34 protein-coding genes and 3 pseudogenes are annotated in these 40,888 nt (G+C 70.8%); 21 read left to right on the forward strand and 16 right to left on the reverse strand.

The genetic code is table 11. The annotated features are described in order from the left end of the window. Nucleotides 1–159: 159 nt before the first annotated feature. The 10 genes and pseudogenes from ACIQFZ_RS37380 to ACIQFZ_RS37425 all read right to left on the reverse strand — a co-directional run. The gene (locus ACIQFZ_RS37380; protein ID WP_365429442.1) at nucleotides 160–597 is read right to left on the reverse strand and encodes a cytidine deaminase; all 438 of its coding nucleotides are present in this window, start codon (nucleotides 595–597) and stop codon (nucleotides 160–162) included. A 21-nt stretch (nucleotides 598–618) separates the two neighbouring features. Beyond that, nucleotides 619–792: pseudogene (locus tag ACIQFZ_RS37385) on the reverse strand (transposase); the annotation flags it as partial. A gap of 104 nt (nucleotides 793–896) precedes the next feature. Then, nucleotides 897–1,403 (reverse strand): suppressor of fused domain protein, encoded by a 507-nt coding sequence (locus tag ACIQFZ_RS37390; RefSeq protein ID WP_383062597.1) that lies wholly within the window; start codon nucleotides 1,401–1,403, stop codon nucleotides 897–899. A gap of 438 nt (nucleotides 1,404–1,841) precedes the next feature. After that, nucleotides 1,842–2,777 (reverse strand): DUF4232 domain-containing protein, encoded by a 936-nt coding sequence (locus ACIQFZ_RS37395; RefSeq protein WP_376653923.1) that lies wholly within the window; start codon nucleotides 2,775–2,777, stop codon nucleotides 1,842–1,844. A gap of 312 nt (nucleotides 2,778–3,089) precedes the next feature. After that, a complete protein-coding gene (locus ACIQFZ_RS37400; RefSeq protein WP_383062588.1) occupies nucleotides 3,090–3,719 on the reverse strand; it encodes a class I SAM-dependent methyltransferase in 630 nt (209 codons plus the stop codon). Between the two features lie 464 nt (nucleotides 3,720–4,183). After that, nucleotides 4,184–4,657 carry a hemerythrin domain-containing protein gene (locus ACIQFZ_RS37405; RefSeq protein ID WP_383063302.1) on the reverse strand — a complete coding sequence of 158 codons (474 nt, stop codon included), beginning with the start codon at nucleotides 4,655–4,657 and terminating at the stop codon, nucleotides 4,184–4,186. A 20-nt stretch (nucleotides 4,658–4,677) separates the two neighbouring features. Beyond that, on the reverse strand, nucleotides 4,678–5,934 hold the full coding sequence (locus ACIQFZ_RS37410; protein ID WP_402693333.1) for a nitrate/nitrite transporter: 1,257 nt from the start codon (nucleotides 5,932–5,934) through the stop codon (nucleotides 4,678–4,680). Nucleotides 5,935–6,196: 262 nt separating this feature from the next. Next, nucleotides 6,197–6,337 carry a hypothetical protein gene (locus ACIQFZ_RS37415; protein ID WP_402693334.1) on the reverse strand — a complete coding sequence of 47 codons (141 nt, stop codon included), beginning with the start codon at nucleotides 6,335–6,337 and terminating at the stop codon, nucleotides 6,197–6,199. 450 nt (nucleotides 6,338–6,787) lie between these two features. Then, a complete protein-coding gene (locus ACIQFZ_RS37420) occupies nucleotides 6,788–7,288 on the reverse strand; it encodes a hypothetical protein (RefSeq protein ID WP_402693335.1) in 501 nt (166 codons plus the stop codon). A 100-nt stretch (nucleotides 7,289–7,388) separates the two neighbouring features. Continuing rightward, nucleotides 7,389–7,514: pseudogene (locus ACIQFZ_RS37425) on the reverse strand (hypothetical protein); the annotation flags it as partial. 526 nt (nucleotides 7,515–8,040) lie between these two features. Between ACIQFZ_RS37425 and ACIQFZ_RS37430 the strand changes: the two are divergent. The 3 genes and pseudogenes from ACIQFZ_RS37430 (at nucleotide 8,041) to ACIQFZ_RS37440 (ending at nucleotide 10,017) form a co-directional block, all read left to right on the forward strand. Beyond that, nucleotides 8,041–8,190, forward strand: a complete 150-nt coding sequence (locus ACIQFZ_RS37430; protein WP_365429422.1) for a hypothetical protein — start codon at nucleotides 8,041–8,043, stop codon at nucleotides 8,188–8,190. A 176-nt stretch (nucleotides 8,191–8,366) separates the two neighbouring features. Next, a pseudogene (locus ACIQFZ_RS37435) lies at nucleotides 8,367–9,659 on the forward strand (IS200/IS605 family accessory protein TnpB-related protein); the annotation flags it as partial. A 133-nt stretch (nucleotides 9,660–9,792) separates the two neighbouring features. Further along, nucleotides 9,793–10,017 carry a hypothetical protein gene (locus ACIQFZ_RS37440; RefSeq protein WP_402693336.1) on the forward strand — a complete coding sequence of 75 codons (225 nt, stop codon included), beginning with the start codon at nucleotides 9,793–9,795 and terminating at the stop codon, nucleotides 10,015–10,017. Nucleotides 10,018–10,104: 87 nt separating this feature from the next. On the opposite strand, the gene ACIQFZ_RS37445 is transcribed toward ACIQFZ_RS37440, so the two are convergent. Next, nucleotides 10,105–11,310 carry a globin domain-containing protein gene (locus ACIQFZ_RS37445; protein WP_402693337.1) on the reverse strand — a complete coding sequence of 402 codons (1,206 nt, stop codon included), beginning with the start codon at nucleotides 11,308–11,310 and terminating at the stop codon, nucleotides 10,105–10,107. Between the two features lie 343 nt (nucleotides 11,311–11,653). Here ACIQFZ_RS37445 and ACIQFZ_RS37450 point away from each other — a divergent pair, with 343 nt between their 5' ends. The 7 genes from ACIQFZ_RS37450 (at nucleotide 11,654) to ACIQFZ_RS37480 (ending at nucleotide 17,037) form a co-directional block, all read left to right on the forward strand. Beyond that, the gene (locus ACIQFZ_RS37450; RefSeq protein WP_402693338.1) at nucleotides 11,654–12,136 is read left to right on the forward strand and encodes a GNAT family N-acetyltransferase; all 483 of its coding nucleotides are present in this window, start codon (nucleotides 11,654–11,656) and stop codon (nucleotides 12,134–12,136) included. 168 nt (nucleotides 12,137–12,304) lie between these two features. Next, the gene (locus tag ACIQFZ_RS37455; protein WP_402693339.1) at nucleotides 12,305–13,804 is read left to right on the forward strand and encodes an AMP-binding protein; all 1,500 of its coding nucleotides are present in this window, start codon (nucleotides 12,305–12,307) and stop codon (nucleotides 13,802–13,804) included. 114 nt (nucleotides 13,805–13,918) lie between these two features. After that, entirely contained in the window at nucleotides 13,919–14,149 is a 231-nt protein-coding gene (locus ACIQFZ_RS37460) for a hypothetical protein (RefSeq protein ID WP_402693340.1), read from the forward strand. Nucleotides 14,150–14,333: 184 nt separating this feature from the next. Next, nucleotides 14,334–14,708: a nuclear transport factor 2 family protein gene (locus ACIQFZ_RS37465; protein ID WP_365423758.1), complete on the forward strand. Its 375-nt coding sequence runs from the start codon at nucleotides 14,334–14,336 to the stop codon at nucleotides 14,706–14,708. 301 nt (nucleotides 14,709–15,009) lie between these two features. After that, a complete protein-coding gene (locus ACIQFZ_RS37470; protein WP_402693341.1) occupies nucleotides 15,010–15,576 on the forward strand; it encodes a hypothetical protein in 567 nt (188 codons plus the stop codon). Nucleotides 15,577–16,052: 476 nt separating this feature from the next. After that, complete coding sequence (locus ACIQFZ_RS37475; protein WP_383063284.1) at nucleotides 16,053–16,388, forward strand: hypothetical protein; 336 nt, start codon at nucleotides 16,053–16,055, stop codon at nucleotides 16,386–16,388. A gap of 232 nt (nucleotides 16,389–16,620) precedes the next feature. After that, entirely contained in the window at nucleotides 16,621–17,037 is a 417-nt protein-coding gene (locus ACIQFZ_RS37480; RefSeq protein WP_383063281.1) for an SsgA family sporulation/cell division regulator, read from the forward strand. Nucleotides 17,038–17,068: 31 nt separating this feature from the next. Here the strand turns inward: ACIQFZ_RS37480 and ACIQFZ_RS37485 are convergent, their stop codons facing one another. Then, nucleotides 17,069–17,599, reverse strand: a complete 531-nt coding sequence (locus ACIQFZ_RS37485) for an adenylate kinase (RefSeq protein WP_402693342.1) — start codon at nucleotides 17,597–17,599, stop codon at nucleotides 17,069–17,071. A 177-nt stretch (nucleotides 17,600–17,776) separates the two neighbouring features. Between ACIQFZ_RS37485 and ACIQFZ_RS37490 the strand changes: the two genes are divergently transcribed. Further along, complete coding sequence (locus tag ACIQFZ_RS37490; RefSeq protein WP_402693343.1) at nucleotides 17,777–22,273, forward strand: S8 family serine peptidase; 4,497 nt, start codon at nucleotides 17,777–17,779, stop codon at nucleotides 22,271–22,273. Nucleotides 22,274–22,308: 35 nt separating this feature from the next. Then, complete coding sequence (locus ACIQFZ_RS37495) at nucleotides 22,309–23,997, forward strand: kelch repeat-containing protein (RefSeq protein WP_402693344.1); 1,689 nt, start codon at nucleotides 22,309–22,311, stop codon at nucleotides 23,995–23,997. 133 nt (nucleotides 23,998–24,130) lie between these two features. Here the strand turns inward: ACIQFZ_RS37495 and ACIQFZ_RS37500 are convergent, their stop codons facing one another. The 4 genes from ACIQFZ_RS37500 to ACIQFZ_RS37515 form a co-directional block, all read right to left on the reverse strand. After that, complete coding sequence (locus ACIQFZ_RS37500; RefSeq protein ID WP_402693345.1) at nucleotides 24,131–25,186, reverse strand: ABC transporter substrate-binding protein; 1,056 nt, start codon at nucleotides 25,184–25,186, stop codon at nucleotides 24,131–24,133. A gap of 189 nt (nucleotides 25,187–25,375) precedes the next feature. Further along, nucleotides 25,376–26,263 (reverse strand): ABC transporter ATP-binding protein, encoded by an 888-nt coding sequence (locus ACIQFZ_RS37505; RefSeq protein WP_402693346.1) that lies wholly within the window; start codon nucleotides 26,261–26,263, stop codon nucleotides 25,376–25,378. Further along, nucleotides 26,260–27,414: a FecCD family ABC transporter permease gene (locus ACIQFZ_RS37510; RefSeq protein WP_402693347.1), complete on the reverse strand. Its 1,155-nt coding sequence runs from the start codon at nucleotides 27,412–27,414 to the stop codon at nucleotides 26,260–26,262. Before ACIQFZ_RS37510 ends, ACIQFZ_RS37505 begins: the two co-directional genes overlap by 4 nt. Next, nucleotides 27,411–28,412, reverse strand: coding sequence for a FecCD family ABC transporter permease (locus ACIQFZ_RS37515; protein WP_402693348.1), 1,002 nt, complete (start codon nucleotides 28,410–28,412; stop codon nucleotides 27,411–27,413). Before ACIQFZ_RS37515 ends, ACIQFZ_RS37510 begins: the two co-directional genes overlap by 4 nt. A 165-nt stretch (nucleotides 28,413–28,577) precedes the next feature. On the opposite strand from ACIQFZ_RS37515, the gene pstC reads away from it, so the two are divergent. From pstC to ACIQFZ_RS37560, 9 genes are all read left to right on the forward strand, one after another. Next, a complete protein-coding gene (pstC, locus tag ACIQFZ_RS37520) occupies nucleotides 28,578–29,861 on the forward strand; it encodes a phosphate ABC transporter permease subunit PstC (RefSeq protein ID WP_365423788.1) in 1,284 nt (427 codons plus the stop codon). A 1-nt stretch (nucleotide 29,862) separates the two neighbouring features. Then, nucleotides 29,863–31,161, forward strand: coding sequence for a phosphate ABC transporter permease PstA (gene pstA, locus ACIQFZ_RS37525; protein WP_365776647.1), 1,299 nt, complete (start codon nucleotides 29,863–29,865; stop codon nucleotides 31,159–31,161). Further along, nucleotides 31,161–32,978 (forward strand): phosphate ABC transporter substrate-binding protein PstS, encoded by a 1,818-nt coding sequence (pstS, locus tag ACIQFZ_RS37530; protein ID WP_402693349.1) that lies wholly within the window; start codon nucleotides 31,161–31,163, stop codon nucleotides 32,976–32,978. Before pstA ends, pstS begins: the two co-directional genes overlap by 1 nt. Further along, nucleotides 32,975–35,701, forward strand: coding sequence for a hypothetical protein (locus ACIQFZ_RS37535; protein WP_402693350.1), 2,727 nt, complete (start codon nucleotides 32,975–32,977; stop codon nucleotides 35,699–35,701). Before pstS ends, ACIQFZ_RS37535 begins: the two co-directional genes overlap by 4 nt. A gap of 201 nt (nucleotides 35,702–35,902) precedes the next feature. Next, nucleotides 35,903–37,888 carry an Ig-like domain repeat protein gene (locus ACIQFZ_RS37540; RefSeq protein ID WP_402693351.1) on the forward strand — a complete coding sequence of 662 codons (1,986 nt, stop codon included), beginning with the start codon at nucleotides 35,903–35,905 and terminating at the stop codon, nucleotides 37,886–37,888. Between the two features lie 79 nt (nucleotides 37,889–37,967). Beyond that, a complete protein-coding gene (locus tag ACIQFZ_RS37545) occupies nucleotides 37,968–38,876 on the forward strand; it encodes a sortase (protein WP_402693352.1) in 909 nt (302 codons plus the stop codon). Between the two features lie 128 nt (nucleotides 38,877–39,004). Further along, the gene (pstB, locus tag ACIQFZ_RS37550; protein WP_365430659.1) at nucleotides 39,005–39,787 is read left to right on the forward strand and encodes a phosphate ABC transporter ATP-binding protein PstB; all 783 of its coding nucleotides are present in this window, start codon (nucleotides 39,005–39,007) and stop codon (nucleotides 39,785–39,787) included. A gap of 150 nt (nucleotides 39,788–39,937) precedes the next feature. Next, on the forward strand, nucleotides 39,938–40,282 hold the full coding sequence (locus tag ACIQFZ_RS37555) for a DUF3147 family protein (RefSeq protein ID WP_365430647.1): 345 nt from the start codon (nucleotides 39,938–39,940) through the stop codon (nucleotides 40,280–40,282). Then, nucleotides 40,279–40,746, forward strand: coding sequence for a DUF3147 family protein (locus ACIQFZ_RS37560; RefSeq protein ID WP_365430645.1), 468 nt, complete (start codon nucleotides 40,279–40,281; stop codon nucleotides 40,744–40,746). The genes ACIQFZ_RS37555 and ACIQFZ_RS37560 overlap by 4 nt, the downstream gene beginning before the upstream one ends. Nucleotides 40,747–40,888 lie beyond the last annotated feature (142 nt).

Raw genomic sequence — 40,888 nt, forward strand, 5'->3', positions numbered from 1 at the left:
ACCTCGGCCACGAACGCGGCCAACTCACCCCGGAGTTGCTCGATCTCCCCCAAGTCCACACGGGCAGCCTGCCGGACTCGGCACCCAAGATCAAATCAACCTAACGAAGTACTACTAGTGCCGCCTCAGGCAACGTTTGCCCTGTACCCGCCTGGGGCGTCAGCTCGTGCTGAGTGGTGCGCTCGCCTCAGCGTCGAGCTGGTGGTCCGCCCAGATATAGCTTTCGGGAAGCAGGTCGGTGACGGGCACCGTCCGGAGGCGGTCCTTTGTCCCGACGATGACCTTGAGGGCTGGAAAGTAGTCAAGGAGGACCTGGCGACAGCGGCCACAGGGGGGCACGACGCCTCGATCGCGGTCACCCACGGCGACGATGGTGTCCAGGTCATACGCGCCCTGGGCGGCAGCAGTGCCGATCAGGACCAGCTCCGCGCAGGGGCCTCCGGTGAAGTGATAGGCGTTCACCGCGGTGACGATCCGGCCGTCTCGGGCACGGGCCGCAGCCGCCATGGTGTGGTTGTCGCCCCGGCAGCGTGTGGCCGCGACGTGTGCCGCTGCCCGGATCAGCTCGTGGTCGACACGGTCGGTCTGTGTGGTCATCTTCTCTGCCTTCCTGCACGGTCAGGCGACGTTGGCCCTGTCGACGACGAAGCGTAGACGCCGGTCATCGGCGTGACGGTTTCGCCGGATGCTGTTGCGGCGGATCATGCTGCCCTGCTTTTTGTGGGTGGTGTGGTCGATACCGTCGAGGGTGAAGTCGCGCAGGACGGTGAACTGGGCTTCCACTCGGCCAAGCAGCGCCAGCAGGTCACCACTACGCGGCTCGTCACCGAAGCCGGCGAACCTGGAGCCGATACGCCCCTGGCGACCACAAACGGTGACCGCCGGAGGCCGGAATCTCAGGCGACCGACGCCCTGAACGGATCGGTGGGGATGATCTCTGCCTCGTCGAAGAGCTGCTCCAACGCCTCGTGCCCGTGACGCCTGCGGAACACGATCTCGGCTGTCGTCACGGGCAGTGCCCACAGGATGCGGGCGTGGCCCCCGGGAATCGGACAATGTTCAAGGCCGGGTCCGTGGAGATAGGGCAGGCTGATCAGCAGGTGATCGCAGGTTGAACCCGGCACCCACGGTTCACCCATCGGCATACTGTGCTCCAGGTCGAGCTGATGTCCTCCGCAGTGGTAGTAGGCGATCATCGCCATGAGCTCGATGAACCGCTGGTCTCTGACGTGAGCGGTCATCACGAACTCAAATCCATGACCGCCCTTCTCCGTCGCGGCCCAGCACCCGGCGGTCACATAGGCCCAGCTGTCGCTGCGGGGACCGGGCCCCACAACGAGAACTCGCAGATCGGGTGCTACCTCTCGCCGTTCCGGCCCGAGGTCGTAGTCGACGACCTCCACAGAGTGTCCCTCGAAGAACGCCCGGACATGTGACTCAACAGCCTCCGCAGCCAGCAGCCTCGCATCACTCACCGCGCGATCATCCCAGACCGCGATCGATCGCCCCTGGCGGCTCACTCAGCGTCATGGAGCTGCGGGCATCAGCCACGAATACGCGACACCTCAACATGCGAGCCCACCAGCCTCACCCCCGGAGAGGCCCGCGAGTTCACGGAAACAGTATTCGACGACGACACAAAGGACGCGTCGAGCCTGGTAGCTGCCGACAGCCGCTGGCGTATGCGGAAGGCCCGCCTCGCATGGTTGGCATGGCTGTACCAGTCGGAAGCAGATGGCCACGCCGAGCGGCCCGTGAAGGACTTTGCCCTCAGCCCGACAGGCTCGGAACTGCGCCTCCGACCAACGGGGAATCGGGAATGCTGGGGTCTCCTTGAAGTACTAGCGTTCCGCTTTTTTCCACGGTCTGACCCCGAGCTTTCCGGTGGTTCCGAGGTCGAGGTGCGGGGTCACCGTCACCGGGGCGGCACCCTCCTTCGCCCGGATTCGCACGTAGGGCACGTTGACCGGCGTACCGAACTCGGTGGTGTTGCGCCAGACCAGGCCGGCGGTGGCCGACTCGCCGGGCTCGAGCGTGACAGGGCGGGGCTGTTCGTCGGGCCCGGCGCCGGTGGTGATCTCGCCGCTGCCGTCGAGGATCTCGACGCCGTCGACGGGCTCGAGGTCGTCGTCCAGCAATTCCAGCAGCGGGTAGCCCTTGACGGAGTAGGCGCGCGTCCCGCAATTGTCGAGGTGAAGGCCCACGACGCGCAGCCCCATGGCGGCGTCGCCCTCGTCCGCGCTGACCCGGATCCCGGAGGCGGGGCACGTGCCCGGCTCGGCCGGCGCCTCGCCCGCGGGGACCTTGGTCACATCCAGCACCTCGACCTGCGTCACCCGCGGTGCGGTGGGCGGCAGTTCCCCGGCCCGGGCCATGCCCCGCACGGTCTTTCCGGGGCCGACGTCGCGTATGGTCTCGGTCCGGTTGGTCACTGCCCCGCCGTTATCGCTCTTGAAGGTGAAGACGATCGAGTAGGTCAGGGTCTCGGTGCTGTCATTCGTGACCTCATAGGCGGCAGAGACCCCCGGGGCCGAGCCCGTGGTGAGTCTGTCGGCGGAGACGGAGTGGCTGCGCGTGGGCGAGGGAGCGGTCGACGGGAGGGTCAGCGAAGTGATCCGTACGCCGTCCTTGCCCGGATCGTCGCTCCGCATGCCGCCGCCTTGAGACGCGGCCGCGTCGGCACCGGTGTTCCCGGCACCCGCGTGCTCCGTACCACAGGCCGTGAGCAGCAGAGCGGTCGCAGCGACAGCCAGGTGGAGGGGAACGAGTCTGGGCATGCGGTCATCTCATCAAGGCACGAACCACACGTGTGCGATGGAGATCACAGTTCCGGTCACAGGGGTGTCACAGGTGGAGGCGGAAAGATGCGGCTCCCTGACGCGTCGCAGCCGCCCGGCCCGCCGCGGCCCGTCGTGGCCCGGCCAGGAACACCGGGGAACCACCGATCCGATACACAGCGGCACGGCCGGCACGGTCAACCGGGCTGAGGCGGAGGCCCGTTGGGCGGGGAGGCTGGGAACCGGGTTGCAGGCGACCTTCATCCACTAGGTGATCTGCGCCGGCCCGCCCCCGAAGACCACGGGCACGCTCTAGTGGCGGCGGGCCAGCAAGTGGGCGTCGAGGAAGCCCCGCTCGGAGGCCGGATCGTGGAGCAGCCGGGCGAACGTGACGAGCCCGGTCCCGGCCAGCAACTCGGCGAACCGGTCCACCGGCCAGCTGTAGGCGGGCGTCACCTTGTGGTCGAAGCGGACCGGCTCCGGTCCGTCGGTCGCGAAGAACGAGACCAGGAGCAGGCCCCCTGGTGCCAGGACACGTACCTGCTCGGCGAGCAGTGCGGGCAATTCCTCAGGCGGGGTATGGATCATCGAGTAGTGGGCCAGCACGCCGCCGAGCGCGCCGTCCTCGACCGGCAGGGCCTCCATCCGCGCCTCGTCAAACCGCAGCGCCGGATGGGCCCGCCGGGCGTGGTCGACCATGCCCGGGGAGAGGTCGAGCCCGAAGGCGTCCAGCCCCAGGTCGTGCAGCATGGCCGTCAGATGTCCCGGCCCGCACCCGACGTCGGCTGCCCGCGGGTTCCCCGTCCCACGCACCAGCTCGGCGAAGGTGCCGATCATGTTCCGCGAGAACGGGTGCGTCTCCAACCGATCAGCGAACATCGACGCATACAGCTCGACGACCCCGTCGTAGGCCGCCCTGGTCTCGTCCTGGTGCTCCATCACGGCAAGGGAAGCTAACACCCGCGCACGTCCGCAGCTTCTCCGGGCCCCGTGCCGAACCCCGCCCCTGGAGACTGAGGGATGCCGTGCGAGGTCGGCCAGGCGCAGCGGCTCCGGGTGGCGGATCAGCAGTCCCAGGATGCCCTCACCGCGCGGGTAGTGACCAATCCGCGCGATGGTCTCCTCATCGACGCCGACGGTGAGGAACTGCTTGATCGTGCCTTCCTCCCCCAGCACGCCAGGCGCCCCGTACTTCGCGTCGACCAAACTCGTAGTGGACTCCACTATGCGCTGGAGCACCACCTCCAGCTCCAGGTGGGAGCCGATCGCGAGCACGGCGTCCAGCAGTGTGTGGATGCGATCGCGGGCCGCCCGCCCCTGCGTCACCTGCTGCTGCAGGCCCTCCAGCAGCTCGTCCAGCCGCAGCTGCGGCAAGGCACCCAGCGCCCCGGCATCGCGAGGTCAGGTCACGGTGACGGCGACGACAGGCGGGTGCCTGTGCGGGCGCGGACCGCCTCGACGGTTTCCCACTGCTCGGTGGTCAGGCAGGCCAGGGCGGCCGGGAAGACGCCGTCCTGCTCCTTGAGGATGTGGTGACGCAGCAAGTCGAGCGTCTCGATCAACCGCCGCGGCCAGGTGGGATCGGCCAGGAACGGTCCGTTCGCCTCCGCCAGCACGGCGTCGATGCGCCGGTGCTCGTCTTGGAGTTCGGCCATCTGCTCGGGAAAGTCGGCGGCCAGGGCCGGGAACAGACCGTGCTCCTCGACCTGGGTGTGCGGGCCGAGCAGGGCGGCGATCTCGCGGGCGACCTCCGCCATGCGAGCGACGTTGCCGCCGCCGTGGGCGTCGCGGACATGGCTGATGAGCGTCACGACCCTCTCACGCTCCTGGGTCAGCTCGTCGATCGCTTCCAGCGCCTGGCAGCCGCAGTACTCGCACATGGTGTCGCTGTCCTTCCTGCTCAGTTCGCATGGGTTGCGGGAACCCGGCGGGTGACCGACTGGCGTACGCCGGTGCCGGTGAGGGTGAGCGCCGCGGCCGCCACCGCCGCCAGCAGGGCCAGGCCGAGGGCGTAGGAGCCGTAAGCGCCGTACAGCGAGCCCATGACCAACGGCGGGATGAAACCGCCGAGGCCGCCGGCCGCGCCGGTGACCGAGCCGACCTTGTTCGCCGGGGCGATGAGCGCGACCAAGGCGAAGACAGCGCCGCTGCCCGCACCGAGTGCGGCGGCCAGCGCGAGGAAGGCGATCGTGCCGATCGGTGCCAGGCCTGGGGTGAACGCCTGGACGAAGGCTCCGGCGAGGACCACGGTCAAGGACATGGCCAGGACCCGCACCGGGCCGATGCGGTCCGACAGCCAGCCGCCGATCGGGCGCAGCGCGACCGCGAACAGGACGAAGCCGGCCATCCGGTTGGCCGCGTCCGTCTGGGCCAGACCGTAGCCGGTCTTCAGGTAGGTAGGCAGGTAGACGGAGAAGGCGACGTAGCCGCCGAAGGCCACCGCGTACAGGGCGGACGCCTGCCAGGTGATCCCGAGCCTCAGGGTGGTGGCCAGCCGGCCGGCCAGCGGTTCCGTGGGCACCGTGCGGCCGGGCGCGTCCCGCAGCACCAGGGCCGCCACCACCGCGTAGAGCGCCAGCACGGCGGCGGTGATCAAGAAGGGATTGGCCATGCCGTGCGCCTTCACCAGCTTGACCGTGGTGAGCCTACTGATCGCGGTGCCGCCCATGCCGGCCCCGAAGATCCCGATCGCGAGCCCGCGCCGCTCGGGCGGGAACCAGGCGTTGACGAAGGGCACACCGACGGCGAACGCGGTGCCGCCGATGCCGAGGAAGAATCCTCCCGCCAGCAGGGCGGTGAGCGAGGAGTGTCCGGCCAGGCCGAGGTAGAGCACGGGCACGACGGTGGCCGCCGAGACGCAGGGGAACATCACGCGCCCGCCGAAGCGGTCGGTCAGCGCGCCCACCGGGATCCGGCCCAATGAGCCGACCACCACCGGCACCGCCACCAGCAGCGACTGCTGGAACGAGGTCAGACGCAGGCTGTCCTTGAAGTGCGGGCCGAGCGGGCTGAGCAGGGCCCATGCCCAGAAGTTGACGGCGAAGCCCACTGTGGCCAGTGCCAGCATCAGCCACGCCCGGCCGGATACGGGCGCGGACGCGGACACGGACACGGACACGGCTGTTGCCTCGTTCTGCTTCCTCGACGGCTGAAGCATCGTCAGCCCGTCCCTTCGCGTCGCAGTGGTGCGGCCCCGGCTGTGGGTCCGCGGTCGCCGGCCATCCGACGGCGTGGTGCGTGCCGTCGGTCCAACGCCACTATTCGTGCGAGGAGTTCTCCATGGGTCGGGCCGTCCGGCCTGATCACCCGGTCCGGCGGTCCCTGATTTGCCGTCCGGCCGGGCCGCGAGGTCGCGTACGCCGGTTGCCCACACGTCCCGGCCGAAACACCGGACCAGTGGACGGGGGCCGTCCGGCACATCACAGACGCGGGAAGCCCCGACTGACGGTGCGGAAAGTCCACAACGGGACCGCGACACGGACGCCCGCCTCTTCGCCGTACTCGATCAGCTCCAGCAGGTCGGGGCGCTGGAACGGGTCCCCGCCGGTGATGACGTACAACGGGGCGGGCTGTCCGAACGGGCGACTGACGGATCAGGTCCTTGGCGGCGGCGGTGTCCAGCTCGCGCGGGTCGCGGTCGGGCACGGCCTCGGGTGTATACCGCTCACCGCGGCCTCCGTACAGGATGGGTACGCATCGTGCGTCCGGCCGCCCGCGAGTCAGGGCAGACGTGGCGGGCGGCCGGACGGTGACCGGTCCGGCCCGTGCGCGGCTCCCGCCACGGGGGACGGCGGTGGAGACGGCCGCGCGGGCGCTTTGCACGGTCGTACACGGGATACCTCCGGATCGGTCGACAGCCAGCATCCGGCATCAGGCAGCCCTGGGGCAGCGGCCGAAGAGCCCACGGACATGGGCCGACTGTCCCTTGTTCCAGTGATCACGACTCAAGGGGCGGCCGCCGCCCTCGTTGGCGATGGCGGCGGCCGCATGCCCGGAGACGGATGAGTCGGTCAACGACGGTGCGAGTCCGCGCCCAAGGCGTCCGCCGCGGCCACCAGTGCCGCGCCGAGGCCGGTCAGCACGCCGCCCAGGCCCATGACCAGCGCGGTGAGGTGCCAGGCCTGGTAGGCGGACAACAGCGAGCCGCGCAGCGTTTCGCCCATGAAGGCGGTCTGGCGCAGCTCGGCGAGTTTCTCGTCGTCGTTCCCCGCGGCGTACAGCTCTTCGGTGATCTCGGCATAGGTACGGCCGCCGGTCGCCTTGGCGACATGATCCTTGATCAGCTCGGCGTAGGCGTGGGCCTGAGCGCCGGTCTCCACGCTCTGGCCGGCAAGAGCGGCGAGGTGGGCGGGCAGCCCGTGGTCCGGGAACGTGATCCGCTGCGCGGCCAGTTCGGTACGGATCTCCTTGCGGCCCATACGGCCGCGCAGGACCATGCCGGGTCCGGCGACCATCAGGGCCGCGCCGGCCATCCCGACCAGTGCGCCGGCCCGGCGGTGCACAACATCCATGACATGCCCTCCTGTGTTTTTTCGTTGGCCTGGATTTCCTGGTGGTGGACTCGGCGTGTACGAGGGCGCTGAGCGGCAGCGGGTCGTGCGGCGCGACGAGCGCCATGGTGCCGCCGGCCGGGACCGCGTCGAGCGCGCCGAAGACCGTGGCATGACGCAGGGCATAGGTATGGACCGCACGTCGAGTTCGGGCACGGCCTCCTTCTCCGCACCACCGCAACCGCACACACCGCCACAGCCACCGCCCTCTTCCGCCTCGCCACCCGATATGCCCTCCACCATCTCAGGGCGATGTGATCCGGAAGCGCCTTCTACGGGCGTGTCCGCGGCCGGCTGGGAAAGGGGGCCATCCGCCACATCCCCGACGCAGCGCACCAGGCGGCCGGGCACCGGTACGGGGACATGGCGGACCACCGCCCGGCCGATGGCACCGGGCCGGACGGCGACCGGACCAGGAGCGCGCCGCGGCTGCCTCAACCCGTGGACGCGAGAAGACGTGGCCGGACAGCCGGACCTGACGGCCCGTGGCCACTCTCGGCCGGTCACAGGCCAGGATCGCCGTGCCGCGGCGGTCGTCGCCTGAGCCGACCGGCCCTCGGGCACTGCCCCATGGCCCCTGTCATGGCTCCGAACGGCCCTCGGCGCAGGGGATGTTCAGGCGGGACGGAGGTGAGGAACGGGCCGGTAGGTGTCCCGGTAGGGCCGTTCGGCCCCGGGCCCGGAGCAGGGCCCGGCGCCTAGCGTTCGTGGCCATGGAGAACGACGAGATCGCGCGTCCGTCGCAGCGGCGCGCAGGGCAGGACTGGCCGTTGGCCGCCCGTCGGCTGCTGACCCGTCGCGAGGTGTCGGCCGACGGACGCGCTGTCTTCGGTGAAGGTGATCCCCAGTGGGAGGGGTTGTGAACTGCTGGCGTTTGACAGTGGCTGGGCGTGTTCTGGTGCGTATGAGTGTGCGTGGCGTGGGTGAGGGCGTGGTCTTTGGAGGCGACCGGGAGTTCTGGTTTCGAATGCGTGACCTTTGACCGGGGGTGGTCGTTGGGTGTGGCGAGGAGTTCTTCGGCATCGGGCGGGGATGGGCAATGGGTGGGCTGCGTGAGGTGGCGGCGCCGTTTGTGGTGCCCGGCCCGTCCGGGGTGGCGATCCGCTCCAGTCTCAAGGGCCTGACCGGGCAGGACGAGACGGTCCTGCGCCTGGTCGGCAGTCTGCTCGGCTCGCTGGCCTCCCGCGACTTGAAGGCGCGCTGCGCGGCCGGGCTGGGCCAGGACGGTGAGCAGTGGGCGCGGCGCAAGCGGGCGTTGACCGGCGATTCGTCTTCGCGGTGGGCGGGCAGCATCACCAAGTCCACGCACGACCAGTGGGCGTTGGCCCGGCGCGGGCAGCTCGCCCACATTCAAGGTCTGCAGGCAGGCATCGAGACGATCACGCACCGGCTCGCTCAGCCCGTCGGGGCCAAGGGCTTCAAGGGGGTGCCGGGCGGTTACCGCTCCCGGCGGGAGTGGTTTGCCAAGTCCCGGCGGCTGCACGTGCTTCAGGACCGGCTGGAGCAGGTACGGGCCGACTGGGAGGCCGGACGGGTGCGGGTGGTGCGCGGCGGCAAGAAGCTGCTCCGCAACCGGCACCACCTCGAAGCCGCCGGGCTGACCGAGGTCGGCTGGCGGTTGCGGTGGGAGGCCGGGCGGTGGTTCCTGCAGGCCGATGGCGAGTCCGGGAAGCAGTTCGGGAACGAGACGATCCGTGTCACCCCGACCGGGGAGGTGAGCATCCGGCTTCCGGCGCCGCTGGCGGGGCTGGCGAACGCGCCTCACGGCCGGTACGTGCTCGCCTGCCGGGTCGTATTCCGCCACCGGGACGGGCAGTGGGCCGACCGCGTCGCCGCGAACCGGGCGGTGGCCTACCGCATCCACTACGACACCAGCCGAAACCGCTGGTACGTGACCGCCTCCTGGCAGAACCCGCCGGTCAGAACCATGCCGCTGCAGGCGGCTCGTGCGGGTGGGCTGGCCGGGGTGGACATGAACGCCGACCACCTGGCCGCCTGGCGCCTGGATGAGCACGGCAACCCCGTCGGCGAACCCCGCCGCTTCGACTACCAGCTGGACGGCACCGCACAGCACCGCGACGCGCAGGTGCGCCATGCCCTGATCCGCCTCCTGCGCTGGACCGCACGGCACGGCCTGGCCCTCGCGATCGAGGACCTGGACTTCGCCGCCGACAAGACCCGGGAGAAACACGGCAGACGGAAGCGGTTCCGCAAACTGATCTCCGGGATGCCGACGGCGCGGCTGCGGGCGCGGCTAGTGTCGATGGCGGCCGAGCTGGGCGTCACGGTCGTCGCCGTCGACCCGGCCTACACCAGCCGCTGGGGCGCCCGGACGCCGCCGCGCTGACCGCCATGGAGAACCGCTGCCCGGTGGAGTCCTCCGTCGAACCGGCCGGGCGCAGGGTCATGCTCGGCATCCCCACCCTGCGCCGCCGCAACCCCGACACCCCCGCCGGAGGCCGCCCGTGAACGCCCTTCCCCCCACAGTGCCCGCCCGGGTCCGCACCCGCCTGCGGGCGGCCGTGCGCCGCCCGTCCCGGCTCACACCGGAGGAGGCCAGGGACCGGGCGCTGGTGCTGCGGCTGCTGTCGCTGCAGTACCCGGCCGCCGAACTGGCCGCCGCCCGGCCCACCGTACTCGCCGCCGTCCGGTCTCTGCCCCCGTCCCCGGCCGCCTGCAGCCTGCTGTGAACGGGCCGCCAGGTCCCTGAGGACAGGACCTGGCGGCCCGGGGGCGCCATGCTGTCGTGCGGCGTGCGGCGTACGGCGGTCCGGCTCTCAGCCTTCGGCGTCAGCCAGCCACAGGTCGGGGCCGAAGACCTCGTAGCGAATGCTGCGGGCGGGGATGCCGGCCTGGAGGAGCTGGGTGCGGACGGCGCGCATGAAAGGGAGGGAGCCGCACAGGTACACGTCCGCGTCGGCGGGGAGGTCCAGACCGGCGAGGTCCATCAGGCCCGCGCGGGAACTGGCTTCCTCGGCGGCGCCCCGTTCGTGCCAGAACTCCGTTCGTACGTCGGCAAGTTGGTCCACGAGGCGCAGAGTCTCGGCGCACAGGGCGTGATCGGCCGCGGTGAGATCGGCGTGCAGGACATGAACCGGTCGAGCCGAACCCGTGGCGGCGAGGTGTTCGAGCATGGCGACCATGGGGGTGCAGCCGATTCCGGCGGAGACCAGCACGAGCGGGGTGTCGGCGTCGTCGAGGACCACGTCGCCGAACGGGGCCGACAGGGTGAGTTCGGCGCCTGCCCGGACATCGCGGTGCAGTTGGTTGGAGACCTCGCCCTCGGGGGCGTCGGCGACGCTCGCCACCCGCTTGACGGTGATGCGCCGCAGGCGGTCGCCGGGGGCGTTGGACAGGGTGTACTGGCGGGTCTGGTGGATGCCGTCGGGCATGAGCACCCGGACACTGACGTACTGGCCGGCGCGGGCCGCGGGGAGCGGGCCGCCGTCGGCCGGGCGCAGCAGGAAGGACACCACGTCCGGAGTCTCCTCCCGCCGCTCCACGACGGTCCACTGACGCCACGGCTTACGCGGGTCGACCTGCGCTTCCTGATAGAGGCGGGCCTCCCGGGCGATGAGGGCGCCGACCATCAGCCAGTACACCTCGTCCCAGGCCGCGGCCACCTCCGAGGTGACCGCCTCACCCAAGACGTCACCGATCGCGCGGAACAGGTACTTGTGGACGATCGTGTACTGGTCCTCGGTGACGCCGAGAGCGGCGTGCTTGTGGGCGATCCGGGCAAGCAGGGCGTCCGGGCGGGTGTCGGGGTCGGCCAGCAGCGCCGTGGCGAAGCCCGCGATGGACCCGGCCAGCGCCTGACGCTGCTCGCCACTTGCCTGGTTGCCGCGGTTGAACAGGCCGTCCAGCAGTTCGGGCTGATCGGCGAACATGGTGCCGTAGAAGCGGGTCGTGATCTCGTCCAGTGCACCGCCGACGGCGGGCAGGGTGGCACGGACGACGGCGGCCGACTCGGGCGAAAGCATGGCTCTCCTTTGCAGTGCGGGCAGACAGGGGACGGCGCACGCCGTCGCAGCCGGTGGTCCGCCGTGCGGACACGACCGGCACATCGATCGTGCCGGTCCTCCCGGAACTCAAGTAGGGCTGAACTTCCCCGATGTCTGGGCCTGTTGGGCAAGGCTGGTGTGAGCCCTGTCACTCCCGCGGCGTCAGAGGTACTGCCCTGCGGCTCGGTCAGGAACGTCACCATGCCGAACACAGCCCGGCGCGCCGGTCACGTTCCGGATCGCCTGTGTCGCATACGCTGCGGCGGCGGCTCTTCACATCGGCCCGGACGGCGCGGTTGCCGGATCCAGGAAGGGGTGTGGCATGAGGTCCCCAGGCGTGCACCTACGGGAGATCACCGACGACAACCGGAATGCCGTTCGCGCCCTGCGCGTCCGCCGCGACCAGAAGCAGTTCGTCGCCTCCGTGTCCAGGTCGCTCAAGGATGCGGCGAAGGGCGCGGAGGCGAATCCCTGGTACCGGGCCGTGTACCGCGGCGACGAGCCCGTCGGCTTCGTGATGCTGTCCTGGAAGCCGCCGACCGGTCCTTTCGAGGGACGGCACTTCATCTGGCGCCTCCTCGTCGACAAGCGGTACCAGGGGCGAGGGATCGGCCGGGACGCGCTCACGCAGATCGCCGACCTGGTGCGCGCGGACGGCGGCACCGAGCTGCTGACCAGCTACGAGACCGGCGACGGCGAACCGTTGCCCTTCTACCAGAAGCTCGGGTTCGAGCCCACCGGGGAGATCTACGACGGCGAGATCGTTTTGCGGCTCACCTTGTCCGCGCACCCCGGGGACGCGTGAGGCGGCAGGCAGGTAAACCTGCGGCAAGCCGCGGAGCGTTTCCAGGTCAGTCACACCACCTGACCAGGAGGATTGCCCTCATTGCCGGACGGTGGCACGGCACCTGCTCAGGGCGTAGCGTCGGCTTCGTCGAGGGTTCTCCCGGAGATCTCGGAGAGGGGATCCGGTATGAATCTCGCGTCCAACGTGATCCGCAGCGCCCGCGCTCACCCGGATCGCGCCGCGCTGCGTCTCGGTGCCGACACCGTCTCCTATCGCACGCTCGACCAGAACAGCGCCCATATGGCCGGACTGCTCCGCGACCGCGGCGTGAAACCGGGCGACCGGGTCGCGATCATGCTGCCCAACACTCCGGAGTTCGCGATCGCCTACTTCGGCGTACTCCGGGCCGGTGGGATCGTCGTTCCCATGAACCCCCTGCTCAAGTCCCGGGAGGTCGCCTACCACCTCGGCGACGCGGGGGCCCGGCTGTTGTTCGCCTGGCACGCCTTCGCCGACGAGGCACGGACCGGTGCGCGGCAGGCCGAGGCCGACGTCGTCGTCGTCGAGCCCAGCGGATTCGACGGGCTCCTCGCATCCGCCCCCTCCGCCGACGACGTGACCGACCGGCACGAGGACGACACCGCCGTGGTGCTCTACACATCCGGAACCACCGGTCAGCCGAAGGGCGCCGAACTGACCCACGCCAACCTCACCCGCAACTGCGACATCGTGGCCACCGAGCTGCTTCGGCTCACTGCCGACGACGTGATCTTCGGTGGGCTGCCGCTGTTCCACGCGTTCGGGCAGACCTGCACTCTCAACTCCGCCGTCGCCTCCGGTGCGTGCCTCACATTGCTGCCGCGCTTCAACGCCGAAAAGGCACTGGCGATCCTTGCCGGACACGGTGTGACCGTCTTCGCCGGGGTGCCGACGGTTTTCGGCAGACTGCTGCAGCAGCCCGACCTGGACGCCTACGGCGTCTCCCGGCTGCGGCTGTCCCTCTCCGGCGGCGCGGCGATGCCGGTCCAGGTGCTGCACGCCTTCCAGGCCGCGTTCCATTGCGCCGTGCTCGAAGGGTACGGACTTTCGGAAACCTCGCCTGTCGCCTCGTTCAACACCGTGCAAGCCGGGCCCAGGCCCGGTTCGGTCGGCACCCCGATCCGGGGCGTCCAGATGCGGGTGGTCGGCGACGGCACGGAGGTACCGCACGGGGAAGTCGGCGAGATCGCGATCCGCGGGCACAACGTCATGAAGCGGTATTGGCAACGCCCCGAGGAGACCGCAGCCGCCATCCGGGACGGCTGGTTCTACACCGGTGACCTCGGCCGGGTCGACCAGGACGGATACTTCTGGATCGTCGGACGGACAAAGGACGTGATCATTCGGGGCGGTTACAACGTGTACCCCCACGAACTCGAGGACGTGCTGTACGAGCATCCCGCGGTCGCCGACGCCGCGGTCATCGGCCTGCCCGACTCCGATCTGCCCGCCCCGCCCACGGCGCCCAGGACGCCCTCGCCCGTACCGTGTGCTGTGCCGTGTGTCGCGTTCATGTGCCGCGTTCCTTCCGTTCGGCTCTGCGCTGCGGGGATCGGATCGCGTCTGATCGGGTCGTGCACACGACGCTACAAGCCGGGAACAAGGCGGGGCATTGGGCACAGAGCACCAATTTCCGGCGAAAATTGATATTCATGGGTGGTTTTGCCTGCTCCGCGCTGGTGAGCCTCGCGCGGGGCCGGTTCGACGAGGTCACCGTGACAGGGGACCAGGCCCGCCTCGGGGCGGCTGACCGGCGCGTCCGTGGTCCTGCGGCTCACCGGTCTGGACCTCGGGGGCACGCCGTGCGCCGGGCACGTGCGGGGTCGGATCACCGTGCTGCCGGACGCCGTCCCCGACGCCCCGCCCCAGACCTCGGAAGGACTGCCGGTCACCGGCGTGACGGCCGACCCCGCGTCAGGCACCCTCACCTCGGCCAACATGGTGGCCACCGTCCGCGCGGACGACGTGGCGTTCGGCGGCACAGCCCGCTGACGGACAGTCCGGCGCTGACGGGCGGAGCACGGAACGAGCGTGCGCCGCCAGTCAACGCCATGGCACACGGGCCCCGGCTGCAAGGGATCGGATGAGGAATTCGAACTCACGCCGGCCCGGCGGATGGTCCCCAAATACACTCGTGAAAGGTCCCGTTGCGCGAACCACCTGGTATGACTGGTGCATGCACGAAGAGACCGCTCAGTCCGCGATCGATACATTCATCTCCGCTTTCAACGCCTCGGACGACAGCTATGTGACGGCTCTGCTGTCCCAGTCCCTGACTTCGGATGTGATCTTTTGGGGACCGTTGGGGCGCAGCGAGGGGATCGAGTCCGTCGAGCGCTTTGTGCTGGACATCCGGCACCACCCGGCAGGAAGTGGCACGATGGTCCGCTGCTCGGGGGTGGATATGCCGGATGAGTGGGCCCGGTACCGGTGGGTCTTCACCACACCGGACGAGGGCCCTCGCCTGGCGGGGACGGACGTCGTCCACCTGCGGCGAAACCTCATCGATCAGATCGTCGTCTTCGCGGGAGAGATCCAGCCTTCTTCCTGAACTTCCTCCCCTGGCAGCCCAACCGGGGGGCATCGTCGGCGTCGCGGAGAAGCCGGTACCGACGGGCACGTACGTCGTCGACTGCGGAGCGGCACGTGGGTACCGAGAAGGACAACAATCGTTCGGCGTCTTCGTCTATGCAGTGATGGCCGCGTTTTCCCCCGGCTGGGCTCATGATGTCACGCATTGAACATGTCCGAAATGACAGTTAGTAGGGGTGTCATTACGTTCATCTCAGGTCGGTCACTCGACCGACGTCCGTGAGACAGAGAGAAGTGACATGCCCACGCGTACCTTTGCTGTGGCCGCTGCCGCCGTAGGCGCGGCGGTCCTTGCAGCCACCGGTATCACCTACGCCGCGACCTCCGGATCCTCCCCGGCGTCCCCATCTGTCCACCAGCCGGCCGCAGCTGTCCACCGGGCGGCCAAGCCCGAGAAACCAGCCGCCCAGCCCGACCAGCGGGCCGCCCCTGCCGCCGCTCCCGAGAGCGGCGGCGGCCCAGGCGGAGAGAAGGACGGGGGCCGCGGACGCGATGGCGGCGGACGCGATGGCGGCGGACGCGACTTCGGCCGCAAAGAAGAGGGAAGGATCTACTTCAACGACCGCGTGTACTCCGCTGCCGCCGAAGGCTGCATCACCACGGCCAGCGGACTGGGCTCCAGCAGCTTCAACGTTTTCAACGACAGCCGGAGGACCATCGAGGTCTTCCGTGGCTTCACCTGTGACAACGGCGCTCCGGTCGCCACCGTGGGTCCCCACGGCGCCACCAATGGCGTGGTGACCCGCACCGTCCAAGGGAGCCTGTTCGGTGACGATGGCGTCGTGGGCAGCTTCCTGGTGCTCACCGACGACGGCGACGATTGGTGACAGCACCGTCCGGAGCACAGGAAGGATTCCGGCCCGCCGTAATCGGGCCGACACTCCCCGAACCGCTCCAGGTCTGACACGAGACTCCGAGCCCTCCCGGAGCCCAGCCTCTTCGAGACACCAGAAAACGGCGCCTGACCTGGTCTTTCGATCGTCAGGCGCCTCTTGTGCGACCACGCTCACGGCAGGGCCTGGTCTTGCGCGGTGTTCCAACGCGCCCGTGGACTCGGCGAGTTGCTCGCCATGACGTGGCACAGCCGGAGGGAGCGGGCCCCGGCCGCCGTCCGAGAACCGGCTCGCAACAGCGGGGGCCGTAGGAATATTCCGGCGCGACGACTCCTCGGCGCGTGGTGCACCTCACGCCCGACTTAGTTCACCGTTCAACAAGTCGGGGTTAGGGTCTTCAGTGCCCAGTGAGGCATATAAGCACCAATTTTCCCGTTCGCATCGTGGAGCGAGGAAAGAGAGGAAACACCATGGCAAGCAGGACTGTTCGTGGGGTTGCCGTCGCGATCATCTCGACCGCCGTCGCGGCAGCCGGGCTTCTCGCCACCGGCGGCTCCGCATCGGCTGCGACGTACCCGAGCAGCAGCCAGTCGGGTGTCGTCTCGGCGGTCCGTATCTCCGACCACCACAAAGAGGACCGGCACAACCACCACGGCGACCGCCACTGGATCCGTCACGACAAGCATGACGGTGACCGGGCGCGGATCGACGAAGGCCGTCGGCAGTGGGTTCTCGACCAGCTCCGCTGGGCCGACGGCCACACCTACCAGGGCGGCCTGAAGCACCACGACGCTTCACACCACTGAGGACCGCGGTCACCAGGACCGCCACCGCTCGGGCTGCCGCATGTCGGTGGGCAAGTGACGCAGCCCGAGCCACCCCGGCCCGTTGCGGGCCGATGTCACAGAACGGCGGGGGCGGCATTCGGGGTCGCTCAAGGGACAGCGGCGGCCATGAGACCGGATGCCTCCCCCGCACCTCAAGCGAAGGTTCGGCGGCCACCGCCGCCCCTTCCGTCGACCAGACGCACACAGAGCCATGATCACTTGCGTAGACCACATGCTCGGCATGGAGCTCGTGTCACCCCAGGGCACACGGCTCCCGGTACCGACCCACCTGCTCTACAGGTCGCAGGACCCACTCGTGGTGGAGTTCCTCTTCCAGGGCCTCGCCCTGAGCCCCGTGTCCTGGGTCATCTCACGCGAGCTGCTTGCCCGAGGGATGCTGGCGGCCAGCGGAGAGGGCGACGTGAGGGTGTGGCCGACCGGAACCGGCCCGGAAGCCCTCCTGCACATTCTCCTCAGTCCACCGGGCGGCTCTGCCCACCTCATCGCCGCGCTCCCGGCCCTCACGCACTGGCTGTACCGCACCTACCAGATGGTGCCGGCCGCCCGTGAGACCGAGGCACTGGACCTGGAAAGCCACCTCGAACGGCTTCTGAACGAGTCGCCCTGAAGGTGCCCGCCACGGGAACTCCCGCGACGCCTCATTTCCCGCGTGGGAGAGATGCCAGCCAGGCCGCCGTGTCGTCGGGGTGGCCGAAGCGGAGGGTGTCGAGAGGGGCGAAGCGGGGATCGCCGGCACGGCGCTCGATCTCACGGCGGCGGGGCCCGTGTTGGGACCACGCCCACCAGGCCGGGTGTTCCCTGCTCAGCCAGTCCCGCCAGGTCTCCCTGTTGCCGCCGAACAGAACCTCGCGTCTCACGGTGCGCCGGAAGGACCGGCGCAGGACGCGGGGCATGATGACGCGTTTGGGATAGTCCAGCCATATCACGGTGTCGGCCCGGTCCCACAGCAGGTCGCGGACTTCCGGATAGCCGAGCGAGTCGATGATCCAGTAAGGCTCCGCGGTGAGTCGTGAAACGTCTTCGGCCAGCTGGTCGTTGACGGCCCAGTCGGGACCGTTGAAGTACAGCGCGTCCATCTCGTGGTAGGGCAGGCCCAGTCGACCGCTCAGGGCACGGGCGAGCGTGGATTTGCCCGCGCCGGTGACGCCCACCACCGAGATCCGTTCCACGGGTGCACTTTATCCCGGCACCCGATGAGGAACGTCCTTCATTTCCTATGGCGGATACACGCCAAGGCGTAAACCCGTATCAGGGCGCACATTGCCTGCCCGTCACCGTGCTGCGAGCGTCAGCAGCGCTTTTTTGTGCATGCAGCTGCTCTGTGATGAACGGGAGTTGACATAGCAATGCCCAGAGCGCACCTCACGGGCCGGTGGCGAACCGGTCCCGTCCTCGCCCTCGTCGTGGCCCTCATGGTCGCGCTGCTCGCCACCCTGGGGACCCAGCAGGCCGACGCGACCGACAAGATCGACAGTGATCTCGCCGCCGCTCTGCAGAAGGACCCGGCCACCCCGTTCTGGATCCGCTTCGACGAGAAGGCCGACCTGAGCGCGGCCCGCTCCGCCAAGGGACGCGAGAAACAGGGCCGGAACGTCGTCGACGCGCTGCGCGGGACCGCCCGCGACCAGCAGTCCGGCGTTCTCGCCAAGTTGAAGAAGTCCGGCGCCGAGTACCGGACGTTCTGGGCCTCCAACACCGTCTACGTGGCCCGCGGTTCAGCCGAACTCGCGAAGTCGCTCGCCGAGGACGGCAATGTCGTACGGCTGCGCAGCGACCATGTCTACAAGCTGCCCGACACGACCGAGGGCGCGAAGGTCAAGGCCGTCGCGGCGGCCGACGACGCCGAGCCGGTCGAGTGGGGCGTCGACGCGATCGGCGCCGACGACGCCTGGTCCGAATTCGGCAGCCGCGGCGAGGGCGTGGTCATCGGCTCCATCGACTCCGGAGCCCAGTACGACCACCCGGCGCTGCGCGACTCCTACCGCGGCACCCGCAGCGACGGCAGCTACGACCACAACTACAACTGGTTCGACCCGAGCGGCGTCTGCGGCTCCCCCTCGCTCGCGCCGTGCGACAACGCCGGACACGGCACCCACACCATCGGCACCATGACCGGCGGCCTGGCCGGCAACGCCCGTATCGGTGTCGCCCCGGGCGCCAAGTGGATCTCCGCCAAGGGCTGCGAGGGCCGGACCTGCTCCGAGTCCGCGCTGCTTGCCTCCGCGCAGTGGATGCTCGCCCCCACGGACCTGAGCGGCAACAACCCGCGCCCCGAGCTGCGGCCCGACATCATCAACAACTCCTGGGGCAACGACAACGGCATCGCCGTCGAGGACTGGTACCAGGACTCCGTGAAAGCCTGGATCGCCGCCGGCATCTTCCCCGTGTTCGCCAACGGCAACGCCGGACCCGCCTGCAACACCGCGGGCAGCCCCGGCGACTACGCCATCTCCTACGCAGTCGGCGCTTTCGACTCCAAGGGCGTCATCGCCTCCTTCTCCTCCCGCGGCCAGGGCGAGAACGGCGCGATCAAGCCCGACATCGCCGCGCCCGGTGTCAGCATCCGCTCGGCCGTCCCCGGCAACTCGTACGCGTACATGAACGGCACCTCCATGGCGGCCCCGCACACCGCGGGCGCGGTCGCGCTGCTCTGGTCGGCGGCGCCCGCCCTGGCCGGGGACATCACCGCCACGCGTGAGCTGCTGGACTCCACCGCCGTCGACGTCAACGACACCAGCTGCGGCGGCACCGCGGGCAACAACAACGTCTGGGGCGAGGGCAAGCTCGACGCCCTGGCCGCCATCACCGCCGCGCCCCGCGAGGGCACCGGCATCGTCACCGGCAAGGTCACCGACGCCGCGACCGGAGAACCCGTCGTCGGCGCCGAGCTGCACATCAACGACCGCCGGCTGAACACCGACGCCGACGGCGGCTACCGGCTGCGCCTCCAGGCCGGCGAGTACACCGTCGCCGTCACCGCCTTCGGCTACCAGGACGTCCAGCGCACCGTCACCGCCGTCGCCGACAGGACGGTGACCGAGAACATCGCCCTGAAGGCCGCACCGACCACCACCATCCACGGCAAGGTCAGCGACGCCTCCGGGCACGGCTGGGGCCTCTACGCCAAGATCAGCGCGGTCGGTGTCACCGCTGCGGGCCCCTGGTTCAGCGACCCGGCGACCGGCGCGTACGAGATCACGCTGCCGGCCACCGCGCGGTACACGCTGCGCGTCGACGCCCAGTCGGCCGGCTATCGGTCCCTGACCCGCGAAGTGCCGTTCACGGCCGACGACACCGTGGACCTCGCACTCGCCGTGGTCACCGAGCGCTGTGTGGCGCCCGGCTACTCCGTCGGCGGCCTCTTCGAACCGTTCGACTCCAGTGAGAAGCCCAAGGGCTGGACGGTGGTCCAGCACGCCGACGGCGGCGGCTGGGAGTTCGACGACCCCACCCCGCTGGGCAACCGCACTCCGAAGGGCTCGGGCAACTTCGCCTCTGTCAACAGCGAGTTCTACGGCTACCAGCGCACCCAGGACTCCGACCTGATCACCCCGGCGGTCGACCTGACCCAGGTCGACAAGCCGGTCCTGCAGTTCGAGACCCAGTACCAGGGCCCCTCCTGGACCCGCTCCGTCGCCACCATCGACCTGTCGACCGACGACGGCACCACCTGGACGCAGCTGTGGACCCGGCAGAAGTCCAATCTGGTCGCCTCGCTCAGCCTCCCGCTGCCGCAGGCCGCCGGCCACGACAAGGTCCGGGTGCGCTTCAACTACAAGGGCTCCTTCGACCAGTGGTGGATGATCGACGACGTACTCGTCGGTGACCCCGCCTGCGCCGCCGTCGACGGCGGCCTCCTTGTGGGTCAGGTGAAGGACGGCAACACCGGCGGACCCGTCGCCGCCGCCACCGTCACCGCGCCCGGCGCGGGCGACGCCCGCTCGGTGCCCACCACCGAGGACCCGAAGACCGGCGACGGCCTGTACACCGCGTTCCTGCCCGCGGGCACACACCAGGTCTCGGCGGGGCACGACCGCTACGCCTCGGCCGAGAAGACCGTCACCGTGCACAAGGACCAGGTGTCCTCGGCCGACTTCACGCTCCAGGCCGGACGGCTCGACGTCAAGCAGTCCTCGCTCGACCCGACCGTGCGCCTGGGCAGCAGCACCGGCGAGACCCTGACGCTCACCAACACCGGCAAGGCGCCGCTGACCGTGCGCACCGGCCTGTCCGGCGACGGTCTCGCCACGACCGCCACCGGCAGTGGCGGCCAGGCCGAGCCCGCCCAGCCCAAGGCCGCCACGAAGGCCGCCGAGGTCACCAAGGCAGCCGGCGCCGCTGACGACTCCGCCGCCTCGGCGCGCGCCGTCCCCGGCGGCAAGCCCGTCTCCGGGTTCCTGTCCGCCGACACCGCCGGACGGGCGGCCGCAGGACCGCAGCCCACGCTGACACCGGACAACTCCGGTGCCGGCAACGGCGATTGGGCCACACTCGCCCCGTACCCGACCGGCATCATGGACCCCGCGACCGGTATGTACCGGGGCGAGATCTACACGGCCGGCGGTTACGACGGGTCCGGTACGACCGCGAAGGCCTACCGCTATGACCCCGTCGCCCAAAACTGGACCGCCCTCGCCCCGATGAACACCGCCCGGCAGGCCGGCGCGTCCGCGTTCATCGACGGGAAGTTCATCGTCACCGGCGGCTGGTCGGCCGGTGTCCGGGAGCTGCCCTCCACCGAGATCTACGACCCGGGGAAGAACACCTGGACCCAGGCGGCCACACTGCCCAAGGCGTACGGCGGCATGTCCCGGGCCGTGCTCCAGGGCAAGCTCTACGTGATCGGCGGCTGCGTCGACAACGGCACCCTGCAGGGCGACTGCGGCCGCACCGACGTCCAGGTCTACGACCCGCAGAAGGACCGCTGGGGCACCGCGGCCGACTACCCCGTGCCCGTCTCCTGGTCGTCCTGCGGCGCCCTGGCCGGCAAGCTCTACTGCGCGGGCGGCATCGACGTACGCACCGGCATCCGCACCGACGCCTTCGTCTACGACCCGGCCTACGACCACTGGTCGCGCATCGCCGACGTGCCGGCCGGCACCTGGGCCGCCTCCTACTACACCGGCGGCGGAAAGCTCCTGGTCACCGGAGGCATCGGCGACGACGGCCGTACCACCGCGAAGGGCTTCGCCTACGACCCTGCCGGCAACGCCTGGTCTCCCCTGCCCGACACCAAGTACCCCTTGTACCGGGCCGGTTCGACCTGCGGCCTGACCGTCGTCGGCGGCGCCGGGAAGGGCTGGCCCGGTATGCCGAGGGTGCAGAACCTGACCGGATACGACGACTGCGGCGCCGCCGACCTCGGCTGGGCGTCCGCAGGGAAGGACACCGTCACTCTCAAGCCCGGCGAGCGGACCACGCTGCCCGTGCACCTGGACACCAGCAGGCTGACCCAGCCCGGCGCCTACTCCGCCGCCGTCCAACTGCGCACCGACAGCCCGTACGCCTCCCTCTCCATACCGCTGAACGCCCAGGTCACCCCGCCGCCCGGCTGGGCGAAGGTCACCGTGGACGTCGAGCAGGCCGCGTGCACCGGCGGCAGCGAGCCGCTCAAGGGCGCCTATCTGGAGATCGGCGGCAGCGGTGCCCCGCTGGCCCGCAAGTCCGACCGCGGCGGAAAGGCCGCCGTGTGGCTGCCCGTCGACGGGCAGAGCGAACGGATCACCGTCATCGCGTCCAAGGACGGCCTCAGTTCGGCCACCGACGTGGCCACCGTCAAGCGGTCCGGGTCCGCGCACATCACGCTGACCCTCAAGCCGGCGGGCGGGTGCCCGGGACAGTGAGACCACTCCACGACGCACACAGCAGGGAGATTCCCATGCGCCGCAGATCCCTTCTCGGCATCTCGGCGGCGGCCGTCGTACTCGCCGCCGGGCTTGTCACCGGTGCCTCGGCCCAGGCCGACGAGGCGCCCGATGTCACCGTCAGCACCTCGGAGCTGACGGCCACCGCGGAGCTGGGCCGCTCCGCCGAGGCCGCCCTGACCTTCGCCAACCACGGGACCGAGGCCCGCAAGGTGATCCTCGGCGAGTCCGCCGGCGACTTCACCATCCAGCGGGCGGGCGCCGCCCGCAAGGACGTGAAGGGCGCCGCGAACCCGCACCGCCTCACCGCCGACGCCACCCCCGACACCAAGGGCACCGATGCGGAACCCGCTGAAGCACCCTGGGAATCGATCACCGCTCACCCCCAACCCATCATGGACAACCTGGTGTCCGTGGGACCGGGCAAAAAGGTCTACTCGGTGGCCGGCGTCAGCAACGCCGTGATGGTGTCGACGGTACGGGCCTACGACCCCGTCACCGGCGCCTGGAACACCGTCGCGCCGATGAGCGCGGTCCGCGAGAAGCCCACCGGGGCGTTCGTCGACGGCAAGCTGTACGTCACCGGCGGCTGGAACAGCTCGGGTAAGCCACTCGATACCACCGAGGTCTACGACCCGGAGCAGGACACCTGGAGCAAGGCCGCGCCCAACCCCGAACCGCTGGCCGCCGCCTCGTCCGCCGTGCTCGACGGCAAGCTGTACACGGTCGGCGGCTGCGACAAGGACGTCTGCGGACAGACCACCGTCCAGTCCTACGACCCGGCTGCCGACACATGGAGCGCCCACGCTCCCTACCCGGAGCCGGTGTCCTGGACCTCGTGCGGCGCCATTGCGGGACGGCTGTACTGCGCGGGCGGCTACACCGACGCGGGCGGCGCGACCACCAGTACCTACACATACGACCCAGGCACGGACAGCTGGGCGAAGCTGAGGAACATGCCCGAGTCGCTGTGGGCCTCCGGGTTCACGGCCGCGGGCGGCAGACTGCTGGTCTCCGGCGGCTCCACCGGCGAGGAGTACACCAACGCGGGCTACCAGTACGAGCCGGCCGCCGACACCTGGAGCGCCCTGCCCAACTCCGGGCAGATCTCCTACCGCGGCGGCAGCGCCTGCGGCCTCTACCGGGTCGGCGGCTCCACAGGCGGCTTCGTGGGGACGACGTACGCCGAGCTCCTGCCCGGTTACGACTCCTGCGGCAGCGGTGTCGACTGGCTGACGCCGGACCCGGCCGAATTCGTGCTCGAACCCGGCCAGGAGCGCGCGGTCACCGTCACCATGGACAGCGCGAACCTCGCCCAGCCCGGCAGCTACACCGCCTCGCTCACCGTCGGCACCGACCGGGGCGACCGCGTCGACCCGGTGCGGGTGATCTTCAAGGTGACCGCGCCCGGCCAGTGGGGCAAGGTCAAGGGCACCGTCACCAGCGCCACCTGCGCCGACGGCGGCGCCGGAGCGATCGGCGCGGCCACGGTGACGCTCTCGGCGGACGGGTTCCACCGGGTCCTGCGCACCGGTCGCGACGGTACGTACGCCCTGTGGATCGGCGAGCACTCCGGGCCGTTGACGGTCATCGTCGCCAAGGACCAGTGGCGGGCGCGGACCACCGACGTCCGTCTCAAGGGCGGCGAGACAAGCGACGTCTCCTTCGCCCTGGAGCCGTACCCCTTCTGCCCGAAGGGGTAGTCGCCACCGCTCCGACACCCCGGCCGGGCGGGTTTCTTCCCCAACCGCCCGGCCGGGGGCCAGGGCGATCACCGGCGCGAGACCGCCGCCGAGGTTCCACACGCCGTTCGGCTTCGGCCCTCGCGGCCGGGGCCTACTTGGTGAGGTGCGACTCCAGGTCGCCGAGCACCTCCTCGGCGGCCGTCACGCCGAGGCCGAGGTACCAGGTCTCGTCCGGGACGTCGTAGGCGTGCCCTGCCTTGACGGCGCCGAGGCTCTTCCAGAGCGGGTTGCTCTGCGCCTTGGACTTGTCGGTCGCCTTCACGTCGCCGTAGACGCCGGTGAAGATGTAGTCGGCGTCGGCCTGGTCGATGTTCTCGGCGCTGACCTCGGCGGCGAGGTCGTCGATGTCCTGGTTCTTCGGCCGGGGAATGCCGGCGTCCTTGAGGATCGTGCCGATGAACGAGGCGTTGGCGTACAGGCGGATGACGCCGTCGGGCAGGTAACGGACCATCGATACGGTCGGCTTGTCGGCTCCGAGCTTCCCGCCGAGGGCCCCGGCCCTCTTCTCGTAGGCCGCGAGCTTCTGCTTCGCCTGCGTGGTCTTGTCGAGCGCGGCGGCGTTGAGCAGGTAGTTCTCCTTCCAGGTGAAGCCGGGGCGGAGGGAGAAGACGGTCGGCGCGATCTGTGACAGCTCGTCGTACTTGTCGGCTGCGCGGAGCTGGCTGCCCAGGATGAGGTCGGGCTTGAGCGCGGCGATCGCCTCCAGGTTGAGGTTGTTGATCGTGCCGACGTTCTTCGGGCTGCCCGCGTCCTTCTTCAGGTACGACGGGAGTTCGGGGGATCCCTCGGTGGGCGCGAGACCGACCGGCTTGACGCCCAGGGAGACGACGTTGTCGAGTTCGCCGACGTCGAGGACCACCACGCGCTTGGGCTGGGACCTCAACTCGGTCTTGCCCATGGCGTGGGTGACGGTGCGGGGCCACTCGCCCGGTGCCGCGTCGGTGCCCATGGCGGCGGTCTTCTTCGCGGCGTCCTTGAAGTCCTCCCCGCCCTGGGCGACGGACTTCTTGCCGCCCGCCCCGGCCCCGGCCGAGGACGTGCCGCCCGAGCCCTCGCCGCCTGCGGAGGATCCACCGCAGGCCGCCAGGGCGAGCGCGGCGGCGAGAGTGAGGGCTGCGGCGGTGGTGCGGCGGCGTCCGGCGGACATGGGAAGGGCGCTCCCGTCGTGAGAAGGGTGGGGACACACGGGAAACGCCAGGGTCGAGACCCCGACGAATCCGCAGAGTTTTAGGTAAGGCTTACCTTACGAGACGCCTGTGTGTCTGATACATCCAGAGCGTGTGCTTCCGATCACATGCCGCCTTGTCGGCTCATTTCCGAAGCGCCTGTTCGCAGTTCACCGGGTGCCGTTCCGCGCCGCCGGGACGGTCGCTCCGCCCTTCGTGTCCTCGCCCCCGCCCGTGCCGTCCGCCGACCGCGGAGGACCGGGTACCACCATGGGCCCGCCGGTGACCGGGTCCGGCACGACGACCGACACGAGCCCGAACACCTCCTGGACCAGCTCGGCGGTGACGATGTCGCCGGGCGGCCCCTGCGCGACGATCCTCCCCGCCCGCATGGCGATCAGATGGTCGGCGTAGCGCGCGGCCTGGTTGAGGTCGTGCAGCACCGCCACCACCGTCCGGCCGCGTTCCCGGTTGAGCCTGCGCACCAGGTCCAGGACCTCCACCTGGTGGGCGATGTCCAGATACGTCGTCGGCTCGTCGAGCAGCAGCAGATCGGTGTCCTGGGCAAGTGCCATGGCGATCCACACCCGTTGGCGCTGCCCACCCGACAGTTCGTCGACCGGACGCTCGGCGAGTTCGGCGGTCCCGGTGCGTTCCATGGCCTGCGAGACGGATGCCTCGTCCGTCTCGGACCACTGCTGCCACCACTTCTGGTGCGGCTGGCGCCCGCGCGCGATCAGATCCCCGACCGTGATCCCCTCCGGCGGCACCGGGGTCTGCGGCAGCAGCCCGACCGCCTGGGCGATCCGCTTGGTGGGCAGGCGGGCCAGTTCGGTTCCGTCCAGCAGGACGGCCCCGCGCCGCGGCTTCAGCAGTCGGCCCAGGGCGCGCAACAGGGTGGACTTGCCGCAGGCGTTGGGGCCCACGATGACGGTGACCCTGCCGTCCGGGACGTCCAGGTCCAGCTCGTCGACGACCGTACGGTCCTCGTAGGCGAGGGTGAGCCCCCGCGCGGCGAGACGGGAAGTCCCCGGGGCGGTGGGATGGTTGCCGGTCACGCGGTTCCTCCGGAACGGCTGCTACGGGTACGGACGATCAGCCACATCAGATAGGGGGCGCCCACCAGGGCGGTGAACACGCCGACCGGCAGCTCCAGCGGCGAGAAGAGCCTGCGGGCCAGCAGATCTCCGACGACCACGATCAGCGCGCCCGTCAGCGCGGAGCACACCAGCGGAATGTGCGGGGCACGGGTGAGCCGGCGGGCGATCTGCGGGGCGAGCAGGGCCACGAAGTCGACAGGCCCCGCCGCCCCGGTCGCGACGGACGCCAGCACGACGCCGAGGACACTGAGCCCGACCCGGACGCGGCCGAGCCGTACACCGAGGGCGACGGCCGTGTCGTCGTCGAAAGCCGAGCCGCGCTGCGCGCGGGCCGCCCACAGCAGGAACGGCACCAGCAGCACCAGGACCGTCGCGAGCGGTGCCGCCTGGTCGTAACCGCGGCCGTTGAGCGATCCGGTGAGCCAGGTCTTGGCCTGCTGCGCGACCAGATAGTCGCCCTTGGTCACCCACAGCCGGGTCAGCGAACCGAGCGCGACCGAGATGCCGATGCCGATCAGGACGAAGCGGGAGGCGGCCAGCCCGCCCCGCCAGGCGCACAGGTAGACGAGCAGCGCGGCGAGCAGACCGCCCGCCACGGACACGTACGGCAGAACGGCGTACGAGGTGAGGCCGAACGTCATCGCGGCGACCGTCGCCGCTCCCGCGCCGTGCGTCACGCCGATGACGTCCGGGCTGGCGAGCGGGTTGCGGGCCATGGTCTGGATCAACGCGCCGGACAGGCCGAAGGCGATGCCCACCAGAAGGCCGGTCACCAGGCGCGGCAACCGCAGCGTGCCGACCACCAGTCGGTCGGGGCTGGGCAGCCCCAGCAGAACGCGGACCACCTCGCTCGGTGCGACGAACGACTCGCCGACGCACAGCGACGTCACCACGGCAGACGCGAGCAGCACGGTGAGGACGGCACCCACCACCAGAGCCCTGCGGTGCACCAGGAAACTGCCCCGCCCGGCCCGCAGCACGGCATGTCCGGCGGGCCGGCCGGACGGACGCCCGCCGCCGTTGCCGCCGGCGGCATCGTGTCCGCCGTGCCCCAGATGCTCTGCCCGCTCCAGGTGCGCCGCGCGCTCCCCGTGACTCAACCGCGTCATGCCGCCACCGCCTTCCGCCGGACCAGCACGATCAGGAACGGCACACCTGCCAGCGCGGTCATCACGGCCACGGGCACCTCCGCGGGCCGCACCACGACCCGTCCGAGCACGTCCGCCAGCAGCAGCATCACCGGTCCGAGCAGCGCGGCCACCGGCAGCAGCCAGCGGTGGCCCGGCCCGACGAGGGCACGGGCCATGTGCGGCACGGCGAGGCCGATGAAGGCGATGGGACCGGCCGCCGCGACCGCGGCGCCGGTCAGAACGGTCGCACCCAGGGCGCCGGTTGCTCGCAGCAGCGCGACGTTGCGGCCAAGGCCCCGGGCGATGTCGTCGCCGAGCGCGAGCGCGTCGAGGCCGCGCGCCATGGCCAGCACCAGCAGCAGGCCGGCGAGGAGGAACGGCCAGACCTGCCCGGCGATCGTGGCGTCCCGGCCGCTGATCGAGCCGACGTCCCAGAACCGGAACTCGTCCAGGGCGCGTGCGTTGGTGGTGAGGACGGCCGAGATCAGCGAGGCGAGGAACGCGTTCATCGCGGCACCCGCCAGCGCCAGCTTGACCGGGGACGCCCCGCCTCGCCCGCTGCTGGCGACGGCGTAGATCAGGACCGACGCGACTCCCGCACCCACGAACGCGTACCAGACGTACCCGGTCAGGCTGTGCACCCCGAGGAAGGCGATGGCGCAGACGACGCCCATCGACGCTCCCTGGCTGATGCCCAGGATGCCGGGCTCCGCGATGGGGTTCCGGGTGATCCCCTGAAGAACCGTTCCGGCAACGGCGAGCGCGGCCCCGACCATCAACCCGATGACCGTGCGCGGCACTCGCAACGACCGTACGACCTGTGCGTCGGCGCTGGTGCCGCCGTGCAGCAGGGCGTCCCAGACCACCGAGGGCGCCACCGGGCGACTGCCCACCGCGAGACTGAGCAGCACCGCCAGCAACAGCAGGAGAAGAGTGGTGACCAGCCACCCGAAGCGGCGTCTTGGGACTCCTGACATGAACCCTTCCCCGTATCACTTAGCTTAGGCTCGCCTAAGCGTACGTGGTGTCCAAAACGCGCCCTCGCCCACGTCGGACACGCGGAGACGGGACAGGCGGGACGCCGCACTCGACGCGCCCACAGGAGCGGCACAGAAATGGCATGAACCGTTCATTGACCGGCCATGCGAGACGCGTTGGGGCGACAAGATCCGGCCATTGAATCTGATTGCGCGGACCGACCGGTCATCGCGAGATTCCTTTCCACAGTGGGGGGACCACACGTGGTGGCCACGCACCATGGGCCCGACGGACGAGATGCGGACGGACCCGGCCTGGGCACAGCGGCGTCCGAGTCATCGGTTTCCGGCAGATCGGGGTCCGACAGACCGGACTCCGACAGAGGGCAGTCCGACACAGGGCAGTCCGACAGATCGGACTCCGACAGACCGGAGCCCTACAACGGGCAGTTCGGCAGCCCGGAGTCAGGTGGGCCGGCACCCCAGCGGCCCCGCGCCGCACGCGGGTTCGGAGACCGGGTCTTCCGCTTCCAGCTGACGGCCACCGGAGTCGTCGTCCTCGCCATCATGGCGGCGGTCGGTCTGTTCCTCCTGCTGAGGGCCGGACAGGCGCTGCGCGTCTCCAAGTTCTCGTTCCTCACCACGGCCGCATGGCAGCCTGACGTTCACAACTTCGGCATCGCGGCCGTGCTCACCGGAACCCTGCTGATCGCCGCCGTCGCGGTGATCATCTCCGTTCCTCTGGCCATCGCGACGGCCCTGTTCATCTCCGATGTGGCGCCGCGGAAACTGCGCCGCTCCCTGGTCACCATGGTCGACCTGATGGCCGCCGTGCCGTCGGTGGTGTACGGGCTGTGGGGGCTGTTCCTCCTCCAGGAGAACGTCATCGGGCTGTCCCGCTGGCTGTCCGACTGGTTCGGCTGGATCCCCCTCTTCAAGGTGGACGGCACCCAGCCGGGCGACCCGCTCGCCTCCGCCAGCGTCTACACCGCGTCCACCTTCGTCGCCGGCATCGTCGTCGCCCTGATGGTCACGCCGATCCAGTGCTCAGTGATGCGCGAGGTCTTCGCGCAGGCGCCGGCCGGCGAACGCGAGGGCGCATACGCGCTCGGCGCCACCCGCTGGGGGATGATCCGCGCGGTCGTTCTGCCCTACGGCAAGGGCGGCATCATCGGCGGGACGATGCTCGGGCTGGGCAGGGCACTCGGCGAGACGATCGCGGTCTACATGATCATCTCCCCGGTCTTCGTCATCCAGCCGCACATCCTGCAGACCGGCGCGAACTCGGTCTCCGCGCTGATCGCGCTGCACTACGGCGACGCCTCCCCCTTCGGTATGTCGGCGCTGATGGCGGCGGGCCTGGCGCTGTTCGTGCTCACCCTGGCGGTCAACTTCACCGCCTCCACCATCGCGGCCCGCTCCCGTTCCGGCGCACAGAGCGAGGCATGAGATGACCGTCGTCCAGGACACCGCCCACGACATCACCGAGGACTCGGCACCCCCCGGCGCTCCCGCGCCCGCCGAACTCCCCGACCAGCCCCGCCGGATCGGCGGCGCGACACGCTCGGGTGTGCTCGCCCTGTGCGGGGCCGCCCTCTCGGGGCTCTGCGCCGCCGTGCTGCTGTTCGGTCAACTCGCCCCGTTCTCCGGCCTGCTGGGGTTCACGGTCACCGCCTACCTCGCCTTCCTCGCCTGCTACGCGGTACTGACCGGACTGGAGGAGGACGGGCAGGCCGTACGCGACCGAGTGATGACCGTGGTGCTGTGGACAGCGGCCACGCTGCTGTTCCTCACGCTCGCCCTCGTCGTCGGCTTCACCGCCTGGCGCGGGCACCAGGCGCTGGGGCATCTCAACTTCCTCACCGAGGACATGCAGTCCACGGGCCCGCTGGACCCGCTCAACCACGGCGGTATCGCCCACGCGATGCTCGGCACCCTCATCCAGATGACCATCGCCCTGACGATCACCGTGCCGCTGGGCCTGGCCTGCGCGGTCTACCTCAACCAGATCCCGGGCCGCTTCTCCCGGTTCGTACGGACCATCGTGGAGGCGATGACGGCGCTGCCATCGATCGTGGCCGGCCTGATGGTGTACGCCATCTGGATCCTCAGCCTCGGCATGCAGAAGTCCGGCCTCGCGGCGGGCTTCGCGATCAGCGTGATGATGCTGCCGATCGTGATCCGCGCGGCGGACGTCGTGCTGCGGCTGGTGCCCGGCACGCTGACCGAGGCGGCCGAGGCACTGGGAGCTCCGCGCTGGCGCACCGTGTGGCACGTGGTCCTGCCGACCTCGCGCTCCGGCCTCGCCACCGCGGTGATCCTCGGCACGGCCCGCGGTATCGGCGAGACCTCGCCCGTACTACTCACCGCCGGCTACATCGCGGCGATCAACGCCAATCCGACGGAGGGGCCGATGATCTCGCTGCCGCTGGCCGTCTTCACCCTCGTCAAGTCACCCGAACCCGCCTACATCGCCCGCGGTTTCGGCGCGGCGGCGGTCCTGATGGCCCTGGTCCTCGTGCTCTTCGCCATCGCCCGGGTGATCGGCGGACGCGGTCCCGGCCAGCTCAGCCGCCGCCAGGCCCGCCGCGCGGCCCTCGCCTCGCGCCGTGACGTCGACCGCTTCGCCGAACTGCACGCCCCCGCACTCTCGTTGTTCGACAGCGTCCCGCAGACCACCGACCCGTACGCCACACCTTCCAGGCCCACCACCGAGGACCTGGGACACAAGCCCGGAGAAACCGACTGATGCGCAGTCACCTGCACCTTCGTCCGCGCCGCCTGCGCGCGCCGGCGATCCTGGGCGCGCTGCTCGCCATGATCGCCGGGCTGCTGGCCGGCCCGCTCGCGGCGACCGCCGCCGCCGAGAGCTACACCCCCATCGCCGGAGCCGGCTCCACCTGGGCCGAGAACGCCGTCGACGAATGGCGCCGCGCCGTCAACCAGTACGGCATGCGGATCAGCTACGCCGGCACCGGATCCTCCGACGGCCGCCGCCAGTTCCTCAGCGGCACGGTGGACTTCGCGGTCTCGGACATCCCGTTCCAGACCAACCCGACCGACGGCTCCGCCGCCGAACGGCCGGCCGGCGGATCGTACGCCTACATGCCGATCGTGGCCGGCGGCACCGTCTTCATGTACCACCTGACGGTCAACGGCCAGCGGGTCACCAACCTCCGGCTCTCCGGTGACGTGGTCACCAAGATCTTCACCGGCGCCATCAAGTCCTGGGACGACCCGGCGATCAAGGCCGACAACCCCGGCCTTCAGCTGCCGCACCGCCCCGTCGTCCCGGTGGTCCGCTCGGACGGTTCCGGCTCGACGGCCCAGTTCACGCTGTGGATGGCCAACCAGCACAAGGCCCAGTGGCAGGACTACTGCCGCAAGGTCGGACGCTCCGGCGCGTGCGGGCAGACCTCGTACTACCCGACCGTCCCCGGCATGATCGCCCAGTCCGGTGACCTCGGTGTCGCCGCGTACGTGGCCCAGAGCTACGGCGAGGGCGCGATCGGCTACGTCAACTACTCGTACGCGCTCAACGCGCACTACCCGGTCGCCAAGGTCCTCAACCACGCCGGCTACTACACCGAGCCGACCCCGCAGAACGTCGCGGTCTCGCTGCTCCAGGCGAGGATCAACACGAACAAGAGCTCGCCGGACTACCTCACCCAGCAGCTCGACGGCGTCTACAACGACACGGACAAGCGCAACTACCCGCTCTCCAGCTACTCGTACATGATCCTGCCGCTGAAGGTGCAGGGCACGTTCACCAAGGAGAAGGGCAAGACACTCGGCGCGTTCTCCTACTACTTCATGTGCCAGGGCCAGCAGCAGGCACCCCAACTGGGGTACTCGCCACTGCCGATCAACCTCGTCAAGGCGGGCTTCGACCAGATCCGCCGGATCCCCGGCGTGCAGACCCAGAACATCAACATCAAGGGCTGCAACAACCCGACCTTCACGGCCGACGGCCACAACAAGCTCGCCGAGACCGCGCCCTACCCGGCGGAGTGCGACAAGAAGGGCGCCGCGGCCTGCACCACGGGCAGCGGCGGCGCCAAGGCCGGCGGGGGCTCCGGAACTTCCGGTGGCGCCTCGGGCGGATCCACCGGCGGCGGCACGAACGGCGGCTCCACCGGCGGAGGTTCCACCGGCGGCGGCACGAACGGCGGTTCCACCGGGGGCGGTTCGGCGACGGGCGGCACCTCCGGCGGCGGCACGGGCGGCACCGGTGGCACTGGTGGCGCCGGCGGCACGGGCGGCCCGGGCGGCACCGGACCGGACGGCACCGGACAGCCGTCCGTCGACCCCGACACCGGGCAGACCCTCGCGCCCAACGGCGCGGCGGGCGGCGGCGCCACCGTCGCCGACGGCACCATCGCCCTGGCCCAGCCGGTCACGGTGGCCGGGCGCAGCGGCTGGACCGGCACCCAGACCCTGATGCTGATCACCGCCCTGCTGCTGCTCGGGCTCGTCCTGCTGCCCTCCGTCGTCTCCCGGGCGATCGCCGCCCGCAACGGCGGCCGCGGCGGCCACGACCGGTTCACGGACGGGGGTTCGCGATGAGCCGCGACACACGAGGCAGGACGGCGCGCGTACGCGGGCTGCTCCTGCGGCTGGTGGCCGGGGCCGCCGCCGGCGCCCTCGCGGGCCTCGGCGTGGCCCAGGCCGCCCAGCCCGCGACCGCCGCGAGCGGTGCTGCCGGCACCGGCTCCGCCGTCACGGTCTCCGGCCGCGGCGAGTTCAAGGACATGAAGTTCACGGTCGACCAGACCACCCGCCTGACCAGCCAGGCGATCACCGTCTCCTGGAGCGGCGGCACCCCGACCACGTTCGCGGGCACCCTGTTCAACACCGACTTCGTGCAGATCATGCAGTGCTGGGGCGACGACGACGGCACGGTCCCGGGCAACCCCGGCCCGCCGCGCACCCAGTGCCAGTACGGCGCCTCTCCGACCACCGGCCGGGGCAGCTGGCCGGGCAACGAACGCGACGACACGCGCAACGTCACCTACAGCGCCGCCCCCACCAGCTACGGCGAGGACGACCGGTACGGCGCGGGTGGTGCCTTCGGCCAGGGCGAGGTGCCCTTCAAGTCGGTCGACGGCACGATGGTCACCACCAACACCCAGAACAATCCGTTCTACAACCGCAACACCACCAACGAGGTCGACTTCGCCCGCACCGGCGCCGACGGCACCGGCCGCGAGTACTTCGAGGTGCAGACCGCCAACGAGGCCCCGCACCTGGGCTGCGGTGCCCAGGCCGGAAAGAAGGGTGCCGGCCAGTCGCGCTCCTGCTGGCTGGTGATCGTCCCGCAGGGCCACCTCGACCTCGACGGCGAGCCGTACGCCGACAAGAGCATCGTCAACGCGGGCTCGCCGGTCTCCTCCACCAACTGGAAGAACCGCATCGCCGTCCCGCTCCGCTTCAACCCGGTCGGCAGCGGCTGCGCCCTCGGCTCCGACGAGCGGGCCACCCTGGGCAGCGAACTCGTCGCCGACGCCATGACCAGCTGGCAGACGGCCCTGTGCCCGACCGGCACGGTCTACGGCTACACCAAGCTCGGTGAGCCCGACGCCCGCACCCGGCTCGCCAACACCGGCTCCGCCGGCCTCGCCTTCACCACCCGGGCCCTGGGCACCGACGAGGGCACCACCGCGCCGTCCGGCACCACGGTCTACGCCCCCGTCGCGCTCTCCGGAGCCGTGATCGGCTTCACCATCGAACGCAGGCCCAAGGCAGGGGCCCCGGACGACATCCAGAGGCTCGCCGGGACGAAGGTCGACTCCATCGACCTCACACCCCGCCTGGTCGCCAAGTTGCTGACCGAGTCGTACCGCAACTCCCCCTGGGGAGCGGTGCTGGGCGACAAGGTCGCCAAGGGCTACGACTGGGCGAAGAACAACCCGGCCGGCCTCGCCAGTGACCCCGAGTTCATCGCCCTCAACCCGGAGTTCGCGCATCTGTCGGTCTCCGAGACCCCGGCCACCGACACCGACCTGATCACCTCGCTCGGCCACTCGGACACGGCCCGCGCGCTGTGGCAGTGGATCCTGTCCGACAAGGACGCCCACGGCTTCCTCGCGGGGACGGCCGACGACTGGGGCATGCGCGTCAACCCGTACTACAGCACCGACACGCACCTGAACCCGACGGGCGTGGCCTACGACCCGGCCCGCACCGACGACTACCCCAAGAGCGACCCCTGGTGCACGATCCCGCCGGGCACCGACGCCACCGACAAGCAGTGCATGACCGACTTCCACCCCTATGTGTCCGACATGCACGCCGGCGCCCTGCACACCCGGCGCGCCGACACGCTGTGGAAGGCGACCTGGGACGCGCTGGCCAACCCGCCCGCGTACAAGAGCACCGGCCCGCAGACCGTCGGATCGCGGTTCGTGATCGCGGTCACCGACACGGCCTCCGCCGAGCGCTACGGGCTGCAGACCGCCCGGCTGCGCAACGCCGCCGGCCGCTTCACCGCGCCCACCACGGCGTCCCTGACCGCCGCCGCCACGAGCGCCGCCGGCAAGGGGGCGCCGGAGATCAGCCCGGGCCGGGCCACCGCCGAGGGCGCCTACCCGCTCGCCCAGCTGATCTACGGTGCCGCACGGCCGGGCGAGCTGGACGCCACCGCCCGCAAGGACTACGCGGCCCTGCTGCGGTACGCGGTGGGCGCCGGACAGATCAGCGGCGCCGACCCGGGCCGGCTCCCGGCCGGTTACGCCCCGCTCTCCAAGGACCTGCGCACCCGCGCACTGCACGCCGCCGACACGCTCGAGCACTACACCGGACCCTCGTCCCACGACGGCGGCTCCGGAAGCGGCTCGACCGGAGGCGGCGGGGGCTCCGGCGGCTCCGGCTCCGATTCCGGCGGCTCCGGCTCCGGCTCGGGTGGCTCCGGCGCGGGCGGTGCCTCGGGCGCCGGGGGCGCGTCGGGCGGCGATACGGCCGGGGGCGGCACCGGCTCCGGCGGGGCCGGCCCGGACGGCGGGGACGCGAGCCCCACGCCCAGCGGCGCGCCCTCCTACGACGGCGGCAAGGCCGTCCAGACCACGGCCTTCGGCACCACGCCGGCCGACCCCGCGAACGCGCTGCGCTACGCCGTCCCGGTCGGTGCCGGGCTCGGCGCCGCCGCGGCGGCGGGCGCGCCCTTCGCGGGCGGCAGCCGACTGCGCCTCCCGCTGCGGGTGCCGCTCCCCGGCGGCCGCACGGTGACCGTCGTACCGGCGTTCACCCTGCCCGAACGGCTGCGGAGGCTGCTGCCGCCGGGCCGGGGCTGACCCTCCGACCGGAGCCGGGCCTTACGGGGCCCGGCTCCCCACAGACGGCCGCCCGCCCCGAAAGGCAGTCGGGGCGGACGGCCTGTACCACCCTGCCAGATCCTCGGCGTGCTCTCGGCCGGCGTGACGCAGGGACCCCCCACGGCATCTCCCCCACACCCACCGCACAGCACATCCACGCACACCGTCAGGAGACTCTCGATGCGCAGAATGCGCTCTACGGCCGCGCTCGTCGCCGCCGCCGTGGTGACCGGTGGCCTCGCTCTGGCGAGCCCGGCGTCCGCCGACCCCGCACCCGCCGGGACGTTCCGCCAGCTCGTCGGCGTGGGCTCCGACACCACGCAGGACGTGCTCAACGCCCTCGCCGGTGACGCCCCCGCTTACACCGGTGACGCCATCAAGTCGGCGGGCGGCGCGGGCATCGCCTCGTACGACGCGGTTGCGCCCACCGGCGCCACCTCCACCATTCAGACCCGCTCCAACGGCCCGTCCTTCCTGCGCCCCAACGGCTCCGGCAAGGGCCGTCTCGCGCTGAGCATGTCGCTCACGGGTGACAAGTTCCCCGACAGCGGCGGTGTCGCCGTCAAGGGCCAGATCGACTTCGCCCGTTCCTCCGGCGGCCCGAGCGTTACCGGCAAGGCACTCACCTTCATCCCCTTCGCCCGGGACGCGGTCGGCGTCGCGGTGCGCGGCTCGGCCCTGGACAACCTGACGGTCGACCAACTGCACGACATCTACGCGGGCATCATCACGGACGTGAACGGCCAGGCCGTTCACCCGTACATCCCGCAGAACGGGTCCGGCACCCGCGCCTTCTTCCTCAGCACGATCGGTCTCAACGACTCGACGATCAACCCCAAGATCCCGACCGTCCAGGAGAACCAGGCCAACGACGCCCTCACGGCCGACGGTGCGCTCGTCCCGTTCTCCGTGGGCAGCTGGATCGCCCAGATCAACGGGGTCGCCCCGGACCACAGCAAGACCGCTGCCGCCGCCGGCGCCCACCTCGCCTCGGTGCAGCTGCCCGGCGACAAGGGCGTCACCAACCCGGTGACGACCGTCAACGGCCGGCTCGAGCCGGTCCGCGGCTACTACGAGAACGCCACCTTCGGCCGGGACGTCTACAACGTCGTTCCCAGCCGGGCGATCGACCCCACCAGCATCTTCTTCGACAAGGACCTCTACGACGTCTTTGTCACCGACAGCGGCCACACCGCCCAGATGGCCACCGACAACTCCCAGAAGGTCATCGCCGACTTCGGCTTCATGAACGAGTCGTACAACGGCTCGATCAACCCGACCAAGCACGCCAAGTTCGGCGGCCTGGAGCAGTCGGGCATCGACCTCTCGGCGCCCGCCGCGCCGGCCCTCAAGGCCACCGCCGACACCGGGAAGCTCGCGCTGACGTGGACCGCCCCGGCCGCCCCCGGCCTGCCGGTCACCGACTACCGCGTCACACTGACCCGTGCGGACGGCACTGTCGCGGCGGCCAAGGACGTCCCGGCCACGACCACGTCGTACTCGTTCAGCGGTCTGGCCAGCGGCAAGTACACCGCCACGGTCGCCGCCGCCAACCTCAACGGCACCGGCGCCCCCGCCACCTGGACCGGTGACGTCAGCCTCAAGTCCGCGAGCACCACGAAGGCGACCGCCACGACGACCGCGTACGGCAAGGCGCCGAAGGTCGCCGTCACCGTCACCGGCTCGAACGGGACCGTCCCCAGCGGCAAGGTGACGGTGAAGGAGGGCTCCACCACCCTCGGTACCGGCACCCTCAGCTCCTCCGGCAAGGTCACCGTCAGCCTGTCCAACCACCTGAAGGTCGCGACGCACAAGCTGACCGTCTCCTACGGCGGCGACAGCAAGCTCAACGCGTCCTCGGCGTCGGTCTCGCTGAAGATCACCAAGGCGACCCCGTCGATCGCCGTCACCCGGCCCTCCTCGATCAGCCACACCGCCCGCGCCAAGGTCACCGCGAAGGTCACCGCGACCGGCACCACGCCGACCGGCACCGTGCGCGTCTACGAGGGCTCCAAGGTGATCGCCACCGGCACGCTGAAGTCCGGCACGGTGACCATCACCCTGCCGAAGCTGAGCCGCGGCAAGCACACGCTGCGCGCGTACTACGCGGGCTCCTCGACGGTGGACGCGAAGAACAGCGCGAACTTCACCATCAAGTCCACCTGACCCCGCTGCCGGGGAGGCCGCCGCGACGGCGGTCTCCCCGGCGGTGAAACCCCACGACCCATGAAGGAGGCGGGCCGCCGTGACGGTCGCCGTACAGACCATGCCCGCACCGGCCCTGCTCCGGACCCGCGTCCGGAGCGTCCCGGCCGTCCGCCACATCGCCCGGGGCGCCCTGCTCAGCCTCGCCGCCCTGCTGCTCGGCATCACCGCCCAACTGCTGTTCCTCAGCGGCGTCCAGGAACGGGCCGCCCAGCACACGGCGTACGACGAACTGCGCAACGCACTCGCCCTGGGCACGGCCCCGGTCTCCCAGACCGACCAGCAGGGCAGGCTGCTGGCTCCCGGTACGCCGGTCGCCCTGATCGACATCCCCTCCCTGCGCGTGCGTCAGGTGGTCCTCGAAGGGACCGACTCCGGCGTCATGACCGACGGCCCCGGCCACCGCCGCGACACCCCGATGCCCGGGCAGGCCGGCACCAGCGTGCTGATGGGGCGGGCGGCCGCCTACGGCGGCCCGTTCGAACGGCTGGCCGACCTCGCCGAGGGTGACAGGTTCACGGTGACGACCGGCCAGGGCGCGGCGAAGTACCAGGTCGTCGGCGTACGGCGGGCCGGAGACCCGGCGCCCGCCCCCTTGGCCTCCGGCCAGGGCCGTCTGGTGCTGGCCACGGCCACCGGCCCGAGCTACATGCCGGGCGGCATCCTGCGCGTCGACGCGGACCTGGTCTCCACACCCTTCGAGACCCCGGCGGCCGTGATCAGGTCCGGCACGCTGCCGGAGTCCGAGCAGCCGCTGGCCCGCCCCTCAGGGGTGCCGTGGCCGCTGGTGATGTGGCTCCAGGCCCTGCTGGTATCGGCCGTCGCCGCGGTATGGACCTGGCACCGCTGGGGCCGCCACCAGACGTGGATCGTCTTCGCCCCGGTGGTCGCCGTGCTGGGCCTCCAGGTCGCCACCCGGACCACCGAACTGCTGCCCAACCTGATGTGACCGCTTCCCGAGCCCAGCCGCGAACCGAGGTACCCGCCGTGACCGATGCCACCGACTCCCTGACCGACACGGTCGTCCTGCCCCCCGTCACCGACGCCACCCCCTTCCCCGCCGCCCCGGGCGGGCCGATGACCGCTCCCGCGACGCTCGAAGCCCGTGCGGTGTCGGCCTGGTTCGGCAGCCACCAGGTGCTGAGCCGGGTGTCGCTGACGATGCCCGCCGGCCAGGTCACCGCCCTGATCGGCCCCTCCGGCTGCGGCAAGTCGACGTTCCTGCGCACCCTCAACCGCATGCACGAGCTGATCCCGGCGGCGGCCTTCGCGGGCGAGGTGCTCTTCGAGGGCGAGGACATCTACGCCCCCGAGCGCCGCCTGACCGACGCCCGACGGCGCATCGGCATGGTCTTCCAGAAACCCAACCCCTTCCCCGCCATGTCGATCTACGACAACGTCGTGGCGGGCCTGCGCCTGACGGGCACGCGCGTGAGCCGTCGGACGAAGGACGAACTGGTCGAGGAGTCCCTCACCCGCGCCGGCCTGTGGAAGGAGGTCAGGGACCGCCTCCGCCAGCCCGGCGGCGCCCTCTCCGGCGGACAGCAGCAGCGTCTGTGCATCGCCCGCGCGCTGGCCGTGCGCCCCCGGGTGTTGCTCATGGACGAGCCGTGCTCGGCGCTCGACCCCACCTCCACCCGCCGGGTCGAGGAGACGATCCAGGAACTCGCCGGCCAGGTGACGGTCGTGATCGTCACCCACAACATGCAGCAGGCGGCCCGCGTCTCCCACCAGTGCGCCTTCTTCCTCGCCGAGCAGGGCACCCCCGGCGGCATCGTCGAGCACGGCCCGACCGACGACGTCTTCGGCACGCCGAAGGACCAGCGGACGGCGGACTACGTGGCGGGCCGGTTCGGCTGACGGGTCGCCCCCGGGAGACGGGGCGGCCGTCCCGGAGGGCGCACGATCGCCCGCGAGCCGGTACGACGTATGCGTCCGGGCAGCGGGCGTTCGACGGGCTGCCAGCGTGGGTCGTTGCGCGAGCGGCGCCTCGGCGCTGAGGTTGTGCGGATGAGGACCCTGCTCGAGCTCGTCCTGAAGCCCTTCATCGGTGGCCTGCTCGTGGTGGGTTTCGCCCTGGTGGCGGAGGCCGTCCAGCCCAAGCGGCTGGCCGGGATCTTCGCCGCCGCCCCCTCGGTGGCGCTGGGAGGGCTGATCTTGACGGTGGTGTTCAAGGGCGACCTCGACGCGGCGACCGCGGCACGGGGCATGGTCGCCGGAGCGCTGGCGTTCACCGCCTACTGTCTCGTCGATGTTCCGGCGCTCGCCCGATTCGGAGCCATGCGCGGATCCGCGGCGGCCCTTGTCGTGTGGTTCGCGACAGCGGCCGCTATCGCCTTTGCGGTGGCGCCGTGAGGCGATCGGCGCAGCCCGCGGACGGCAGCGGAAAAGGAGCCGAAGACACCGACCGGGTGCGGGTCGACCTGCGGGCGGTCGCGCGCACACCGCGCAAGGACCTGCTCCTTCGATTCGGCTTCGGCGCGGGCGTGTCACTCCTGGCGGCCGTCGTGTCACGGCTCTTCGGGTCGTTCGTCGGCGGCGTCTTCCTCGCCTTTCCCGCCATCCTGCTGGCCGGCCTGACCCTGGTGGCCGAGGAGGAGGGGCTCATGAGCGCCCGCGACGACGCGCGTGGCGCCGCCCTGGGCACCCTGGGGCTCGTGGCGTTCGCCGTCGTCGCCACGGTTCTCCTCCGTCACCACTCGGCGTGGCTCGCGCTCGGGGCCGCTACGGCGGCATGGGCCGTGGTGTCACTCGGCGCCTACGGGGTCGCGCGAGCCACAGGGTCCGGAGGCGACGAACGCTCCCCCGCGGACGGGTGAGGCCCCACGCAGGTTTGGCCGTGGAGCCTTCGGCCACCCGGGGGAGAAGAGGTGGCCATGGTGAAGAGAGAAAACACCGCGGAGTCGCAGGATTCAGGAGAGTCGGTGTCCGGGCCGAGGCCGTTGGAGGTGCTGCGTGAGG

The organism is Streptomyces sp. NPDC093064 (assembly GCF_044754605.1).
Classification (GTDB): Bacteria; Actinomycetota; Actinomycetes; order Streptomycetales; family Streptomycetaceae; genus Streptomyces.

What these genes read in the sequence shown, in the direction of transcription:
- ACIQFZ_RS37540 (WP_402693351.1), top strand. Translation starts at nt 35,903, where the DNA reads ATGCGCAGAATGCGCTCTACGGCCGCGCTCGTCGCCGCCGCCGTGGTG.
- ACIQFZ_RS37555 (WP_365430647.1), top strand. Translation starts at nt 39,938, where the DNA reads ATGAGGACCCTGCTCGAGCTCGTCCTGAAGCCCTTCATCGGTGGCCTG.
- ACIQFZ_RS37475 (WP_383063284.1), top strand. Translation starts at nt 16,053, where the DNA reads ATGGCAAGCAGGACTGTTCGTGGGGTTGCCGTCGCGATCATCTCGACC.
- ACIQFZ_RS37535 (WP_402693350.1), top strand. Translation starts at nt 32,975, where the DNA reads ATGAGCCGCGACACACGAGGCAGGACGGCGCGCGTACGCGGGCTGCTC.
- ACIQFZ_RS37420 (WP_402693335.1), bottom strand. Translation starts at nt 7,288, where the DNA reads ATGGATGTTGTGCACCGCCGGGCCGGCGCACTGGTCGGGATGGCCGGC.
- ACIQFZ_RS37410 (WP_402693333.1), bottom strand. Translation starts at nt 5,934, where the DNA reads ATGCTTCAGCCGTCGAGGAAGCAGAACGAGGCAACAGCCGTGTCCGTG.
- pstC (WP_365423788.1), top strand. Translation starts at nt 28,578, where the DNA reads ATGCGAGACGCGTTGGGGCGACAAGATCCGGCCATTGAATCTGATTGC.
- ACIQFZ_RS37445 (WP_402693337.1), bottom strand. Translation starts at nt 11,310, where the DNA reads ATGCTTTCGCCCGAGTCGGCCGCCGTCGTCCGTGCCACCCTGCCCGCC.
- ACIQFZ_RS37510 (WP_402693347.1), bottom strand. Translation starts at nt 27,414, where the DNA reads ATGACGCGGTTGAGTCACGGGGAGCGCGCGGCGCACCTGGAGCGGGCA.
- ACIQFZ_RS37380 (WP_365429442.1), bottom strand. Translation starts at nt 597, where the DNA reads ATGACCACACAGACCGACCGTGTCGACCACGAGCTGATCCGGGCAGCG.
- ACIQFZ_RS37515 (WP_402693348.1), bottom strand. Translation starts at nt 28,412, where the DNA reads ATGTCAGGAGTCCCAAGACGCCGCTTCGGGTGGCTGGTCACCACTCTT.
- ACIQFZ_RS37430 (WP_365429422.1), top strand. Translation starts at nt 8,041, where the DNA reads ATGGAGAACGACGAGATCGCGCGTCCGTCGCAGCGGCGCGCAGGGCAG.
- pstB (WP_365430659.1), top strand. Translation starts at nt 39,005, where the DNA reads ATGACCGCTCCCGCGACGCTCGAAGCCCGTGCGGTGTCGGCCTGGTTC.
- ACIQFZ_RS37490 (WP_402693343.1), top strand. Translation starts at nt 17,777, where the DNA reads ATGCCCAGAGCGCACCTCACGGGCCGGTGGCGAACCGGTCCCGTCCTC.
- ACIQFZ_RS37495 (WP_402693344.1), top strand. Translation starts at nt 22,309, where the DNA reads ATGCGCCGCAGATCCCTTCTCGGCATCTCGGCGGCGGCCGTCGTACTC.
- ACIQFZ_RS37480 (WP_383063281.1), top strand. Translation starts at nt 16,621, where the DNA reads ATGATCACTTGCGTAGACCACATGCTCGGCATGGAGCTCGTGTCACCC.
- ACIQFZ_RS37455 (WP_402693339.1), top strand. Translation starts at nt 12,305, where the DNA reads ATGAATCTCGCGTCCAACGTGATCCGCAGCGCCCGCGCTCACCCGGAT.
- ACIQFZ_RS37500 (WP_402693345.1), bottom strand. Translation starts at nt 25,186, where the DNA reads ATGTCCGCCGGACGCCGCCGCACCACCGCCGCAGCCCTCACTCTCGCC.
- pstS (WP_402693349.1), top strand. Translation starts at nt 31,161, where the DNA reads ATGCGCAGTCACCTGCACCTTCGTCCGCGCCGCCTGCGCGCGCCGGCG.
- ACIQFZ_RS37395 (WP_376653923.1), bottom strand. Translation starts at nt 2,777, where the DNA reads ATGCCCAGACTCGTTCCCCTCCACCTGGCTGTCGCTGCGACCGCTCTG.
- ACIQFZ_RS37465 (WP_365423758.1), top strand. Translation starts at nt 14,334, where the DNA reads ATGCACGAAGAGACCGCTCAGTCCGCGATCGATACATTCATCTCCGCT.
- ACIQFZ_RS37405 (WP_383063302.1), bottom strand. Translation starts at nt 4,657, where the DNA reads ATGTGCGAGTACTGCGGCTGCCAGGCGCTGGAAGCGATCGACGAGCTG.
- pstA (WP_365776647.1), top strand. Translation starts at nt 29,863, where the DNA reads ATGACCGTCGTCCAGGACACCGCCCACGACATCACCGAGGACTCGGCA.
- ACIQFZ_RS37450 (WP_402693338.1), top strand. Translation starts at nt 11,654, where the DNA reads ATGAGGTCCCCAGGCGTGCACCTACGGGAGATCACCGACGACAACCGG.